Source organism: Pseudomonas guineae (assembly GCF_900113745.1).
Lineage (GTDB): Bacteria > Pseudomonadota > Gammaproteobacteria > Pseudomonadales > Pseudomonadaceae > Aquipseudomonas > Aquipseudomonas guineae.
In genome coordinates this window covers 335871-393541 of record NZ_FOQL01000004.1, presented here as the reverse complement: position 1 = coordinate 393541, position 57671 = coordinate 335871, and the positions used below count along the sequence as shown (strand labels likewise).

Here is a 57671-nt window from a genome sequence, read left to right as displayed (position 1 = left end):
CTGCTTTGTTACAGGCACAAGAACAATAACAAGCACGCTCAAACCTAATAAAAATAAGACGTACCGACTCCAGCATAATAAAAACAACAACGCAGAGGCGCAGCTAACTGATTCTTTTGGAAAGGAATTGCCTTTGGGGTTCGCCCCAAAACCAGGCCGAGAACAATAAAACTGCACCAAGGCAGTGCCAGAACTGGTTAGGTCACTGTGTGATCATGGCAGCATCAGTATCCAAAGTAATACGTTTGCTCTTAATTCCCAACTTGGGAAAGTTTCCAAAAGTCACTGACTGGATGGAACGGGTAAATCAACAAAAACAACAAGCCCGCCATAATAATAAAAAAAGAGCACGCACCAATTTGGGGGGGAGCTTCGGCTCCCCCAGTAGCTTCAACATCCCCGCCTGCAACAGTCTCCCGTCGTTTCCTGCACCAAACCCCAACTCAATGCTAAAATCCGCGCCATTCCTGCGGCCGGCATATACTCTGGCCAGTCATTTCGTCAAACAGTGCCTCCCATGCTGAAAAAGCTGTTCAAGTCCTTTCGCACCCCTACCCTCCGTGGCAAACACTCGCACAGCACGCCCGAAGTGCTGGGCAGTAGCCAACACCCGATCGAGCGCGGCGAAATCAGCCGCTACGCCATAAGCGTAGTTGAGCGCCTGCAGCAAGCCGGTTACCAAGCCTATCTGGTCGGCGGCTGCGTTCGTGATCTGCTGCTGGATATCGAACCCAAGGATTTCGACGTGGCCACCAGCGCCACACCGGAGCAAGTGCGTGCCGAATTCCGCAATGCCCGGGTAATCGGTCGTCGTTTCAAATTGGTTCATGTGCATTTCGGCCGCGAGATCATCGAGACGGCAACCTTCCGTGCTAATCACCCCGAAGGCGATGAGGAAGAGAACAGCAACCTGTCCTCACGCAACGAGAGTGGGCGGATTCTGCGTGACAACGTCTACGGCAGCCTGGAAGACGATGCCCAGCGTCGCGACTTCACCATCAATGCGCTGTACTACGACCCCGTCACCGAGCGCATTCTCGATTACGCCAATGGCGTACACGACATCCGCAATCATCTGATCCGCCTGATTGGCGACCCGACTCAGCGCTACCAGGAAGATCCGGTACGCATGCTGCGTGCGGTGCGTTTCGCTGCCAAGCTGGACTTCGACATCGAGAAACACAGCGCCGCACCGATCTACAAACTGGCGCCGCTGCTTGGCGGAATCCCCGCCGCGCGCCTGTTCGATGAAGTGCTCAAACTGTTCCTCGCCGGTTATGCGGTCTACACCTATGAGTTGCTGGTCGACTATGGCCTGTTCGGCCAGCTGTTCCCGGCCAGTGCTGAGGCGCTAAAACTCAACCCGGACTATACCGACCAACTGATCCGTAATGCGCTGGACAGCACCGACCAGCGCATTCAGCAAGGCAAGTCCGTCACACCAGCCTTCCTTCTCGCCGCGCTACTCTGGCCAGCCTTACCGGCCCGCGTGATCAAGCTTCAGGATCGCGGCATGCCGCCAATCCCGGCAATGCAAGAAGCCGCTCACGAACTGATCAGTGAACAGTGCCTGCGTATAGCCGTACCCAAGCGTTTCACCATGCCAATCCGCGAAATCTGGGACATGCAAGAGCGCTTGCCACGCCGTAGCGGCAAGCGCGCTGACACCCTGCTGGAAAATCCACGCTTCCGTGCTGGCTATGACTTCCTTCTGCTGCGTGAAAGCGCTGGCGAACAGACCGGCGGCCTCGGCGATTGGTGGACGCGCTATCAGGAACTCAGTGACAGCGAACGGCGCAACATGATCCGCGACCTCAGCAACAAAGACGATGCAGCCGGTGCACCACGCAAACGTAAGCGCAGCAACAATAAGCGCAAGCGCGGCCCAGCAGGTGACGGCAGCAACTCCGCTGCGGGTGAATGATGGAGCGCGTGTATATCGGCCTGGGCAGTAACCTGGCGACTCCGCACACGCAACTGCGCAGCGCCCTGGTCGCCCTAGCCGCGCTGCCGCACACCCATCTAGTTGCTCAATCATCGCTCTACGCCAGCGACCCTCTAGGGCCGGCGGACCAGCCGCGTTACGTCAATGCTGTAGCAGCGCTGGACACCGACCTCAGCCCGCTGGCGTTGCTCGATGCGCTACAAGCTATCGAATTAGAGCAGGGCCGCACGCGCAAGGCCGAACGCTGGGGCCCACGCACTCTCGACCTGGACATCCTGCTGTTCGGCAAACACCAACTGGATGAGCCACGCTTGACCGTGCCGCACTACCACATGCATGCCCGCGCTTTTGTCCTCTACCCCTTGGCCGAGATCGCCCCAGAACTGCACCTGCCCGATGGTCGCGCACTGGCAGAGCTCCTCAGTGCTTGTACCTTCACGGGACTGGAGCGACTGAACGAGCTCCGGCAAAACTGAGCCCGACGCACACCTTGATCAATGCGTCATGCCACTGCCAAAGCGTCAGCCCGAACAACAGCTAGGTGCATTGGCGGTAACGCCAGTAACAAACCGGTAACACCTGCAATTGACTTCGAGTCTTCCCATCAGGACTATAGGCGTCCCGTTGCCCCGCACCGGTGCGATTTGCGGCCAATGCAGGCCAACTTGAAGCAGCACAACTGCTGACTGAACGCCTGAGTGAGGACAGTTTTCATGCCTGATGTAACCCTGACTACCCTGCAAAGCCTCAAGCAGAGCGGCGAGAAAATCGCCATGCTGACCTGCTATGACGCCACGTTCGCCCACACGGCATGCCAGGCCGGTGTCGATGTGCTGCTGGTAGGTGATTCCCTCGGCATGGTCTTACAAGGCCATGACAGCACACTGCCCGTCACCGTGGCCGATATGGCGTACCACACCACCTGCGTTAAACGCGGCAACCAGGGCGCGCTGATCCTCGCCGACCTACCATTTATGGCCTATGCCACGCTTGAGCAAACCATGAATAATTGCGCCGTACTGATGCAGGCCGGCGCACACATGGTCAAGCTAGAAGGTGCGGCCTGGCTGGCTGAGCCGATTCGCCAACTGGCCGAGCGCGGCGTACCGGTGTGCGCGCACCTAGGGTTAACGCCACAAGCGGTGAACATCCTCGGTGGCTACAAGGTGCAAGGGCGCCAAGAAGCCTCGGCACGGCAGATGCGCGCCGATGCCATGGCCCTAGAACAGGCCGGCGCGGCCATGCTCCTGCTTGAGTGCGTGCCCAGTGAGCTCGCTGCGGAAATCAGCCAGGCGGTAAAAATCCCGGTTATCGGCATTGGTGCCGGCAGCGCCACCGACGGCCAGGTACTGGTGCTCCACGACATGCTTGGCTTGTCCCTGAGCGGCCGCACTCCCAAGTTTGTGAAGAACTTTATGGCCGGTCAAAGCAGCATCCAGCACGCCATCAGCGCCTACGTCAAAGCGGTCAAAGACCAGAGCTTCCCAGCAGCCGAGCACGGATTTTCTGCATGAACACAGTTAAAAGCGTGCGCGAGTTGCGCGCCGCTGTCGCCCAAGCCCGTGCCGAAGGTAAACAAATCGCCTTCGTGCCGACCATGGGCAACCTGCATGCCGGCCATGCCGCGCTGGTGGAAAAAGCGGCGCAACGGGCGGACTTCGTGGTTGCCAGCATTTTCGTCAACCCATTGCAGTTCGGTCCCAACGAGGACCTCGAGAGCTACCCACGCACCCTGCTTGCCGATCAGGAAAGACTGGTCGCAGCGGGTTGCCACCTGCTGTTCACCCCGGATGTCGCGGAAATGTACCCACAAGGGACCGACAGCCAGACCCGCGTCAGCGTGACGGGGGTCTCCGAAGGCCTGTGCGGCGCCAGCCGGCCGGGGCACTTCGAAGGCGTTGCGACTGTAGTGAGCAAGCTGTTCAACATGGTGCAACCGGACTTGGCCATTTTCGGCCAGAAGGACTTCCAGCAACTGGCGGTAATCCGCACCCTGGTGCGTGACCTGAATATGCCTATCCAGATCATCGGTGAACCGACCGTACGCGCCGAAGACGGTCTGGCGCTGTCTTCGCGTAACGGTTACCTGAGTGCCGAGCAACGCGAAGTGGCGCCGGTGCTGTACCGTAGCCTGCAGGAAATGGCGGCGGCGATTAAGACCGGCGAGCGTGATTACGCCAAACTGATCAACACAGCACAGGCGCAACACAGCGCCGCTGGTTTCCGCTCGGATTACCTCGAAGTGCGCGAATCGAACAGCCTGCGCCCGGCCACGGCCGCTGATCGTCAGCTGGTGATTCTGTTGGCCGCCTCTATTGGCAACACCCGACTCATTGACAACCTGGCGTTCGACCTCGATATGCCTGCTTGATTAGCCGGTTACCTGCTCGCATACCTGCCAGTTACACTCAAGGCCCGGATCACTCCGGGCTTTTTTGCATAATTCGCCGCACCCAGCACAAGGAACACGCACCCATGGCCTATTACCAACAGCCGCATGACGTCACCTCCCTGCCCGCCTGGCAGGCGCTGCGCGAGCATCGCGAGCAGATGAACGACTTCAGCATGCGCGAGGCCTTTGCCAGTGACCCGGAGCGCTTTAAGCGTTTCTCCCTGAGCAGTTGCGGCTTAATGCTGGACTACTCAAAGAACCTGATCGACGAAAAGACCCTAGGGCTGCTGGTGCAACTGGCCGAGCAAAGCCAGCTAGGCGAGTCCATCCAGGCACTGTTCAGCGGTGATCTAGTCAACGCCTCGGAAGGTCGTGCAGCTCTGCATACCGCCCTGCGCAGCCCAATTGGTCGCAGCGTCAAACTGAATGGCGTCGACCTGATTCCACAGGTGCACCGCGTGCTGCATCAGATGACCGAGTTGGTCAGCCGCGTGCACAGCGGCCTGTGGCGCGGCTACAGCGACAAACCGATCACCGAAGTGGTGAATATCGGTATCGGCGGTTCGTTCCTCGGCCCGCAGCTGGTTTCCGAAGCGCTGCGGCCTTTTACCCAGCGTGGCGTGCGCTGCCATTACCTGGCCAATATCGACGGCAGCGAGTTCCGTGAACTAACTGCGCGCCTAGACCCCGAAACCACCCTGTTTATCGTCTCGTCAAAATCCTTCAGTACCCTGGAAACCCTGAAGAACGCCCTGGCGGCGCGCGACTGGTACCTCGCCCTGGGCGGCCCGGAAGCAGAGTTGCACAAGCACTTTATTGCGGTGACCAGCAACCAGACAGCGGCCATCGAGTTCGGCATCAAGGCGGAAAACATCTTCCCGATGTGGGACTGGGTCGGCGGTCGTTATTCGCTGTGGTCGGCCATCGGCCTGCCCATCGCGCTGGCCATCGGCATCTCCAATTTCAAGGAACTGCTAGCCGGCGCCTATGCCATGGACCAGCACTTTACCCAGGCGCCGCTGGCTGAAAACATGCCAGTACTGATGGCCCTGCTGGGCATCTGGTATGGCAATTTTTGGGGGGCGAAAAGCCAGGCGATCCTGCCCTACGATCATTATTTGCGTAACTTCACCAAGCACTTGCAGCAGTTGGACATGGAGTCCAACGGCAAATCCGTGCGCCAAGACGGCAGCCCGGTGGACTTCAGCACCGGGCCGGTGATCTGGGGCGGCGTCGGCTGTAACGGCCAGCATGCCTACCACCAGTTACTGCACCAAGGCACTGAGCTGATCCCGGCGGACTTTATCGTCCCGGTCAACAGTTTCAGCCCGCTGGCCGACCATCACCAGTGGCTGTTTGCCAACTGCCTGTCGCAAAGCCAAGCGCTGATGCATGGTAAAACCCAAGCCGAAGCCGAAGCCGAATTGCGCGCCAAAGGCCTCGACGAAGCTGAAGTGCAACGCCTTGCGCCGCACAAGATGGTTCCCGGTAACCGCCCAAGCAATATTCTCGCGCTCAACCGGATCGATCCGTTCGGCCTCGGTGCGCTGGTCGCGCTGTATGAGCACAAGGTCTTTGTGCAAAGCGCGATCTGGGGCATCAACGCCTTTGACCAATGGGGTGTTGAGCTGGGCAAGGAGCTCGGCCAGGGCGTGTACCAGCGCCTGACCGGGCAACTCGATACGCCGGCCAGTGATGCCTCGACCCAAGGCCTGATTCAGCACTTCCGCGAGCGCCATCGCGGCTGATCAGCCCATCGCGCAAGGCCCGGCATGGCTGCACCGGGCCAGCACTTGAACCCAGCCTCCACTGGGTGCACCCTTGTTGTGATCGCGGACACACAACAACAAGGACCCGCCATGTACGAAATTACCCGTCACCCGGTTGCCGACTCGGTGCGCCAGCGCGCGCATATCGACAACGACAACTACCTACGCCTCTACCAACAATCGGTCGAGCAGCCTGATACGTTCTGGGCCGAGCAGGCCAAACAGTTTCTCGACTGGTCCAAACCCTGGGACAGCGTGCAGCAGGGTGACCTGCTCAGCGGCCAGGGTTCCTGGTTCAAGGGCGGCCAGCTAAACGTCAGCTACAACTGCATCGACCGCCACCTGGCCACGCGCGGCGAGCAAATCGCGCTGATCTGGGAAGGTGATAACCCCAGCGAGTCGGCACATATCACCTACAAAAAGCTGCACCACAACGTCAGCCGTCTGGCCAATGTTCTGAAAAGCCGTGGCGTAAAAAAGGGTGACCGGGTGTGCATCTACATGCCGATGATCCCCGAAGCCACCTACGCCATGCTCGCCTGCACGCGGATTGGCGCGGTGCATTCGGTGGTGTTCGGCGGCTTCTCACCGGATGCGCTGCGCGACCGTATTCTTGACTCAGACTGCCATGCGGTCATTACCGCTGATGAAGGCGTGCGCGGTGGCAAGTACGTGGCGCTCAAGGCCAACGTCGACAAAGCCCTGCAGAGCTGCCCGAAAGTCAGCACCGTGGTGGTGGTTGAGCGCACTCAGGGCGACATCGACTGGGTTGAAGGTCGCGACATCTGGTACCACGAGGCGCTGCGTAACGTTTCTGACGACTGCCCACCCGAGCCGATGGACGCCGAAGACCCGCTGTTTATTCTCTACACCTCCGGCTCCACCGGTAAACCCAAGGGGGTGTTGCACAGCACCGGCGGCTACCTGCTGATGGCCGCGATGACCCACAAGTACGTATTCGACTACCACGAAGGCGACGTTTACTGGTGCACCGCCGATGTCGGCTGGGTCACCGGTCACAGCTATATCGTTTACGGGCCGCTGGCCAATGGCGCCACCAGCCTGATCTTCGAAGGTGTACCGAACTACCCGGATGCTTCGCGCTTTTGGCAGGTCATCGATAAGCATCAGGTAAATATCTTCTACACCGCGCCCACCGCCCTGCGCGCACTGATGCGTGAAGGCGAAGGTCCGGTGCGAAAAACTGACCGCTCAAGCCTGCGCCTACTCGGCTCGGTCGGCGAACCGATCAACCCGGAAGCCTGGGAGTGGTATTACAACGTGGTCGGCGAGCGCCGCTGCCCGATCGTCGACACTTGGTGGCAGACCGAAACCGGCGCCATTCTGATCACCCCGCTGCCCGGTGCCACCGACCTCAAACCCGGCTCCGCCACCCGCCCCTTCTTTGGCGTACAACCGGTGTTGCTGGATGAACAGGGCAAAGAAATCGACGGCCCAGGCTCAGGTGTACTGGCGATCAAAGAAAGCTGGCCCAGCCAGATCCGCAGCGTCTATGGCGACCATCAGCGCATGATCGACACGTATCTGAAGCCCTACCCCGGTTACTACTTCAGTGGCGACGGCGCGCGCCGTGACGAAGACGGTTACTACTGGATCACTGGCCGAGTGGATGACGTGATCAACGTCTCCGGCCACCGCATCGGCACCGCCGAGGTGGAAAGTGCCCTGGTGCTGCACGATGCCGTCGCCGAAGCGGCAGTGGTCGGCTATCCGCATGACCTAAAGGGCCAGGGCATTTATGCCTTCGTCACGCCCATGAACGGCATCGACCTCAGCGACGAACTGAAGACAGAACTGCTGGCCCTGGTCGGCAAAGAGATTGGTGGTTTCGCTAAACCCGAACTGATCCAATGGGCGCCGGGCCTGCCGAAGACCCGCTCAGGCAAGATCATGCGGCGCATCCTGCGCAAGATCGCCTGCAACGAGCTGGAAAACATGGGCGACACCTCAACCCTGGCCGACCCCAGCGTGGTGGACGAGCTAATCGAGCAGCGCCTAAACCGCTAAGCATGAACCGCGCGAGCGCGGCTTGCGCGGTGATTCAGCGAGCAGGGCGATAACGGAACCTTGCAGCAGGGCCCCAGGCTGACTGGTCAGTTCGCAGGCTGGCCGCGAGCAAAGCCGCTGTGCCACCATAGCGACCTTTCGCGGCCTGCCGCGCCTGTCACTTGTGAGGATCGCGTTATGCAAGATGTCGTCATCGTTGCCGCCACCCGCACTGCCATCGGCAGCTTCCAGGGTTCACTGGCGAATATCCCTGCACCCGAATTGGGCGCTGCAGTGATCCGCCAGTTGCTTGCGCAAACCGGCCTGGACGGCGCACAGGTCGACGAAGTGATACTCGGCCAGGTGCTGACCGCCGGCAGCGGGCAGAACCCCGCTCGCCAAGCCTCGATTCTTGCTGGCCTGCCCCACGCGGTACCGGCAATGACCTTAAACAAGGTGTGCGGCTCGGGCCTGAAAGCCCTGCATCTGGCTGCCCAGGCCATTCGCTGCGGCGATGCAGAGGTGATGATTGCCGGTGGCATGGAGAACATGAGCCTGTCCCCTTACGTCATGCCCGGTGCCCGCACCGGTCTGCGCATGGGTCACGCCAAGCTGGTCGACACGATGATCACCGACGGCCTGTGGGACGCCTTCAACGACTACCACATGGGCATCACCGCCGAGAACCTGGTCGACAAATACAGCATCAGCCGCGAAGCGCAGGACGCCTTCGCCGCGGCCTCGCAGCAGAAGACCTGCGCCGCCATCGAGTCCGGGCGTTTTGCCGATGAAATCACCCCGATCCTGATTCCTCAGCGCAAGGGCGACCCCGTAGCCTTCGCCACGGATGAACAACCGCGCGACGGCACCACCGCCGAGTCCCTGAGCAAACTTAAGCCGGCGTTCAAGAAAGACGGCAGCGTGACCGCTGGCAACGCCTCCAGCCTCAACGATGGCGCCTCGGCGGTGTTGCTGATGAGTGCTGAAAAAGCCAAAGCCCTAGGTCTGCCGGTACTGGCAAAAATCGCCAGCTACGCCAATGCCGGCGTCGATCCCGCGATCATGGGCATTGGCCCGGTCAGCGCCACCAATCGCTGCCTGGCCAAAGCTGGCTGGACGCTGGCCGACCTCGACCTGATCGAAGCCAACGAAGCCTTTGCCGCGCAAGCGCTGGCGGTCGGTAAAGAACTCGATTGGGATGCCAGCAAGGTCAACGTCAACGGCGGCGCTATCGCTCTCGGTCATCCGATTGGCGGCTCCGGCTGCCGAATTCTGGTTACCTTGCTGCACGAGATGATCAAACGCGACGCTAAAAAAGGCCTCGCCACCCTGTGCATCGGCGGCGGTCAAGGCGTGGCATTGGCTATCGAACGAGCCTGATACCGACGCTAAGCTCTAGCAACGAAAAAGCCGGCCCCATCAATTCGGGGCCGGCTTTTTTATTTGCCATCGACAGCACTGATGATGGCTATTGACCGTCTGCGTTTCTCAAGAGTCAGGCCGCGGCGCAACATTAGCCCCCTAGCCACTTACCCACTCTTTCGAGGACACACACATGAACAAGTACCTGATCGCTTCCCTGCTTGCCGCCGGCCTGGCCAGCAATGTGTTCGCCGCAGACGGCGCCGAACGCACCCTGAGCAACCGTATCGCCGCTGATGGCTTTGACCGCACCAGCATCAACCGAATCGCTGAAGATGGTGCAGACCGTAAGGGCGGTAATCGTGTCGCCGAAGACGGTTTCGACCGCACCAACATCAATCGCCTGGCCGAAGATGGCGCAGATCGTACCGGTGGTAACCGCGTCGCGGCTGACGGCGCTGACCGCACGGGCATTAGCCGCATCGCTGAAGATGGTGCAGACCGTACGGGCGGTAATCGTGTCGCCGAAGATGGCTTCGATCGCACCAACATCAATCGCCTGGCCGAAGATGGCGCAGATCGTACCGGTGGCAACCGCGTCGCGGCTGACGGTGCTGACCGCACGGGCATTAACCGCAGCGTCTAATGACATCACACGTGCAAATTAAAGGGCACCCTAGGGTGCCCTTGCTGTTTTTGCCGAGCCTGCATCCCGGCAGGTGAATCTTGATAAACTGCGCGCCCTCCTTTTTCGAGTTACCGCGCATGCCCGCTCTCGATCAGGCGCTGCACGCCGCCTTGAATAACCGCCAAGACCTTCTGACAGAACTGCATCAACAGGGCACAGATTGCTATCGCCTGTTTCACGGCAGCCAGGAAGGCGCCGGCGGTTTGACCATCGACCGTTACGGCCCGCAATTACTGGTACAAAGCTTTCACCAGAGCCTGAGTCGCGACGAATTGCTACAACTGGCCGAGCAGTGCCAGACCAGCCTTAGCGAACAGCTGCTGCTGGTCTACAACGACCGCTCCCAGGGCAATTCGCGTATCGACCGCACTGATTCGGTCTACCAAGCCGAGCCCGCCGCGCTGGAAGACTTAGTTGGCCATGAGTGGGGCCTCAACTACCGCGTACGTGGCCGTCATGCAGGGCAAGATCCGCTGTTGTTTCTTGACCTGCGCAACGCCCGCGGCTGGGTCAAACAACACAGCGCCGGCAAATCTGTGCTCAACCTGTTCGCCTACACCTGTGGGGTTGGCTTGAGCGCTGCTGCGGGCGGCGCCCGCGAAGTGCTCAACCTCGACTTTGCCGAAGGCAACCTGGCAGTCGGCCGTGAAAATGGTGCGCTCAACCCAGCGCTTGTGCCTATGCAGTTTATCCAGTCGGATTACTTCCCGGCGATTCGCCAACTGGCGGGCCTGCCGATTACCGCACGCCGTGGCCACAAACTGCCGGACTATCCGCGTTTAGCGCCGCGCCCGTTCGACCTGGTGCTGCTCGACCCGCCGGCCTGGGCCAAGAGCGCTTTCGGCACCGTTGACTTGCTGCGTGACTACCAGAGCCTGCTTAAGCCGGCGGTTCTCGCCACGGCTGATGATGGCGTGCTGATCTGCTGCAATAACTTGGCAAAAGTCAGCCTTGCGGACTGGCGCGAGCAAGTGCTGCGCTGCGCGGAAAAACTCGGCCGCCCGGTACGTGAATGGCAGGTACTGCCACCGGCTAACGACTTCCCTTCGCTGGATGGTCAGCCACCACTGAAAACCCTGATCCTGCAGTTCTGATTTACCCCCAAGCGAGCAGAGAATCACCCGCAGCGGCTCTGCGGAACTGTGTACGCGTGCCATACTCCAAGGCACTTCTTCGTCGGGATAGATGACGTTTTTTATGCTTAAAGGAATAAAGCGCGCCGCCAGCGCTGTTGCCATCGCTGTTGCCCTCTATAGCTTACTGGGCTTTTTGATTCTGCCCGGCATAGGTTTGCGCATCGCCAACCAGCAGCTGGCTCAATACGCCGAAGTGCCCGCCTCGTTGCAACGCCTGCAACTTAACCCGTTCAGCCTGGAACTCAGCCTTTGGGGCCTGCAGATAGGCGAAGCCGAACAGCCGCAAATTGCCTTCGAGCGCCTGTATGCCAACCTGCAAATCGACAGCCTGTGGACCCGCGTGCTGCATCTGGCCGATATCGAGCTGGACAAGCCGCACAGCGAAGTACTCTTCGGTAAGGACGGTCGCCTTAACCTGACCCAGCTGTTCAAACTGCCGAGCAGCCCACAAGCGAAAACCGAAGAGCCGCCTAGCGAACCGTTCCCGCTGCGCATCACGCGCTTCAAGTTGAACGGCGGCAACCTGCACTTTCAGGATCTGCGCCCAAGCGAACCGATAGAGTTCATCTACGACGATCTTAATGTCGAACTGCTCAACCTCAGCACGCTGCCGGATGACAAGGCCGAGTTGAGCTTGTTCGCCACCGGCCCAAAGAGCGGCCGCATCGACTGGACCGGCACTTTCAGCCTGGCACCCATCAGCTCCAGTGGCAGCCTGAAGATCACTGACGGCAAGCTGAACGCATTCTGGCCCTACGTGCGCGATGCTGTGCCGCTGGTCCTAGAAGATGGCAGCGTTGACCTCAGCAGCGATTACAACCTGAACCTGAGTAAAGGCACCGAGCTGCTACTAAGCAACACCCGGCTTAAGCTCAGCCGCTTTGCCATCAAGAGCCCAGCGAACAAACCATTGCTGCGCCTGGCCAACCTGGATATCAGTGACACCCGCGTCGACCTGATCAAACAACAGGTCATCGTCGGCAAGATTCGCAGCCAGAAGCTAGAAACCTGGGCGGCCCGCGAGGCCGATGGCCAACTCGACTGGCAGAAGCTATTGGCCAGCCAACCTACCAAGCCAACTCCAACTCCAACTCCAACTCCAACTCCAACTCCAACTCCAACTCCAACTCCCGCTAATGGTGGTGCCGACTCCAGCGCAGCAGCAGAACCCGGCCCGATAAAAGACACCAGCTCTGCACAGCAGTCCCCCGAGCAGCCCGCAGCCACTGCCGGCCAAGCCGAAGCGCCCAGCAAGCCCTGGCAAGTGATCCTGCGTGACGTACAACTGCGTGATTACCAGATACACCTGGCTGATCGCGCAGCCGGTCCAGACGTCAACATCGATCTGGCCCCGCTCAATCTTGACCTCAGCAACTTCGACAGCTTTGGCACTTCACCCTTCACCATCAAGCTCGATACCGGGGTGAATAAAACCGGGCGGATCAAGGCCAACGGTCAGGTGCAACTGAGCCCGACCACTGCCAAGCTGCATGTGGTTACCCAGGATATTGACCTGCGGCTGGCGCAAGCCTACCTGAGTCCTTATGTGCACCTGGAGCTGCGCAGCGGCAAACTGGGCAGTGACCTGGCGGTTGACCTACAGAGTGTCGAGCCGCTGGTCTTCAGCATTGGTGGGCACGCCGAGGTCAAACAGCTGCACACCCTCGACACCCTGAAAAACCGCGACTTCCTCAAATGGCAGCAGGTACTGGTCGAAGGGCTCGATTACCAGCACGGCCAAGGCTTGGCGATTAGCCAGATCAAACTGCAGCAGCCCTATGTGCGCTTCATCATTAACGAAGACCTGACCACCAATATTAATGACCTAATGGTGCCCCAGCCCGCCAGCGCCGAGCCGAGCAAAGCCCCGTCGGAAAAGCCGCTGCCTATCCGCATCGATGGCATCAGCATCAAGGACGGTTCGGCCAACTTTGCCGATTTCAGCCTGCGCCCCAACTTCGCCACGGCGATTGGCCAGCTCAACGGCCAAATCGGCACGCTGGACAACCAAAGCGCGCAAGCTGCTAGCGTCGATATCAAGGGCAAGGTCGATAAGTACGCCCCCGTCAGCATCAAAGGCCAACTCACCCCATTCGACCCGCTGAACAGCCTGGACATCGCCACCCGCTTCAAGAATGTCGAACTGACTACGCTAACGCCCTACTCTGGAAAGTTCGCCGGCTTCCGCATCCGCAAGGGGCGCCTCAACCTCGACCTGCATTACCAGATCGAGAAAGGCCAGCTCAACGCGGAAAATACGCTGCTGCTGGAAGACTTGCAGTTGGGCGAGAAAGTCGACAGCAAGGATGCCATGGATCTGCCGATTCGCCTGGCCGTAGCCTTGCTCAAGGACACCCAAGGCAATATCGAAATCCAGCTGCCGGTTCAAGGCAACCTCAACAGCCCAGAATTCAGCGTGATGCCTATCGTCTGGCAAACCCTGCGTAATCTGGTGCTGCGTGCGGCGCAGGCGCCGTTCAAATTTATTGGCGGGCTGGTCAGCGGCGGCAGCGAGGTCGATCTCAGCACCGTGCGCTTCAGTGCAGGGGAAAGCCAACTCGGCAGCACGGCACAGAGCGCACTGGACACCCTAGCCAGCGCCCTGAAGGAACGTCCCACCCTGCGCCTGGAGGTCGAAGGCATGAGCGCCCAGAGCAGCGATGGCCCGCCGCTTGCCGCCGCACGCCTGGAGCGCGAATACCAGAGCACCTGGTACAAAATACTGCAACGCCGTGGCAATGATGTACCTGCAGATGCCAACGAGCTGGTGGTGGATGAAGACGACAAGGCGGTGCTGCTCGAAGGCATCTACCGCGCCCGCCTCAAGCAGCAGCCTCCGGCAGAATGGGCCAAGCTGGCTGACGAAGAGCGCACCGCAAAGATGCGCGAAGGCGTGCTGCAATCTTGGGCGCAGAGCCAGCTGCTTCTGCGCCAGTTGGGCCAAGCCCGCGCGGCAGAAATAAAAAACTATCTGGTCGAGCGTGGCGGTCTGAGTGCCGAACGCATTTACCTGCTGGATGTCAGTAATACGCAAGCTAATGGCGATGGCAGTGTGGGCAGCACTCTGTACCTCGGCAGCGAATAGGCCTGTTGTCTATGCGCGCAATGACGACAACGCTGTTACTTGCTCTGCTAGGCGCATCGTTTCTGGTCCAGGCCGAAACACTGCGCTGCGGTAGCCAATTGGTGAGCCTAGGTGACCGTCGCTTTGAAGTGCTGCAGAAATGTGGCGAGCCGGCGTTCCGCGACCTGGTGGGCTATTCCCTCGGCCCGAATCAGCGACGCGAATACACCATTGAGGAGTGGGTTTACGGCCCTAGCAACGGCATGTTTAGCATTCTTACCTTCGAAGGTAACCGCTTGCGTGCCATCGAACGACAACGCAGCCGCTAGGACAGCACAATGAAAAAGCTTATCTGCAGCCTGCTGATTGCCTTACCCCTTACAACACATGCCTCATCAACCTTGCGCTGTGACAGCGGCTTGATCAGCCTGCAAGACTCTACCAGCATCGTCAGCAGCAAATGCGGTGAACCCATCAGCCGTGAGTTTGTTGGCTACAGGGAAGTCCAGGATGAGTACGGTTTTTACAATGAAGTGGCCGTCGAAGAGTGGGCCTATGGCCCGCGCAATGGCATGTTTCAGTTTCTGCGCTTTGAAGGCAACCGCCTGATCAAAATCGACAGTAAACGCGGCCGTTAACCCACCACAATAAAAAGCCCCGCAGGCACTGCCTACGAGGCTTTTTTATGGCGGCTGTACTTACAGCTTGCTGCTGAAGTCACGCAGCTCGTCCTGAGCCTTTTCCTTGGTCCAACCGTAACGTTCCTGCAGCTTGCCGGCTAGGTACTCGCTATGGCCTTCGGCAACATCCAGATCATCATCGGTCAGATTGCCCCAACGCTCCTTAATGCGGCCATTGAGTTGCTTCCACTTGCCTTTGATTACGTCAGCGTTCATAGCTCAATCCTCGAGAGTCATAATGGCGGGCCAGCGGTACCAGCCCGTTCAGGTTGATTGGTTTAATCCGCGGTTTTCAGCGCTTCAGCGGCAACAGCAGTTACGCCTTTGATTTCTTTAGCCTTAGCTACGGCCAGATCACGCTCGGCCTCGCTGGCGACAACGCCTGACAAAGTTACTACGCCTTTGTTGGTTTCAACGCTGATGTCGATACCACTCAACTCAGTGTCCGCCAGAAAGGTCGACTTCACTTTACTGGTGATCCAAGTATCGGTAACGGCATCTTCAGTGGCGTTCATGGTCTCACTCGCTGCCAGCATGGTCGGCTGTACCGCAGTGCGGGTGTCAGCAAGAACCGGCCCGGCCAATAACAGGCTCAGGGCAGTGGCGGTCAGAGTGGCGCTGGCGACGTGCTTGATTAGCTGTTTCATGGATAGTGCTCCTGCATGAGTAAAAAGACCTGCAACCCTCATTGGTTGCGGTTACATAAGTACTGTTGCAGGCGGCGTGCCAGTTTTTAAAACATTACTTTAACTATATATATCAATAGCTTACAGATATATAAAACGTCCCCTCGTCGTGCATTTTGCATGCCCAGCCGTATTACTCCATGCACTGTGCACGACCTGCCCTGAGGTTTTTCATGGGCCAAAAAAAGGACCCCGAAGGGTCCTTTTTTAAACAGCGCGCGAGCGATTAAGCCTCCGACGCCTTGGCAGCAGCAACGTCCTTGATGGACAGCTTGATGCGGCCTCGGTTGTCGACGTCCAGTACCAGCACTTCAACTTCCTGACCTTCTTTAAGAATGTCGGTCACCTTCTCTACACGCGCATCGCTGAGCATGGAGATGTGCACCAGACCGTCTTTGCCCGGCAGGATGTTAACGAAGGCACCGAAGTCGACGATGCGCTCAACCTTACCGATGTAGATCTTGCCGATTTCAGCTTCTGCGGTAATACCCAGAACGCGCTGACGTGCAGCTTCTGCAGCTTCCTTGGTTTCGCCGAAGATCTTGATGGTGCCGTCGTCTTCGATGTCGATCGAGGCTTTGGTCTCTTCGCAGATAGCACGGATGGTCGCGCCACCTTTGCCGATCACGTCGCGGATCTTGTCTTGATCAATCTTCATCGCGATCATCGTCGGCGCATTAGCCGACAGCTCAGTGCGCGACTGGGCAATGACCTGGTTCATCTGGCCGAGGATATTCAGGCGCGCTTCCAGGGCTTGGCCCAGAGCGATTTCCATGATTTCTTCGGTGATGCCCTGGATCTTGATGTCCATCTGCAGTGCGGTGACGCCGTTGGCGGTACCGGCTACTTTGAAGTCCATGTCGCCGAGGTGATCTTCGTCACCTAGGATGTCGGTGAGGATGGCGAACTTCTCGCCTTCCTTAACGAGACCCATGGCGATACCAGCAACCGGCGCCTTCATCGGCACACCGGCGTCCATCAGGGCCAGAGAGGCACCGCAGACCGAAGCCATGGAGCTGGAACCGTTGGACTCGGTGATTTCCGACACCACGCGAATGGTGTATGGGAACACGTCAGCGGCTGGCAGCATAGCGGCGATGGAGCGACGCGCCAGACGGCCGTGACCAATTTCGCGGCGGCCAGTGGCGCCCATACGACCACACTCTCCCACCGAGTACGGCGGGAAGTTGTAGTGCAGCATGAACGGGTCTTTACGCTCGCCTTCAAGGGTGTCGAGCAGCTGGGCGTCGCGGGCGGTACCGAGGGTGGCAACCACCAGGGCCTGGGTTTCGCCACGGGTGAACAGCGCAGAACCGTGGGTCTTGGCCAGTACACCGACTTCGATGTTCAGGCCACGAACAGTGCGGGTGTCACGGCCATCGATACGCGGCTTGCCGTTAACGATGTTCTCGCGAACGGTGCGGTATTCGATTTCGCCGAAGATTTCTTTGACTTCGCCAGCGCTTGGCTGACCTTCTTCGCCAGAGAACTTGGCAACGATTTCACTGCGCAGCTCACCCAGACGGGCATAACGCTCGTGCTTAACGGTGATGGTGTAGGCCTGGGAGATGGCATCACCGAACTCACCGCGAATAGCGTTGAGCAATGCGGTGTTCTCAGCCTTTGGCTGCCAGTCCCAAGTCGGCTTGGCGGCTTCGGCAGCCAGCTCAGCAATGGCGTCGATGACCACCTGGAATTCGTCGTGGGCGAACAGTACAGCGCCCAGCATCTGGTCTTCAGTCAGCTCTTTGGCTTCGGATTCAACCATCAGCACGGCGTCTTTAGTACCGGCCACAACCATGTCCAGGCTAGAGGCCTTGAGCTGCTCGTAGTTGGGGTTGAGCAGGTAGCCAGTTTCCGGGTGGAAAGCGACACGCGCAGCGCCTATTGGGCCGTTGAACGGGATGCCGGAAATAGCCAGCGCAGCCGAGGTACCGATCATCGCCGCGATGTCCGGATCGGTCTTCTTGCTGGTAGAGATCACGGTGCAGACAACCTGCACTTCGTTCTGGAAACCTTCTGGGAACAACGGGCGGATCGGACGATCGATCAGGCGCGAGGTCAGGGTTTCTTTTTCGCTTGGGCGTGCTTCACGCTTGAAAAAACCGCCCGGAATTTTACCGGCTGCGTAAGTTTTTTCTACGTAGTGCACGGACAGCGGGAAAAAGCCTTTGCTCGGGTCAGCAGTTTTGGCGCCGGTGACAGCAACCAGTACTGCTACGTCGTCATCAACGGTGACCAGCACAGCGCCGGAAGCTTGACGGGCGATACGGCCAGTCTCGAGGGTTACGGTCGATTGACCGAACTGGAATTTCTTGATTACCGGGTTCACGGTGTTTTCCTTCTCTTTATTGCACTTGGGGAAAGCGGTTCTTACCACCGCGTTTTCTTCTTAATGAAGAGCACACGGGTATTGCAGAATGAGTGGGCGGTGACGGGAATCGGACCCGCTAGCGTCCAAAAACAACTAAAGCACAAAAGCAAAAGCTGGAAGCAGGGGTAAACCCCACTTCCAGCTTCGGCGGTCAGCTACGCATAAGCATTGCTTAGCGACGCAGACCCAGGCGACCGATCAAAGCGGTGTAACGAGAAACTTCCTTACCTTTGAGGTAATCCAGCAGCTTACGACGCTGGTTTACCATGCGGATCAGGCCACGACGCGAGTGGTGGTCTTTACCGTTGGCTTTGAAGTGACCCTGCAGCTTGTTGATGTTGGCGGTCAGCAGTGCAACTTGCACTTCCGGGCTACCAGTATCGCCTTCAGCTTGCTTGTAGTCGGCAACGATTTGAGCTTTTTCTTCAACGCTGAGTGCCATGTGGGCAATCCTCTCAGTTAGGCAACTGTCGAAACAGCTGCAATAGGCCAGGAATTACTTCCTGTGTTTTAAAGTGAGGCATGACCGCGCCTATTAACAGCCACCCTCAAAGCACGCAGACCAGAGCCGAAACCCTTATTTGCGCTACGGTCATGCTGACCGAATCAAACGACACAGGCTTGTGGCCTGTGTCTGCAACCAAGGCTACGCCTTGGTTGCAATCAATCGACGCGGCGCAATGCGCCCGTCTTCGCTCACTTCACCGATACCGATAAAGCGACCATTGTGATCTTGCACCCGCACCATGCCGAACTTTGGCGCTTCTGGGGCTCGTACCGGCTGCCCTTGCAGCCAATAGAACGAACTGTGCTCGGAGAACTGCAACAGCGGCCAATGTTGCAAACCGCTGTCAGCCGGCAGCAAAAACTGATCAACCGCCTCGTTACCGCCTTCAGCATGCACCCGCTCTAACTCTTCGAGCGTTACGGTGCGGCTCAAGTCAAAGGGACCGGCCTTGGTTCTGCGCAATTCTGCAACGTGTGCACCGCATCCCAGCAGGTGACCGATGTCTTCGACCAGTGTGCGGATATAGGTGCCTTTGCTGCAATCGACCGCGAGTCGCGCTTGCTCCGCCTCGCAGCCCAGCAATTCTAGGCGCGCAATAGTAACAGAACGCGGCTCGCGCTCCACTACTTCACCCGCACGGGCCAGCTTGTAAAGTGGTTGGCCATCGCGCTTGAGCGCCGAGTACATCGGCGGTATCTGACTGATTTGACCGCGAAACCCTGGCAGTACCGCTTCAATATCGTCGCGACCAACGGTCACTGGACGACGCTCCACGACCTCACCCTCGGCATCTGCCGTGGTGGTGGTTACACCCAATTGCATCAGGGTTTCGTAGCCTTTGTCGGCATCCAACAGGTACTGGGAGAACTTGGTCGCCTCACCAAAGCACAGCGGCAATACGCCAGTGGCCAAGGGATCGAGGCTACCGGTGTGCCCGGCCTTCTCGGCATTGAGCAGCCAACGCACTTTCTGCAAAGCGGCGTTGGAGCTAAAGCCCTTGGGCTTATCCAGCAGGATGATGCCATCGACTGCACGACGAATACGTTTCACCTGGGCCACGCGCTTACTCCTTGGCCTCGGTCGAGTCGTCATCGTGCTGACGGTCTTGACTGACCGCACGCTCGATCAGTGCGGACAACTGCGCACCGCGAATCACGCTCTCGTCATAATGAAAGCGCAGGTTCGGCACGCTGCGCAGCTTCATCGCACGGCCCAACTGCATGCGCAGGAAACCGCTGGCATCGTTGAGCACCTTAATACTCTGCACAACCGGATCGACACCCTCTTCAGGCTCACCGCCCATGATGGTGACGAACACCTTGGCATGGCTGGAGTCACGGCTGACTTCCACCGCGGTGATAGTCACAAGACCACCAAGACGTGGGTCTTTGACTTCCATACGGATCAACTGCGCCAGCTCGCGTTGTATTTGGTCGCCGATGCGCTGGGCCCGGCTAAATTCTTTGGCCATTTCTACTACCTTCACTCGTCACGCTGCCCGAAAAGCAGCGGACCTAAAAGCGGCAAACGCCCGGCCGCGAATAAACGGGACCGGGCGCTGCGTGTTGCGACTCGTGCTTACAGGCTACGGGCCACTTGGACTTTCTCGAACACTTCGATCTTGTCGCCGACTTTGACGTCGTTATAGCTCTTCACGCCGATACCGCACTCCATGCCGTTACGCACTTCAGCAGCATCGTCCTTGAAGCGACGCAGGGATTCCAGCTCGCCTTCGAAGATCACCACGTCGTCGCGCAGTACGCGGATCGGACGGTTACGATGAACCGTACCCTCGACCACCATACAACCGGCAATCGCACCGAACTTCGGCGAACGGAAGACGTCACGCACTTCAGCAATACCGAGGATATTCTCGCGAACATCGCTGCCGAGCATGCCGGTCAGGGCCTTCTTAACGTCCTCAATAATGTCGTAGATCACGTTGTAGTAACGCATATCCAGACCTTCCTGCTCGACGATCTTGCGCGCGCCGGCATCGGCACGCACGTTAAAGCCGAACAGAACAGCGTTGGAGGCAAGCGCCAGGTTGGCATCGGATTCGGTGATACCACCGACGCCGCCACCGACCACACGCACTTGCACTTCATCGTTACCCAGACCGCCAAGCGAGCCTTGCAGCGCTTCCAACGAACCACGGACATCAGATTTGAGGACGATATTCAGCGTCTTCTTCTCTTCCTGCCCCATGTTCTCGAAGATATTTTCCAGCTTGCCGGCGTGAGCACGGGCCAGTTTCACTTCGCGGAACTTGCCTTGACGGAACAAAGCAACTTCACGGGCTTTCTTCTCGTCAGCCAGCACGCTCATGTCGTCGCCAGCTTCCGGCGTACCGTCCAGGCCGAGAATCTCGACAGGGATTGACGGGCCGGCTTCTTTAATAGCCTTGCCGTTTTCATCGAGCATGGCGCGGATACGGCCGTAGTTGGAACCGATCAACACCATGTCGCCTTGACGCAGCGTGCCGTCCTGAACCAGTACGGTCGCAACAGGGCCACGGCCCTTATCGAGACGCGATTCAACCACCACACCACGACCTGGGGCCGACGGCGTCGCTTTCAGCTCAAGCACTTCGGCTTGCAGCAGTACGGCTTCAAGCAGGTCATCTACACCGGTACCGGCTTTAGCCGAGACGGAAACGAACGGTGTATCACCGCCCCACTCTTCCGAGGTCACGCCGTGAACCGACAACTCGCTACGGATGCGATCAAGATCGGCGCCCGGCTTGTCAATCTTGTTCACTGCAACCACCAGAGGTACACCAGCAGCCTTAGCGTGCTGAACGGCCTCAATGGTCTGCGGCATCACGCCGTCATCGGCTGCAACCACCAGAATCACGATGTCTGTCGCCTTGGCACCACGGGCACGCATTGCGGTAAATGCAGCGTGACCTGGGGTGTCGAGGAAGGTAACCATGCCGCGTTCAGTTTCAACGTGGTAAGCACCGATATGCTGGGTAATACCACCGGCTTCGCCAGCAGCAACCTTGGCACGACGAATGTAGTCGAGAAGCGAAGTCTTACCGTGGTCAACGTGGCCCATTACGGTCACAACTGGCGCACGAGAGAACGATTCACCCTCAAACTTCAAGGACTCAGCCAGGGAATCTTCCAGGGCGTTGTCACTTACCAGCTTGACCTTGTGGCCCAGCTCCTCAGCGATCAACTGGGCAGTTTCCTGATCCAGTACCTGGTTGATAGTCACCGGGGTGCCCATCTTGAACATAAACTTGATGACTTCAGCGGCTTTAACCGACATCTGCTGAGCCAAATCGCCCACAGTGATGGTCTCGCCAATGGCTACGTCACGTATAACCGGGCCTGTAGGGCTCTGGAAACCATGTGCGTTGCGCTTCTTCAACTTGCCTTTGCCACGACCGCCGCGACGGAAGCTGTCGCTTTCTTCGTCGGTGGTACGCGGAGCAACACGCGGAGCCGGGGCTTTTTCCTTAGCAGTCGGACGATGCTGGGTGGTCTTACGATCACCACCGCGACGATCTGCATCATCATTACGCGGCTTGTCTGGGCGGCGTGGCTCTTCTTTCTTGCGCTCGTCTGCAGCAGGGGCAGCAGCCACCGGCAGCTCGACCGCTACAGCTGGAGCGGTTGCTACCGCATCACCAGCAGCAGCTGGGCGCTTCGCCTCTTCTGCGGCGCGACGCTTAGCTTCTTCCTCAGCCTTTACACGCGCGGCTTCAGCCACTGCGCGCTGCTCAGCCAGCTCACGCTGCTTTTCAGCTTCGATTTCTTCAGCACTGCGCTTGACGAAGGTCTTCTTCTTGCGCACTTCAACGCTGATGGTCTTGCTATTGCCAGCCCGCAGGGTGCTGGTGGTTTTGCGCTGCAAAGTAATCTTGCGTGGCTCTTCTGTTTTGCTGTCGCCGTGACTGCTCTTGAGGTGGGCCAACAGGGCCTGCTTCTCACTGTCAGTGACCGCTTGCTCAGCGCTCATGTGCGGCAAACCTGCCTCGCGCATTTGCTGCAGCAGGCGTTCAACCGGCGTATTGACCACTTGGGCCAGTTCTTTAACCGTGACTTGCGTCATGTATTTCTCTCCTCAGGCCGCTACTGCTTACTCGAACCAATGGGCTCGGGCGGCCATGATCAACTTGCCGGCTCGCTCAGCGTCGATACCGTCGATGTCGAGCAGGTCATCAATAGACTGCTCGGCCAGGTCTTCGCGGTTAATAACGCCGCGCACTGCCAGTTCATGCGCAAGCGCCTTATCCATCCCCTCTAGCGAGAGCAAGTCTTCGGCTGGGTGGGCATCTGCCAGCTTTTCCTCGTTGGCGATGGCTTTAGTCAGCAAGCGATCTTTGGCACGGGCGCGGAGCTCGCTGACGATATCCTCGTCAAAGCCATCAATGCTGAGCATTTCTTCCATCGGTACGTAGGCAATTTCTTCAAGGCTGGTGAAGCCCTCTTCGACCAACACCTGGGCCAGCTCTTCGTCGACTTCCAACTCATCAATAAAGCGCTGCAGGATATCGCCTGTTTCCGCTTGCTGCTTGGCCTGGATGTCCGCTTCGGTCATCACGTTTAAGGTCCAGCCAGTCAATTGACTGGCTAAACGAACGTTCTGACCGCCACGGCCAATGGCCTGAGCAAGGTTATCTGCGCCAACGGCGATGTCCATAGCATGGGCATCTTCGTCAACAATAATAGCGGCCACTTCAGCCGGCGACATGGCGTTGATCACGAACTGCGCTGGGTTGTCGTCCCACAGCACGATATCGACACGCTCACCCGCCAACTCACCGGAGACTGCCTGCACGCGCGAACCGCGCATGCCGATACAGGCACCTTGTGGGTCAATGCGTTTGTCTTTGGAACGCACAGCCAATTTAGCGCGCGAACCTGGATCACGGGCAGCACCCATAACCTCGATCAGCTCTTCAGCAATTTCCGGTACTTCAATGCGGAACAGCTCGATCAGCATTTCCGGCGCGGTACGCGACAAGATCAGCTGCGGACCGCGATTTTCGGTACGAATTTCTTTTAGCAGGGCGCGCAAACGCACGCCAACGCGGAAAGTTTCGCGCGAAATAATATCTTCTCGGGCCAACATAGCTTCAGCGTTATTACCCAAATCAACAATTACGCTGTCACGTGTCACTTTCTTCACGGTGCCGGAGATGATTTCGCCCAGACGCTCGCGATAAGCCTCGACCACCTGAGCACGCTCAGCTTCGCGGACTTTCTGCACAATCACTTGCTTGGCGGTTTGCGCGGCAATACGACCGAACTCAATGGACTCGATCTTCTCCTCCAGCACATCGCCCACTTTCGCGTCAGCTTCAACAGCGCGCGGCATATCCGTGGTGACCTGGTGTGCAGGATCATCAAAGTCAGCTTCTTCCACCACTGTCCAGCAGCGGAATGTTTCGTAGAGGCCGGTTTGACGATTGATCGCCACACGCAGCTCAACTTCATCCTCAAAACGCTTCTTGGTAGCTGTGGCCAAAGCCAGCTCCAGCGCTTCAAAAATTACGCTAGCCGGTACGCCCTTTTCGTTGGAAACCGACTCAACAACCAGCAGTACTTCTTTGCTCATCGTACGCCTCGCCTTTCGCAATCCATTGGATCCTGCGCAATCGCGCAGCTCTCGCGGGATCCGCGTCTCAGTCAAACCTGGGGATAATGTTGGCCTTGTCGATCATATCGATCGGCAACAGGAATTCATGGTCATCCACCTGCACTACCACGTCCTGCTCTTCCACACCGCGCAGAAGGCCCTGGAAGTTGCGCCGCCCTTCAAAAGGCGAGCGCAGCTTGATCTTTACTTGCTCGCCGGCATGGCTGGCGAACTGTTCAATGGTGAACAACGGCCGGTCCATACCTGGCGAGGACACCTCAAGGGTGTACTCAGCGCTGATGGGGTCCTCAACATCGAGCACGCCACTGATCTGCCGACTAACAATTTCACAGTCTTCGATCAGTACGCCATCAGGCAGCTTATCTATATAAATTCGCAGCAGAGAATGCCGGCCCTGCGAAAGGAACTCGACACCCCAACATTGGTAGCCAAGGGCCTCGACTACCGGGGCCACCAAGCCTTGCAACTCTTCTAGCTTGCTCGACACCTGAACCCCTCGCGCATGCTGTAAAAATAAAAAATGGGCGAATCGCCCATCATCAAGCCGCCCTCTAAAGGCCGGTAAAGCTGTCGCCCAGCTAGCAAAAAGCCCCTTAAAAGGGGCTCCTCTGCAACTCAATGCGGTGGCCGGCTTAACCCAGCCATCATCGGATTCAACACCCGAGGAGAGACCTTACTGCTCAATCCCACATCAAAGCTGGGGCCGGATTATACGACCTAACCCCACCAAGGGTCAATCGACACTCCAGCAACAAAAAGGCCCGCATCGAGCGGGCCTTTTTGAAAATTGGTACCGAGAAGGGGACTCGAACCCCTACAGCCTATGGCCACTACCACCTCAAGGTAGCGTGTCTACCAATTCCACCACCTCGGCAAAATCACGCACTGCTTACTGCTTACTGCTTATTACTGCTGTTCAGGAGCCTGAGGTACGTCCGCCACTTCAGTAGCCGGCTTAGCTGCATCAAGAACAGGTACATCTTCAACAGCTGGGGCAGCCTGCTGTACTTCCAACACGGCCGGATCAGGCAAACCAACCTGAGCCATGCCATCAGCTTTGTCTTTAGCAAAGAACGCTAAGCCCAAGCTAGTCATGAAAAAAGCGGTGGCAAGTATAGCAGTAACACGACTCAGAAAGGTAGTGGTTCCTTGACTACCGAATACAGTAGAAGAGGCACCCGCACCAAAAGAGGCGCCCGCGTCCGCACCTTTACCCTGCTGAAGTAAAACCAGCGCAACAACACCGATAGCACCCAGCAGATGAAGAACAACGATAACTGTTTCCAGCATTTTCTCAGCTTCCTGCGGCGCGACAAATCGCACCGAACTCATCCGCATTCAGAGAGGCTCCACCGACAAGCCCCCCATCGATATCCGGCATACCGAATAACTCGGCTGCACTGGCGGCCTTGACGCTGCCACCGTAAATAATTCTTACCTTGCCAGCCAACTCAGGACTTTTCGCCGCCAGCTGCCCACGAATCGCGGCATGTACTTCTTGAGCCTGCTCAGGCGATGCAGTCAGGCCAGTACCGATAGCCCAAACAGGCTCATAAGCAATGACTGCGGCCGCGAAGACCTCAACACCAAGAGCATCAGCCACCACAGATAACTGCGCAGCAACCACCTCAAGCGTCTGCCCCGCTTCACGCTGAGCCAGCGTCTCGCCTACACACAACACCGGAAGCAAGCCTGAGAATTGCGCCGCAGCAAATTTACGCGTCACAACCTCATCACCCTCACCCAGCAACGACCTACGCTCAGAGTGCCCGACTAACACCAGCGAGCAGCGAGCATCATGCAACTGACTGGTCGCCACCTCACCAGTTAGAGCGCCTTGCTGTGCTTCAGTTGCGCAATCTTGCGCACCCACTGCAATAGCGAGCCCCGCCAAGCCATCAACTACCTGACTGATATGCAAACATGACGGGAAAACTGCTACATCCACACCAGCAGGCATCACCTGCTCACTGAGACCGTTGATCAGCTCTGCAACGCTGGCGCGGGTACCGTGCATTTTCCAGTTACCAGCAACCATTGGGCGACGCATGCTTTACCTCGTCGGTCAAAGAGGGCGCAGATGTTACCCAACAGCTACCCAACTGGCAAGCCGTATCAAGCACATACGCGAGCAACAACTTTAGCCAATTCATCGGCATAGGCGCGCACCGAGGTTTCATCATCGCCTTCAACCATCACTCGCACCAATGGCTCGGTGCCAGATTTACGCAGCAGCACCCGGCCACGACCGCCCATTTGCTCGGTCACGCGCGCGCTGGCATCCTGCACGGCAGGATGCTCGAGCGGATCAACCCCACCAGCGAAGCGCACGTTTACCAATACCTGCGGGCACTTGCGCATACCTAGCCGAGCCTCCCCCAACGTCTGCTCGCGGCGCTTGAGCGCCATCAACACCTGCAGCGCGGCAATGATCGCATCGCCCGTTGTGGTGTGCTGGAAGCACACCAAGTGCCCGGAGTTCTCCCCACCCAACTGCCAGTTACGCGATAGTAATTCAGCAATTACATAGCGATCACCGACCTTGGCACGCACAAAGGGAATATCTAAATCCGCCAGGGCAAGCTCCAACCCTAGATTACTCATCAGCGTACCGACCACGCCACCCTGCAGCTTGCCGCGCTCCAGCAGATCACGGGCAATGATAAACAGCAACTCATCGCCATCCACCACCACACCGGCATGATCGATCATCAAGACGCGATCCGCATCACCGTCAAAGGCGATACCAAGATCGGCGTGCTGCGCCAGCACTTCAGCTTGCAGTGCCTCGACATGGGTGGAACCGCAGGCATCATTGATATTCAGACCATTTGGTTGCGCTGACAGCACGGTCACCTGCGCACCCAATTCGCGGAACACACTGGGTGCAACTTTGTAAGCTGCGCCATGAGCGCAATCCACTACTATTTTCAGACCTGCAAAGCTCGTACTAGTCGGCACACTGCTCTTACAGAACTCGATATAACGCCCAGCCGCATCATTTATTCGCGAAACCTTACCCAGCTGCTCCGATTCCACCACCGTCATCGGCGTATCGAGCAACTCTTCAATCATCAGTTCAATCTCATCCGGCAGCTTGGTGCCCTGCCCGGAGAAGAACTTGATGCCGTTATCGTAATGCGGGTTATGCGAGGCACTGATGACAATCCCCGCCTCGGCTTGAAAGGTACGCGTCAAGTAGGCGATCGCCGGTGTCGGCATCGGCCCCAACAACATTACATCCGCACCCGCCGCGGACAAACCCGCCTCAAGCGCAGACTCGAACATGTAGCCGGAAATGCGCGTGTCCTTACCGATCAAAATTCGGCACTTACCCTGTTTGCGAAACGCCATTCCGGCCGCCCAACCGAGCTTGAGCATGAATTCTGGAGTAATAGGAAAGTCACCGACACGCCCACGAATACCGTCAGTACCAAAATACTTTCTACCCATCCCAGCACTCCTTTAAATTTATTCGGCCGCTTCAACCGCGGCGATCATCCGCATCACATCAACCGTTTGCGCCACGTCATGCACCCTCAAGATCAGCGCGCCCCTGCTCAATGCCAGCGCAGCCAAAGCCAAGCTGCCGTATAGCCGCCCCCCTACTTCATGCCCCAGCACCTTACCGATCATGCTTTTGCGCGAAACGCCAACCAGCAAGGGCCGACCCAAGGCATGCAAGGCTTGCAGGTGCTTGAACAGAGACAAATTGTGCTCCAGGGTTTTCGCAAAACCAAACCCCGGATCAAGGATGACCCGCTCAGCAGCAATACCCGCTGCTGTACAGGCAGCCAGCCGCTCAAGCAAAAAATCACGAACTTCCGCGACCACATCCGGATAATCGGGGTTCTGCTGCATAGTGGCTGGTTCACCGCGCATGTGCATCAGGCACACCGGCAAGCCGCTGTCTGCAGCCGCATCCAGAGCACCATCACGCTGTAGCGAACGCACATCATTGATCAAGCCGGCTCCAAGCCGCGCGGTTTCGCGAATAACCGAAGGGGTTGAGGTATCCACCGAGATGATCACATCTAGCTCACGAGCGATGGCTTCGACGACAGGAGCAACACGCTCTAACTCCTCTACTGAAGAAACAGCGCGAGCTCCAGGACGCGTCGACTCCCCGCCGACATCAATCAGCGTTGCACCCGCCTGTAGCATTGCCTCAGCATGACGCAAGGCCGCATCACGCTGACCATAACGGCCGCCGTCGGAGAAGGAGTCAGGGGTGACATTGAGAATACCCATCACGTGTGGATGGCTTAAATCAAGAAACCGGCTGCCACAAGGCAGCCGGCTAATGGGAGACGCAACAGACATGGAGAACCTTAGACTTCGGCGGCAGGGCCACCGATTGGTTTTTCCGCAGACTCCGCAACTTCAACAGGCGCACTCGGCGTACTGTTATTGTCGTCACTGCCCTGCCAGCCTTTCGGCTCGCGCGGCGTGAGGCCATTCATGATGTCCTCGATCTGCTCGGCGTCGATTGTTTCGTACTTCATCAGCGCCGCCGCCATCGCGTCCAGCTTGTCGCGATTCTCTTGCAACAGGTTCTTAGCGGTGGCATAGCAGCCGTCGATTATGCTGCGTATTTCCTGGTCAATCACCCTGGCGGTATCCGCAGAAACGTTGCTCTGGTTACTGCCCATGCTGCGCCCAAGGAACACTTCACCCTCTTCTTCCGCATACATCAGCGGACCGAGTTTTTCCGACAAGCCCCACTTGGTGACCATGTTCTTGGCCAGCTGGGTGGCGCGCATGATGTCGTTTGATGCACCAGTGGTGACACCATCGAAGCCCAGAGTCATTTCTTCAGCAATCCGGCCGCCGAACAACGAGCAAATCTGGCTGGTTAGCGCGCGCTTGCTCAGGCTGTAACGGTCTTCCTCAGGCAGGAACATGGTTACGCCCAGCGCGCGGCCGCGCGGAATGATCGATACCTTGTAGACAGGGTCATGCTCAGGCACCAGGCGCCCGACAATCGCGTGACCGGCTTCATGGAAGGCCGTATTGAGCTTCTCTTTGTCCGACATGACCATGGTCTTGCGCTCGGCACCCATCATGATCTTGTCTTTAGCCAGCTCGAACTCCTTCATCTCGACCACACGCTTACCTGAGCGCGCAGCAAACAACGAGGCCTCGTTGACCAAGTTGGCCAGATCAGCACCAGAGAAGCCCGGCGTACCACGCGCAATAACGGCCGGCGCAACATCTTCGCCCATCGGCACTTTACGCATGTGAACTTTGAGAATCTGCTCGCGCCCTCGAATATCCGGCAGACTCACCACAACCTGACGGTCGAAACGACCTGGACGCAGCAATGCAGGGTCGAGTACGTCTGGACGGTTGGTAGCCGCAATCACAATGATGCCGTCATTTGCTTCAAAACCATCCATCTCTACCAACAACTGGTTGAGGGTCTGCTCACGCTCGTCGTGACCACCGCCCATGCCAGCGCCACGATGGCGACCAACGGCGTCGATCTCATCAATAAAGATGATGCATGGAGCGTGCTTCTTGGCTTGCTCGAACATGTCGCGCACACGGGACGCGCCGACACCAACGAACATTTCCACGAAGTCCGAACCAGAGATAGTAAAGAACGGCACTTTGGCTTCGCCAGCAACAGCCTTAGCAAGCAAGGTTTTACCGGTGCCCGGCGAACCAACCATCAGCACACCGCGCGGGATACGCCCACCGAGGCGCTGGAACTTGCCCGGATCACGCAGAAACTCGACCAGCTCGCTGACTTCCTCTTTCGCCTCGTCGCAACCGGCGACGTCAGCAAAGGTGGTTTTAACCTGATCTTCCGAAAGCAGGCGCGCCTTGCTCTTGCCGAAGCTCATCGGCCCGCCCTTGCCGCCCGCGCCGCCTTGCATCTGACGCATGAAGAACATGAACACCGCAATGATCACCAAAATCGGGAAACTGGCGACCAATAACTGCGTCCAGATGCTCTGCTGCTCCGGCTGCTTGCCGACGATCTCTACATTATTGTCCATCAGGTCTTTAATCAGACCATTGTCCTGAATCGCTGGACGCACCGTCTCGAACGATGAACCATCGCTACGAGTACCGCTAATGATGAAACCATCAACTGTCACTCGCTTAACGCCGCCATCCTGAACCTGCTGGATAAACTGCGAATAATTGAGTTTATTCGACTCAGCCGGGCTGGAAAAATTGTTCATCACCGTTACCAAAACGGCGGCGATGATCAGCCACAGGACTAAATTCTTTGCCATGTCGTTCAATTAGCTACCCTCTGAAGCAGGCCCCGTGCTGAAGCGCGCTTCGCATGACGACCAGTTATGTACCGATCTAACTTACTACACAACGCCCACCCCTGGCAGACGCTGTCTGTAACCCTTTATTTATTTCAGGCCGCAACAGTCGCACAACAGATCCATCAGCAGCCTAAGGTATCACTGGCCACGATAACCACGCCCCAGCATATATTGCTCACGGGAACGGTCTCGCGAGGACAGCGGTTTACGCATCTGTACCTTGTCGAACAACTGACGCACCTGCTTGTGGTACTCATCAAAACCTTCACCATGGAAGATCTTGATCAGAAAATCACCGCCCGGACGCAGTACCCGAGTCGACAAATCCAGCGCCAACTCGCACAAGTACATCGCACGCGGCTGATCCGACTCCCTTACCCCACTCATATTGGGGGCCATATCGGAAATCACAAGGTCTACCGGGTGCTCACCGATGGCCTCAAGGATCTGCGCAAATACCGCGTCATCAGTAAAGTCGCCCTGGACAAAGGTCACATCCGGAATACTGTCCATCTCGAGGATGTCCGATGCGATCAAGCGACCCTTGTCGCCGATCACCCGACTGGTAACCTGCGACCAACCGCCTGGTGCTGCGCCAAGATCAACCACAGTAATACCAGGCCTGAGAATGCGATCCTTCTCCTGAATTTCCAGCAACTTGTAGCTGGCGCGCGAACGATAGCCGTCCTTCTGCGCCATTTTGACGTAGGGGTCGTTGAAATGCTCTTTCAGCCAACCTTGACTGGTTTTGGAACGGGCCACGCAATACCTCGAATGTGCAACGAATGAATATCTGGGCGGTCCCGAAGACGCTCGGGTAAACTAATCGCCGTTTTTACCAGATTAAATGCAGGAATAAGATTATGCCGCTCACTCAAGAGCAGAAGAAACAATTCAAAACTATCGGCCACCACTTGAAGCCTGTATTGATCGTGGCTGACAACGGTTTAACCGAAGGTGTACAGGCTGAGCTGGAGCGCGCACTGAGCGACCACGAGTTGATTAAAGTACAACTGCGCATCACTGAGCGCGAAAGCCGCCTGACAGCCATCAATGAACTGTGCAAAGCCGGCAAAGCCGACTTGGTTCAGGTGATTGGCAAAATGGCGCTGATCTACCGCAAAAACCCAAAAGTGAACAAGAACCTGTCTAACGTTCACCGTAACCACGGCTGATTTATCAGCCGCCGCAAGGCGCGCTCAGCGCCTTTGCAACTACCTTTCGACTTAAATCTTACCGCTAAAGCTGACGCCTGAGTTTTTGCGGCACTGGCTGTAAGACCAGCAACAGGCCGCAAAAGGCCATGACCAGATAACTGAACATCAGCCACAGCTCAGCCTCAAGCAGCCTGGCTACAGCGAAGTAACTCCCCGCCATCACCACTACGACTAACAATAATTGCCCACGGGCATCACGCCACAGGCTTGCCAGTCGCTCGGCACGAATCAACACCAACACCTGCAACCCTGCGCAAACGGCCGCTAGGCCAACCAGCAGCGGGCGCAAGGCATTAGCAATCTCATCGACCAGCAGCGACGCCAAGCCGATTTTGGTAATCGCCGGCAACAGCAAAAAATGCAACAGCCAGAGGCCGCCAACCCAAAGCGTCTGGGCCAACAGCCAGCTGATTGCACCAGCGTCACGCGTACCTGACTTAGATATGACGAACCTCGACAATTTCGTACTCGATCGCACCGCCCGGGGTCTGCACTACAACCACATCCCCTTCTTGCTTACCAATCAAGGCACGGGCAATCGGTGAACCGACTGACAGTTTGCGTTGCTTGATATTCGCCTCATCCTCACCAACGATCTGGTAAGTGACGCTTTCATCGGTTTCGCAATTAGCGATTTCTACTGTGGTACCGAAAATCACCTTACCGGTATGCGCGATAGTCGTGACATCGATAACCACTGCATTTTGCATACGGCCTTCGATATCCCGGATACGCGCCTCGACCATCCCCTGTTGCTCGCGGGCGGCGTGGTATTCAGCGTTTTCCTTGAGGTCACCGAGCTCCCGCGCGGTGCCAATTTCCTGACTTAGCTTGGGCCGCAGCACCTTAGTCAGGTGGGCGTGCTCCTCTTCAAGCGCGCGAGCGCCCTGAACGGTCATAGGGTATTTAGTCATGCTTGATTCCTGCATGCAGATCCTGCAGGCGACGTACGGTCTTTTCGGGACCGAACTTTAGCGCTTCACAGATCGCCTGCCCCGCCGCAATGGTGGTGGTGCAATAGATCTTGTGCTGCAGGGCGTTACGACGAATGGAGTAGGAGTCGGCGATGGACTGACGACCTTCGGTGGTGTTGATGATCAGGGTGACTTCATCATTCTTAATCATGTCGACCACATGCGGACGTCCCTCAGTCACCTTGTTCACGCGGCGTACTGGCAAACCAGCCGCCTCGATCACTTTGGCAGTACCGGCAGTGGCCACCACTTCGAAGCCCAGCGCGACCAGATCGCGAGCGACTTGCACGGCTTCTGGCTTGTCGTCTTCACGCACACTGATAAAAGCGCAACCGGTGTTCGGCAGAATTTCGCTGGCACCCGACTGGGCTTTGGCGAAGGCCTCGCCGAAGGTGTCACCCACGCCCATGACTTCACCAGTGGACTTCATTTCTGGGCCGAGGATCGGGTCAACACCTGGGAACTTGGCGAACGGGAACACCGCTTCTTTCACGCTGAAATACGGCGGGATGATCTCTTTGGCGTAGCCAGCCTCAGCCAGCGACTTGCCCGCCATTACACGGGCAGCCACTTTGGCCAAGGAGACACCGACGCACTTGGAGACGAACGGCACGGTACGCGAGGCGCGTGGGTTGACTTCGATAACGAAGATATCCTCGCCCTGCACAGCCATCTGCACGTTCATCAGACCAACCACACCCAGCTCCAAGGCCATTTTCTTGACCTGATCGCGGATCTCGTCCTGGATATGCGCCGGCAGCGAGTATGGCGGCAGTGAGCACGCCGAATCGCCGGAATGCACACCAGCCTGCTCGATGTGCTGCATGATCGCGCCGATTACCACGGTCTCGCCATCGCACACCGCGTCGATATCGACTTCGATGGCGCAGTTGAGGAAGTGGTCGAGCAGTACCGGGCTGTCATTCGACACTTTTACCGCTTCGCGCATATAACGCTTGAGCTCGTCTTCTTGGTAGACGATCTCCATCGCACGACCGCCCAGCACATAGGACGGACGTACCACCAACGGATAACCAATCACTTTCGAATGCGCCAGCGCTTCATCTTCGCTACGCGCAGTGGCGTTGGCCGGCTGACGCAGGCCCAGGCGCTGCACCATCTGCTGGAAGCGTTCGCGGTCTTCAGCGCGGTCGATCGCGTCAGGCGAGGTACCGATGATCGGCACGCCTGCTTCTTCCAAGGCGCGGCAGATCTTCAATGGCGTCTGGCCGCCGTACTGCACGATCACACCTTTCGGCTGCTCGACACGGACAATTTCCAGTACGTCTTCCAGGGTCACCGGCTCGAAATACAGACGATCAGAGATGTCGTAGTCGGTCGAGACAGTTTCCGGGTTGCAATTGACCATGATGGTTTCGTAACCATCTTCACGCAGCGCCAGCGCCGCATGCACACAGCAATAATCGAACTCGATACCCTGACCGATACGGTTAGGGCCACCGCCAAGGATCATGATCTTGTCGCGGCTCGACGGGTTGGCCTCGCACTCTTCCTCATAGGTCGAGTACATGTAGGCGGTGTCGGTGGCGAACTCAGCCGCGCAGGTGTCAACGCGCTTATAAACCGGCAGCACCTTGAGCTTATGGCGCTGGCTGCGCAGGGTTTTCTCGGTCACACCCAGCAGCTTGGCCAGGCGAATATCGGAGAAGCCTTTGCGCTTGAGCTTGTACATGGCATCACGGTCGATGCTGGACAGGGCCAGCGTCTTGATCCGCTCTTCGTCTTTGATCAGGTCTTCGATCTGCACCAAGAACCATTCATCGATATTGGTCAGCTCAAACACTTCGGCCACGGTCTTGCCCGCACGGAAAGCATCACCGATGTACCAGATGCGGTCGGCGCTGGGCACGGTCAGCTCGCGGCGCAGGGTGCTTTCGACTTCGGGATCAGCCAGATCGAGCATCGGATCGAGGCCCGAAACGCCCACTTCCAAGCCACGCAACGCTTTCTGCAGGGACTCCTGGAAAGTACGACCGATAGCCATGACTTCACCCACAGACTTCATCTGGGTGGTCAGGCGCGCGTCGGCTTTAGGGAACTTCTCGAAGGCGAAACGCGGGATTTTGGTCACAACGTAGTCGATGGCCGGCTCGAACGAAGCCGGGGTGCGGCCGCCGGTGATGTCGTTGGAGAGCTCATCAAGGGTGTAACCCACGGCCAGCTTGGCGGCGATTTTAGCAATCGGAAAGCCGGTGGCCTTGGAGGCCAGTGCAGAGGAACGCGACACGCGCGGGTTCATCTCGATCACCACCATACGGCCAGTGTTCGGGCAGATGCCGAACTGCACGTTGGAGCCGCCGGTTTCCACGCCGATCTCACGCAGTACCGCCAAGGAGGCGTTACGCAGGATCTGGTATTCCTTGTCAGTCAGGGTCTGCGCGGGCGCCACGGTGATCGAGTCACCAGTATGCACGCCCATTGGATCGAAGTTTTCGATCGCGCAGACGATGATGCAGTTGTCCTTTTTGTCACGGACCACTTCCATCTCGTATTCTTTCCAGCCGATCAACGACTCATCGATCAGCAGCTCGCTGGTCGGCGACAGATCGATACCGCGGGCGCAGATTTCTTCGAACTCTTCACGGTTGTAAGCGATGCCACCACCGGTGCCGCCCATGGTGAAGGACGGACGGATGATGCAGGGGAAGCCAACCTTCTCCAGCACGCCGTAGGCCTCTTCCATGTTGTGTGCAATGCCGGAAACCGGGCAGGCCAAGCCAATGTCTTTCATCGCTTTGTCGAAGCGCGAACGGTCTTCAGCCTTGTCGATGGTGTCTGCGTTGGCGCCGATCATCTCAACGCCAAACTTCTCCAACACACCATGCTTTTCCAGGTCCAGCGCACAGTTCAGCGCGGTCTGGCCACCCATGGTTGGCAGCAGGGCGTCTGGACGCTCCTTCTCAATGATCTTGGCCACGGTGGACCACTTGATCGGCTCGATGTAGGTGGCGTCGGCCATGGCCGGGTCAGTCATGATGGTCGCGGGGTTGGAGTTCACCAGAATGACGCGGTAGCCCTCTTCTTTCAGCGCTTTACACGCCTGGGCACCAGAGTAATCGAACTCGCAGGCCTGGCCGATAACGATCGGGCCAGCGCCGAGGATCAGGATGCTTTTTATGTCTGTACGTTTTGGCATGTTCTTTCTCTCGAATCCTGGGGGCAGTCGACGGGTTTAACGGCGCTTGGCCATGGTTTCGATAAAGCGGTCAAACAGCGGGGCCACATCGGCTGGGCCGGGGCTCGCTTCAGGGTGCCCCTGGAAGCTGAACGCAGCCTTGTCGGTACGTTCGATGCCCTGCAGGGAGCCATCGAACAGCGATTTGTGAATCGCGCGCAGATTGCTCGGCAAGCTGTCTTCATCTACGGCAAAACCGTGGTTCTGACTGGTAATCATCACCACACCGCTGTCTATATCCTGGACGGGATGGTTAGCGCCGTGGTGGCCATGGCCCATTTTCAGGGTCTTGGCACCGGAGGCCAGGGCCAGCAGCTGGTGACCCAGGCAGATGCCGAATACCGGAATGTCGGTTTCCAGCACTTCTTTGATGGCGCTAATCGCGTAATCACACGGCTCGGGGTCACCCGGACCATTGGACAGGAACACACCATCGGGATTCAGCGCTAGCACATCAGCAGCAGGCGTCTGCGCCGGTACTACAGTGACGCGGCAACCACGCTCAACAAGCATGCGCAGGATGTTCCACTTAACGCCGTAGTCGTAGGCCACCACGTGATACTTCAGCTCGCTGGCCGGAATATCTGGGTGACTGTCGCTTTCAAGATTCCACACGCTGGAGCGCCATTCGTAACGCTCAGTGCAGCTGACCACTTTGGCCAGGTCCATGCCCTTGAGGCCTGGGAAGCTTCGCGCCAACTCGAGGGCTTTTTCCTCAGTGGCGTCGTCACCGACCAGAATGCAGCCGTTCTGCGAACCTTTCTCGCGCAGAATGCGAGTCAGCCGCCGAGTATCAATACCGGCGATAGCGACCGTGCCGTTCTCTTTCAGGTATTCATCCAGCGGTTGCTTGTTACGCCAGTTGCTGGAGGTCAGCGGCAGGTCACGAATGATCAGGCCTGCGGCCCAGACCTGATTGGACTCAGCGTCTTCCGGCGTGGTGCCGGTGTTGCCGATGTGCGGATAGGTCAGGGTAACGATTTGCTGGGCATAGGAAGGATCGGTAAGGATTTCCTGATAGCCGGTCATGGCGGTGTTAAAAACCACCTCTCCAATAGTTTGGCCATCGGCACCGATGGCCTCGCCGCGAAAAATACTGCCATCAGCAAGAGCCAAAATGGCAGGTTTAAGGGCTGGCTTACTCAAGAAAACCTCCGGAGATCAAATCGTGAAGCAAACGCAGATTGTAAAAAAGCGGGATGACGTATGCACCGTCACCCCGCTTTTTTATCTGATTCATTCTGCGCAACTTTAGTGGACACACTAAAGCAGAAAGCTTACAGGAATGTGCCTTTTCGGTCCACTGCCAGATGCGAGCAATACCCAGGCAAAAGTCATTCCTGCGACAAACCGCCTCAGTTGAGACCCAGCACGTCCTGCATGTCGTACAGTCCAGGCTGACGCCCCTGCAACCACAGCGCGGCGCGCACCGCGCCTTTAGCAAAGGTCATGCGGCTCGATGCTTTGTGGGTGATTTCCACGCGCTCACCCTCAGCAGCGAACAGCACGGTGTGATCGCCGACCACATCTCCCGCGCGCACCGTGGCAAAACCGATGGTCTCGCGCTCACGCGCACCGGTCTGGCCTTCACGTCCATAGACCGCAACTTTTTGCAGGTCACGCCCCAAAGCATTGGCAACCACTTCACCCATGCGCAAGGCGGTGCCAGACGGCGCATCGACCTTGTGGCGGTGATGGGCTTCGATAATCTCGATATCAACATCATCTCCCAGCACCCGCGCGGCAGTGTCCAGCAGCTTCAGGCAAAGATTAACGCCGACGCTAAAGTTAGCGGCAAACACGATCGGAATCTGCTTGCCAGCATCCGCCAGCAATTGTTTTTCCTCCGACGAAAAGCCGGTGGTGCCAATGATCATGGCCTTACCCGCCTGACGACAGACTTCCAAATTTTTCAGGGTGACCGAAGGATGGGTGAAGTCGATCAGCACATCGAACTGATCGAGCACCGCGCTCAGATCACCGACCAGGTTGACACCGATCTTGCCCTGCGCGACCAGCTCACCGACATCCGCACCGACCAGGCTGCTATCAGCACGATCAATTGCAGCATTCAGGCAGGCGCCATCCGCCAGCTGCACGGCTTCAATCAGGGTTTTGCCCATGCGCCCTGCGGCGCCCATCACAGCAATTCGTTGCATAGCATTCAGCTCCAAGCTGTCGCAACAGGCGGCGGCCCGCAAAACCTGGCCGACGCCGCCTTTCACGGGTGTTTACAGATCGCCGAAAAAGCGCTTCACGCCTTCGAACCAGCCATTGGCTTTGGGCGAGTGCGAGCTATTACCTTCCAGGGTTTTGCGGAACTCATCGAGCAGTTCACGCTGACGCTTGTCAAGCTTGACTGGGGTTTCCACCGCCACCTTGCACATCAAGTCACCCGCACCGCCACCACGTACCGGCGCCACTCCCTTGCCGCGTAGACGGAACATCTTGCCGGTCTGCGTGCCTTCCGGAATTTTCAGTTTGACCCGGCCATCGAGGGTTGGCACTTCCAACTCGCCGCCCAAGGCTGCATCGGCAAAGCTGATCGGCACTTCGCAGTACAGATGCTTGCCGTCACGCTGGAAGATCGCGTGCTCGCGCACATTCACCACCACGTACAGATCGCCCGCCGGGCCACCCATAGCACCGGCCTCACCCTCACCCGTCAGACGGATACGGTCGCCGGTGTCAACGCCAGCAGGGACTTTCACCGACAGAGTCTTGTGCTCTTCTACTCGGCCATGGCCGTGGCAGGAGCCGCAAGGATCGGTGATCATCTTGCCTTGGCCGTGGCAACGCGGGCAGGTTTGCTGCACCGAGAAGAAGCCCTGCTGCATACGCACCTGACCGATACCACCACAGGTGGTACAGGTGACTGGCGTGGTGCCCTTCTTAGCGCCTGAGCCATCGCATGGTTTGCAATTGACCAGCGTCGGCACACGAATAGTGACTGTGGTGCCGCGCACCGCTTCTTCTAGATCCAGCTCCAGGGTGTAACGCAGATCGCTGCCACGCTGGGCGCCACCACGACCACCACCACGACCACCGGCGCCACCGAAGAAGTCACTGAATACATCACCGAAGATATCGGAGAAGTTCGCCCCACCCGGGCCGCCACCGCCACCCATCTGCGGATCAACACCGGCATGCCCGTATTGATCGTACGCCGAGCGCTTGGCGGCATCGGAGAGTACTTCGTAAGCCTCGTTGGCTTCCTTGAACTTCTCTTCCGAGGCCTTATCGTCAGGATTGCGGTCTGGATGGTGCTTCATGGCCAGGCGACGGTAAGCTTTTTTCAGCTCCGCCTCACTGACACCCCGCTCAACACCGAGCACCTCGTAAAAGTCACGTTTAGCCATAAGTCTTCAACACCTTAAAATCGTCTACTCCAGACACGCCAACGCGGGAGCAAGCTCCCGCGCGGCGAATCATGCCGGGCGCAACTCGCGTCACTCCCGGCCAAAGCGGCATAAGCTTGCGCTTACTTGTTGTCTTTGACTTCTTCGAATTCAGCATCAACTACGTCGTCACCGGCGTCTTGTGCTTGCTCTGCACCTTGCTCGGCCGCGCCTGGCTGCGGCTGCTCGGCGTACATCTTCTGCGCCAGCGGAGCCGTCACTTCGGACAGCGCGGTCATTTTGGCTTCGATTTCAGCTTTATCGTCGCCCTTCACCGCTACTTCCAGCGCGCTAAGCGCCGCTTCGATGGCAGCCTTCTCGTCAGCAGTAGCCTTGTCACCCGCCTCAACAATCATCTTGCGAGTCGCGTGAACCAACTGGTCGCCTTGGTTACGTGCACCGGCCAGCTCTTCGAACTTGCGATCTTCTTCGGCGTTAACTTCAGCATCACGCACCATCTGCGCGATTTCGTCTTCGGACAGACCGGAGTTGGCCTTGATCACGATGGACTGCGTTTTACCCGTGGCCTTGTCTTTGGCGCCCACGTGCAGAATGCCGTTGGCGTCGATGTCGAAGGTCACTTCGATCTGTGGCACACCACGCGGCGCTGGCGGAATTTCGGCCAGATCAAACTTACCGAGCGACTTGTTGCCAGTGGCTTGCTTGCGCTCGCCCTGCAGCACGTGGATGGTCACTGCACCTTGGTTGTCATCGGCAGTGGAGAACACCTGCGATTTTTTGGTCGGAATCGTGGTGTTTTTCTCGATCAGCGCAGTCATCACGCCACCCATGGTTTCAATACCCAGGGTCAACGGCGACACGTCGAGCAGCAGCACGTCTTTCACGTCGCCCGACAATACAGCGCCCTGGATAGCAGCACCCATGGCGACCGCTTCGTCCGGGTTAACGTCTTTACGCGCTTCTTTACCGAAGAACTCGGTTACCAGCTTCTGCACCAGCGGCATGCGGGTCTGACCGCCGACCAGGATCACGTCGTTGATTGCGCCAACGTCGATGCCGGAGTCTTTCAGAGCGATACGGCAAGGCTCGATGGTGCGCTGAACCAGGTCTTCTACCAGCGCTTCCAGCTTGGCGCGGGAGATTTTCACATTGAGGTGCTTAGGACCGCTGGCGTCTGCAGTGATGTACGGCAAGTTGACGTCGGTCGAATTGCTCGAAGACAGCTCGATCTTGGCCTTCTCAGCGGCTTCTTTCAGGCGCTGCATGGCCAGCGGGTCACCCTTAAGGTTCATGCCGGTTTCTTTCTTGAATTCGTCGACGAGGTAGTCGATCAGACGAATGTCAAAGTCTTCACCACCGAGGAAGGTGTCACCGTTGGTGGCCAACACTTCGAACTGGTGCTCGCCATCAACTTCAGCGATCTCGATCACCGAGACGTCAAAGGTGCCGCCACCCAGGTCATAAACGATCACAGTGTGGTCGCCCTTGGCCTTGTCCATACCGTAAGCAAGCGCAGCAGCAGTTGGCTCGTTGATGATGCGCTTAACATCAAGACCAGCAATACGACCGGCGTCTTTGGTCGCCTGACGCTGGCTGTCGTTGAAGTAAGCCGGCACGGTGATAACCGCCTCGGTCACTGGCTCGCCGAGGTAGTCTTCGGCAGTTTTCTTCATCTTTTTCAGAATTTCAGCCGAGATTTGCGGCGGCGACATTTTCTGGCCATTTACTTCAACCCAAGCGTCGCCGTTGTCAGCCTTGGAGATCTTGTACGGCACCATCTGAATGTCTTTTTGCACAACTTCTTCGTCGAAGCGGCGGCCGATCAAACGCTTTACCGCGTACAGCGTGTTATGCGGATTAGTCACTGCCTGACGCTTAGCCGACTGACCGACGAGAATTTCACCATCGTTGGCGTAAGCGATGATCGACGGCGTGGTGCGCGTGCCTTCGGCGTTTTCAATAACTTTGGCTTTGCCATTTTCAAGAACGGAGACGCAGGAGTTGGTTGTCCCCAGGTCGATACCGATAATTTTGCCCATATTTTACTCTCCCGAAACTTTGATAATTCCGCTGCTAGTTAGTTGTTAGCAGTGGCAGCACTAAAACGCTTGACTGTTTAATGGGGGCAGCTTAATAAATTTCAAGCCTGCTCATCAATCGAGGGTGGCGCGTCTACCGGCGCCTTGCTGACCACCACCATGGCGGGACGCAGCAGACGGCCATTGAGCATAAAGCCCTTCTGGAACACCTTAAGCACGCTATTGGGCTCGACATGGGTGCTTTCCTGCATCGCCATGGCCTGATGGTGCTCAGGGTTGAATGGCGCACCATGGGGATCAATGGCCTCCAATTGGAAACGCTTGAGGGTGTCGAGGAACAGCTTGAGCGTGAGTTCCATGCCCTCACGCACTGCCTTGATCGCCTCATCATCCGGGCTCGACAGCTCAAGGCCGCGCTCCAGGCTATCCAATACCGGCAGCAAATCGTTGGCGAATTTTTCCAGCGCAAACTTGTGCGCTTTCTCTACATCCTGCTCCGCGCGGCGACGCACGTTTTGCAGATCGGCAGCCATGCGCAGCGACTGATCCTGCGCAGTGGCCAGTTGCTCTTCCAGCGCTTGCACGCGGGCAACCAAGTCATCACCCGCAGCGGCCTCAGCAGCCGTTTGTAAATCGGGGTTCTGCGTATCCAGGGTCTGTTCGTCAGCCATGCGTCTCTCCTTTTGAATTGCGACGCGAGCCTTAACTCACATCTCTGACGGCTATATGGGGTCAAAAAATATCGTTTCAAGGACAACAGACGGATTGTCAGCTCACAAAAAAACACTGTATAAATAACCAGACATGAACTTGGGAGGCCCTCGCCATGCTGGTGCACCTGTCCGTACACAACTACGCCATCGTTGAACACCTTGATCTAGAGCTGGACGCTGGTATGAGCGTAATCAGCGGGGAAACCGGTGCCGGCAAATCGATCATGCTCGACGCCCTCGGCCTGACCCTGGGTGATCGCGCCGACAGCGGCGTGGTGCGCCCCGGCGCCGACAAAGCGGACATCCTCGCCAGCTTCGACCTGCATGACATCCCGGAAGCCCGCGCATGGCTGGCCGAGCGAGACTTGAACAACGACGGCCCGTGCATTTTGCGCCGCGTCATCACTGCCGAAGGTCGCTCACGCGGCTACATCAACGGCTCGCCCTGCCCTCAAGGCGATCTCAAAGCACTCGGTGAGTTGTTGATCGATATCCACAGCCAACATGAGCATCAATCCCTGCTCAAGCCAGAAACGCACCGCCGTCTGCTTGATGAGTACGCGGGCAGCCAGGAGCTGGCGCGCCAAGTGCAACTCGCCGCGCAGCGCTGGAAACAAACCAAGAATGAACTGCAACGGATCTCTAGCCTCGGCGACGAGCAGCGCGCCCGTCATCAGCTGCTCAGCTACCAGCTCGAAGAGCTGGATAATCTGGCTCTCGGCGAAGATGAGCTGGAGCAGCTTGAGCAGGAACACAAAAACCTGACCAATGCCGAAAGCCTGCTCAGCGCCTGCCGCTTGGTGATTGAGCAATGCAGCGAGAATGATGCCGGCAACGTATTGTCCGCTCTGACCAATAGCCTCACTCGCCTTGGCACCTTTCAAGGCCAGCCAGGCGCGCTGAGTGAAGCCACCAACCTGCTCGCCAGCGCGCAAATCCAGGTCGAAGAAGCCGTTGGCGAGCTGAACCGCTTTCTCGACCACTTCGATGCCGACCCTGAGCGGTTACGGCAAATGGAAGAGCGCCTGGACGCGATCTACACCCTGGCACGCAAGCACCGCATTCAACCCAGTGAGCTGGGCGCAATGCAGCAGCAATTATTTGAAGAACTAGAGAGCCTCAACGCCGACGACCAAGCGACCGAGCGACTGAGCCAGGAGCTAGCCGCTTTTGAACGGCATTATCAGGAAAAAGCGGAGGAGCTCAGCAGCCTACGCAATAACGCTGCCAGCCAATTGGCTAGCGCGGTAGAAGTCGAGATGCAAACCCTCGGCATGCCCGGCGGACGCTTCACCATCAAGCTGAGCGCTAACAGCAACAATGAGCCGCACCCTAATGGCTTGGAGCAACTCGAGTTCCTGGTCAGTGCCAACCCAGGTCAGCCGCTGAAAGCCCTGGCCAAGGTCGCCTCAGGCGGCGAACTGTCGCGCATCAGCCTGGCGATCCAGGTGATCACCGCGCAAACCTCACGCGTACCCACCCTGGTATTCGATGAAGTTGACGTTGGTATCGGCGGCCCCACCGCTGAAGTGGTCGGGCAGCTGTTGCGCAAGCTTGGTGAGCGCGGCCAGGTACTCACCGTGACGCACCTGCCGCAGGTCGCGGCGCAAGGGCATCAGCATCTGTTCGTGCACAAGGTCCGCGAAAGCGATGCCACGCGAACCGCTGTCAGCAAACTCAGCGCAGCGCAGCGCGTCGAGGAAATCGCCCGCATGCTCGGCGGCGTAGACCTAACCGAAGAATCATTGGCCCATGCGCGACAAATGGTCGGCAGCGCCCAAGCCTGACTGAGGCTGCGCAGAAAGAATAAAGGCGACCCTCGGGTCGCCTTTATTGTGTAAGCCTGGGGTCAGGTCTTCTTGCGCACATAGAGCACAAGATTGTGATCGACCAGCTCGAAACCATGCTCTTTAACAATTTCTTTCTGGCGTCTTTCGATCTCAGCATCGAAGAATTCGATCACCTCACCCGAGTCGACACAAACCATGTGGTCGTGATGGCCACTGTCCGCCAATTCGAAGACCGCATGACCGCCATCGAAGTTATGACGAACCACTAAGCCTGCCGCCTCAAACTGCGTCAACACCCGATATACGGTGGCCAGCCCCACATCATCGCCCGACTCCATCAGTGCCTTGTAAACGTCTTCGGCACTCATGTGACGTTGATCAGTGGAGTCGAGCATTTGCAGTATTTTGACCCGTGGCAGGGTCACTTTCAGGCCAGCCTTGCGTAGTTCGCTATTTTCAACCATGGTCTGCTTTCTCACGGAAGCGGCTTCGCAGCTTCCTTTAATGCGGGTATGATCCGGGGTTATATTGCCCAGCCAAGATAGTGGAAGTCGCCCACCGATGCAAAAGACCAAACTCCTGCTGACCAGCCTCTCCCTTACGGGGCTACTCGCACTCGCCGGTTGTTCATTCCCCGGGGTTTATAAAATCGACATCCAACAGGGCAATGTCGTCACGCAGGACATGATAGACCAGTTGCGTCCGGGAATGACCCGCAAGCAAGTGCGGTTTATCATGGGCAACCCCCTGCTGACCGACACATTCCACGCCAACCGCTGGGATTATCTCTACAGCATCCAGCCCGGTGGCGGCCAGCGCCTGCAAGAGCGCGTTAGCGTGAACTTCGGTGCTGACGATCAACTTGTCGGCCTGTCGGGTGACTTTATGCCAGGTGTAAGCCGTGATCAGGCCATACTCGGTGAAGGTAGCGGCGTAACCACTCCGCAGGCCGCACAACAGGCTGAAGAGAAACCTGCACCGGGCTCACTGCTTGAACAGATTCAGCGCGAAGTGGACGATGTGAAAGTCATACCTGTACCTACGCCAGAACCGCTGGAAAACTCACCGCAGTAATAATTGTGCTGATAAAAAGCCCGGACATGTCCGGGCTTTTTTATGCTCCGCTAGCCCTCAGCGCTTAATGCTCGGCACCGTCGGCTTTGGCTTGCGCCGCTTTGGCCGCACGCTGCTTACGCACTTCTTTGGGGTCGGCAATCAGCGGGCGATAGATTTCCACTCGTTCGCCCTCCTCCAGTATTCGCTCATCCGGTTTACCCACAAGTTTGCCAAAAATACCCAGCGGGCTGTTGTGTAGGTCCAGGCCGGAAAAGTGCGCCTGCATGCCGGACTGCAACGCGGCCTGCCGCACCGTAGTGCCATAGGGCACGCCAAGACGCAGCAGCTTCTGCTTGTCAGCCAGGGCGTACACCACCTCAACCACGATGCTTGGCTTATCCATGGAGTTGCTTAGCCCTTTGGCAGAAGGCATCAACCAGAGTGTTGGTGGCCTGGTTAAACAATGGCCCGAGCGTTGCCCGAACCAGCGGACCGGCGTAGTCAAAGGTCAGGTCCAGGCTGATTTTACAAGCCTTGTCGCCCAACGCTTTGAACTCCCAATGCCCATAAAGCTGAGTGAACGGCCCTTCGACTAGGTTCAAGGTAATCCGCTCGCCAGGTATCAGGATATTGGCGGTGACAAAGCGTTGGCTCATGCCACCCTTAGCCACTGCCAGACTCGCGCGCATGTGAGTATCACTGACCTCAAGCACCTCACTGGCTGAGCACCAGGGCAAAAACTGTGGGTAGCTGGCCACATCATTGACCAGGTCGAACAGCGCTCGCGCCGGATACGGCAACAACGCCGAGCGTTGAATATGCGTACTCATAACCCAACCACTTGGCTAAACAGGATGCAGATGATCATTTACTCAGCTCTGCGACAAACACAATTAGTACGCCAATCGGCGCGACCACACGAATAAACCAGTACACCAGGTTGAACAGCAACGGGCTCTTCATCGCCAGCTCTTCACGCACCGCCTCACGCTTGAGCACCCAACCGGCAAATACGGCAAAAGACAGGCCACCGAGCGGTAACAGAATACGACTGGTCAGATAATCGATGCTGTCGAAGAAATTCCGACCACCCTCCGCGCCCCACTGGAACAAATGAAAGCCGTCATCGCTAAACACAAAGAACTTCGCCTCAGCGCCGAGGTTGAAGGACAGCACCGTACCCATACCGATCACCCAGCACACAAATGCCAGCACACTGGTTACCAGCACCCTGCTGCGCTTGCTGCGCTCGACCAGGTAAGCCACCGCCGGCTCCAGCATAGAGATAGAAGAGGTCCAGGCGGCAATCAGCACCAAAACAAAAAACAGCGTACCCATCACCTGACCGAAAGCGATATTGCCGAACGCCACAGGCAAGGTGACAAACATAAGCCCGGGCCCTGCACTTGGCTCCAGGCCACCAGCGAAGACAATGGGGAACAGCGCCATACCCGCCGTAAGCGCCACCAGGGTATCAAGAATACCGACGGTGAGAATGGTGCTGCCAATCGAGGCATTCTTCGGCATATAAGAGCCGTAGACCATGATCGCGCCGACGCCGACGCTCAAAGTGAAGAAGGCATGCCCCATGGCGGCCAACACACCGTCAAGAACGCGATCTGGCTGGAAATTGAACAGAAAGTGGAAGCCCTGCATAAAGTGCCCGGTGGTCATGCTGTACCCCAGCAGCACCAACAGGAGCACAAATAGCAGTGGCATCATGATGCGCAAGCTGCGCTCAAGACCTGCCACCACACCGCGGGCGATAACAAACCCGGTCAGCAGCATAAACAGCGTATGCCACAGGGTCAGCCGCCATGGATCAGCGGTCAACGCGCCAAATGCCGCGCCCGCGCCCTCCGCACTGACACCGGCAAACTGCCCGCTGCCCATGCTGAGAATGTAATCCAGCGACCAGCCCGCTACCACACTGTAAAACGACAGGATAAGCAGTGCGGCAATCATCCCCATCAACGCCGCCCAAGACCACTTCGGCGAAGCGCCCGACTCTATGGCCAAGGCCTTGAGGGTGTTCACCGGGCTCTGCCGGCCGCGCCTACCGATCAACGTCTCCGCGAGCATGATCGGTAGGCCGACCATAAAGATGCACACTAGGTACATCATCACGAAAGCCCCGCCGCCATACATGCCGGTCATGTAGGGGAACTTCCAAATATTGCCCAAACCGACAGCCGAACCGGTCGCCGCCAGAATAAACACCCAACGGCTGGCCCAGGCACCGTGTATCGAAACCTTATCGTTCGCCATGCTCGGCTTAGCCCGCTCTATTTAAAAAAGATCGCGCATTGTCGGGGATTCATCAGGGCGGCTCAAGCGCAGCCGACGCTGGGCGACCCGAGAGCGCTTTTGCCGTATCGCACACATAGCTTCCTCGCCTGCGACTCCCTATAATGCGCGCCCTATGGCTAAACAAAAGAAACACCCGCAAGGCACCATCGCGCAAAACAAGAAAGCGATGCATGACTACTTCGTCGAAACCCGATTCGAGGCAGGCTTGGTCCTGGCCGGCTGGGAAGTGAAAAGTCTGCGCGCTGGTAAGGCTCAGTTGGTCGACAGCTACGTACTGCTGAAGAACGACGAAGCTTGGCTGATGGGCTGCCACATCACTCCATTAACGACGGCTAGCACCCACGTGATTGCCGACCCCATTCGCACCCGCAAGCTACTGCTGAACAAGCGTGAGCTGGATAAGCTATTCAGCGCCGTGCAGCAGAAAGGCTATGCCTGCGTAGCGCTGTCGATCTATTGGAAGGCGCACCTGATCAAGTGCGAGATTGCCCTGGGCAAGGGTAAAAAGGACTTCGACAAACGCCACACTGAGAAAGAGCGCGATGCTGATCGCGAAGTGCAGCGCGCGATGCGCACTAAAGGTAAAGACGACTGAGTGTCGCTCTGTCTGCACAGAAAAGACGCCCCGCTGATGCGGGGCGTTTTCGTTAGTGCGCGGTTTAGCGCAATTCGCTGAAAGCCAGCTTGACGCCCAAGCCAATCAATACGGTGCCCATCAACCGATCAAACCAGTGCCCCATTCGCGCAAACCCGGCGCGCACCCGCTGGTGGCTGAACAGCTGGGCGACCATGCAGAACCACAAGGCGGTAGCCAGCGCTAGGTACGCCCCATAACCCGCCTGCACCAGTAACGGCGTATGCGGATTGATCACGACAGTGAACAACGACAGGAAAAACAGCGTGGCTTTGGGGTTCAAGCCATTGGTCACAAAGCCAGCAACAAAGGCAGCACGGGGTGAACGCACGCCCTCGGCCAAATTCAGCTCAGCAGAGCTCGGACTTGCCGGTTTAGCCCGCAACGCTTTAATACCGATGTACAGCAGATAAGCGGCGGCCAACCATTTCAAGGCATTGAACAGCACAAGCGATTGCGACACGATTAAGCCGATGCCCAACAACGAATAGGCCACATGAATAAAAATCCCACAGCCTACGCCTAACGCACTGAAAATCCCGGCACGCCGCCCATGACCGACGCTTTCGCGCACCACAATCGCAAAATCTGGTCCCGGGCTGGCCACTGCTAGCAAGTGGATCAGCGCCACAGCTAAAAACTCAGTCCAGTACATAAGGGCGGCTCCGCGGCATCGAAATGATTCTGTTAGGCTCGTAACCTTACTCCCCTCCTTAAGCCGCAGGATAGATACAGCTGATGAGTAACAGTCACCGCGCCGTCTTTCTCGACCACAGCTCACTCGACTTGGGCGATCTTGATCTATCCGGCCTAAGCGCCAGCTTTAACGACCTGCAACTGTACCCACACAGCACGCAGGCGCAGACCATCGAACGCCTACAGGGTGTACAGGTGGCGATCAGCAACAAAGTGCCATTGAATGCTGAAGTATTCGCCGCTTGCCCGGAGCTCAAGCTGATATTGGTAGCAGCCACCGGCATCAACTCGATTGACCTGGCCGCCGCGCGCGCCCACGGCATCAGCGTGTGCAACTGTCAGGGTTACGGCACGCCATCCGTAGCGCAGCACACCTTGATGCTGCTGCTCGCGCTGGCCACGCGCCTGCCGGATTATCAACGGGATGTTCGCGCCGGGCACTGGCAACAGGCGCAACAATTTTGCCTACTAGACCACCCGATCATCGAGCTGCACGGCAAAACCTTAGGCATGCTTGGCCATGGCGAACTGGGCAGTGCCGTTGCCACACTGGCCGAAGCCTTTGGCATGCGCGTGCTGCTCGGCCAATTACCCGGCCGGCCGCCCCGCGCAGACCGCCTACCGCTGGATGAGCTGCTGCCACAAGTCGATGCACTCACCCTGCATTGCCCGCTGAACAGCGACACCCTGAATCTTATCGATGCACGTGAGCTGAGCTTGATGAAGCCTGGCGCCTTGCTGATCAACACCGCGCGTGGCGGCCTGGTCAACGAACAAGCCCTGGCTGATGCGTTGCGCGCCGGCCACCTCGGTGGCGCGGCCACTGACGTGCTGACCCAGGAGCCGCCCAAGGATGGCAACGTGCTGCTCGCCGCCGATATTCCTCGACTGATCATCACTCCGCACAGCGCCTGGGGCAGCCGCGAGGCACGGCAGCGCATCGTTGGCCAGCTGACTGAAAACGCTCAGGCATTTTTCAACGGCGCACCTGTGCGCCTAGTCGGCTAAGCTACGCGACTTTTTTCCAGGAGCGTCCATGGACCCGCGAAGCGAAGTACTGCTGCGTCAGGCCAATCTATTCACCGGCCCGCTGCTGCTTGCCGGTTTACCGGCGGATGATCTGCTCGGTCATTTTCCTGAGGCCCACGGCTGGAGCTGGCACGCCGGTGAGCACAGCCTGCTGGATACGCGCTTTAGTGGTCGCTGCCACTTTGGCACCGAACCTGCCGCACGCGATGTCCAGGCAGCCGTGTTGTTTCTGCCGAAATCCCGCGAGCTCACCGAGTACCTGCTCAACGCCCTGGCCGCACGTATGGGCGGTCGCGAGCTGTTTCTGGTCGGGGAAAAGCGCGCCGGTATCGAACGCGCAGCGAAACAACTGGCGGCTTTTGGTCAGGCGCGCAAGCTCGACAGTGCGCGGCACTGCCAGCTCTGGCAAGTAAGGGTTGAGCACAGCCCGGCCACGCCGGACCTGCACAGCCTGGCGCAACGCTACGAGCTCCCCTTGGCCGATGGGCCGCTGCAGGTTCTCAGCTTGCCTGGTGTATTCAGCCACGGTCGCTTAGACGTCGGCAGTGCGCTGCTGCTGGAACATCTAGACGATTTACCAAACGGCCATATCCTCGATTTCGGCTGCGGGGCTGGCGTGCTCGGTGCGGCGCTGAAACGTCGCTACCCGGATAGCCAGGTGACGATGCTGGATGTCGACGCCTTTGCCGTGGCAAGCAGCCGCCTGACTCTGGCCGCTAACGCCCTGCAGGCCGATGTAATCAGCGGTGACGGCATTGATGCCGCCCCCACAGGCCTTAGCGCAATCCTCAGCAACCCGCCCTTTCATCAGGGCGTGCACACCCACTACCAGGCCACCGAGCACTTGCTGCGTCAGGCGGCCAAGCACCTGACCAGCACCGGCGAGCTTCGCCTGGTCGCCAACAGCTTCCTTAAATATCCACCGCTGATCGAGCAGCACCTCGGCTCCTGCCAGACTCTGGCCGATGCCAAGGGCTTTCGCATCTATCGCGCCTGCAAAGACTGATTCGAGGCTTGCCCTCTCGCGGGGGCGGGGGCAAAATGCGCGCGTCCTAGGGGAGTAGTCTCCCGCGAGCGCCAGCTCGCCCGGCACGCGTCAACATACTTGCTCAGCAGAGCATGGCGCGTGCGATCCAAGGCCCACTGAGGTGGCCTTACGGTTTGACCAGACCTATGACACGCACACCTTACCCGGGGCGGGGAGGCTGTACGTGTCATAGCCATGTCGACCCGCCCCTTTAGGAACGCCTGATGCTCGAATCCTTATTTGTCCCGACCTTTATCGTTGCCTTGGCCGAAATCGGCGACAAGACGCAATTACTGGCCCTGCTTCTGGCCGCACGCTTTCGCAAACCGTGGCCGATCATCTGCGGCATCGTGGTCGCCACCTTGGCCAACCATTTCGCAGCGGGCGCTATCGGCAACTGGGTCGCCAGCCTATTCTCCCCCGCCACCCTCAGCTGGATGCTCACCGCCAGCTTTGTCGCGGTAGCGCTGTGGACCTTGGTTCCGGACACGCTAGATGACGATGAAAGTTCTAGCTTTAAACGCTACGGCCCGTTCCTGACCACGTTAATTGCGTTCTTCCTCGCCGAAATGGGCGACAAAACCCAAATCGCCACCGTGATGCTGGCCGCGCAATACCCGCACTTCTTGCTCGTCGTCATCGGCACCACACTCGGCATGTTGGTCGCCAATGTACCGGTAGTTTTAGCCGGCAATTTTGCAGCTGAACGCCTGCCCTTAACCCTTATTCGCCGCCTTGCAGCCACGGCCTTTGCTGCTCTTGCTGTGTATACGGGCTATCAGGCCTTGAAGTTTAGCGGGCTGATTTGATAAACAGCTCATGCCGGGACGCTGGCGCTTTGGCTAACGCCTCAGCGCCCACGCGCCTGCTAAGGCGAGCAAAATCTTTGTCCACTCAACAGTCAGGGAGACATGCATGTCATTGGATGATCGAAAAAAACGGGTGCGCCAGCACATCGACCTGTCATGGAATAAAGGTCGTACTGCCCTGACAGAGCAGCTGCACAGCAAAGACTTCCTCTACAAAAGCTCGTTTATCGGCACACCATTGGACAGCCAAGCATTTTCTCAAATGGTGCAGAGCATTCGTCACGCGATGCCCGACCTGCAGGTGGTCGTTGAGGAATGCATTGCCGAAGGCTACAAAGTTGTCACGTGGAGCACCCTGATCGGCACCATCCAGCGGCCTGCACTCGGCTATCAACCCAGCGACAAAGTGCTGAGCATCTCAGCCATGGCCTTCTGGACGCTCACCCCACGCCATGAAATCCAGGAAATTTGCACCATGTTCGACATGGAAAGCTTCCGTTCACAGTTGGGCCTGCCCACTCAATCTTTTGCCGCTAAGGCCCTGCCTTAACCGCGAAAAGACGATACCCACCCAAACAAAAAGCCCCGCATGCATACGGGGCTTTTTGTACTTACAGCGACTTAACGCGCCTGTTCGTACAGCGGCATTACCTTAGGAATCGCCGCCTGCAAAGAGGCAATCCGACTGTTTGACGATGGGTGGGTACTCATAAACTCAGGCGGTGCACCTTCGCTGGCAGCCGCCATTTTCTGCCACAGGCTGACTGCCGCATTCGGGTTGTAGCCACCGCGGGCCGCCAGCTCCAGACCAATCAGGTCAGCCTCGTTCTCATTGCCACGGCTGTTTGGTAGGGTCATGCCGTATTCCACAGCTGCATCGGCCAGCGCCAGGGTGTCGGAGCCCAGACCGAGCAAAGCGCCGGCGCCTTGCTTGGCCATCTCGATGCCGTAGGCCTTGGACATCGCCTCACGGCTGTGCTCGCGCAGGGCGTGGGCCATTTCGTGGCCCATGATCGCGGCGATCTCATCGTCAGTCAGCTTCAACTTTTCGATGATGCCGCTGTAGAAGATGATTTTGCCACCCGGGCCGCAGTTGGCGTTAAGTTCGGGGCTCTTGATCAGGTTGACTTCCCACTGCCACTGCGCCGAATCCGGACGAAACAGCGGTGCCTGCTTGATCAGGCGGTCGGCAATTGTGCGCAGGCGCTTGGCGTTGTTGCTGGTTTTATCTAACACCCCCTTATTGGAAGCCTCGCCCAGAGTCTGTTGATAGGACTGCGCATACATCTGATTAACTTCTTGAGTCGAGAGCGCGCTGAACATGTACTGCTTGCGCTCGACACCTACTGCGCCGCCACTGGTGGTATTAACGACCTGGCATCCTGCCAGCAGCAAGGCCGCAGCCAGCGCAGATAATGGCAACAAGTGTTTCATGCTGAATCTCCCGATGAACAAGGTTCGTATGCTAGGCCGCCCCCTCCAACCGAGCAACAGCTGAACTTGCACAATCAGCTGAAGCCATCTTTTATCTGCATACAGGCACTACGGATTCCATCCCAGCCTGCCGATAGCTATGGATAGCACCCTATTTCGCCGGAGCATCCATGAAGCTTAAATCCATTCAATTTTCAGTTGCTGCTATGGCCGGCGCGAGCGTCCTCGCCGTGGTCGCTGCACTTGTGGTGTATGCACTTTTTGCCAGCAGCAGAAGCCAGGAGTTGGTGCAGGAGCGCACCCGCGGCCTACTCGAACACGTCATCCAGCAACGTTTGACTGCACTGGCGCAAGCGCAGGTCTTGCAGATTCAGCGTGAACTGGACGCACCACTACAGATCACTGCCGACCTGGCGCGGATTAACGCGCTGCTCGGTATGCAGGACAGCACTGGCAGCCCGCTGTTGTCGATTAGCCGGGAAGAACTGGCAAACCTCGTACACGAAACCACAGCACAAAATCCTAAACTGCTGGGCAGTTATATCGGCTGGGAGCCAAATGCCTTCGACGCCAATGATGACGTGTACGCCGGTATAAAGGACAACGGCTACGATGGCTCGGGGCGCTTCAACCCATGGTGGTTCCGCAATGCCGATGGCAGCTTGGGTATTGATGCCCTGGGCGATATGGAGACCGAAACGCTGCTCCCCACTGGGGTTCGCGCTGGCGAATACTACCTTTGCCCCAAAGAGAGCAAAAAAACCTGCGTGATTGACCCTGCACCCTACGAAGTCGGCGGCAAGATGATCATGCTCGCCTCCTTTACTTCTCCGATTCTCGTCAATGGTCAATTCCGTGGCATTGCCGGGGCAGACCTAGCCGTTAACTTCATTCAGGAGTTGTTGCTCAAAGCAGACAGCCAACTCTATGACGGCGCAGGGGAAATGGCGCTGATCGCGAGTAATGGCCGCCTGGTCGCGTCGACTCAAGCGCCGGACAAGCTTGGTAGCCCAGCCGCTGAGCTACTCGACGCTAACGAAGTGGCGAACTTACAAAGCATGACTGCAGGTCAAGTCATCTATGACATTGACGAGCAAGAAGACCCGTCTAAGAACCACATCGAACTGTTTCTCAACTTCAACATTGGCGATACCGATACTCGCTGGGTGCTCATGCTGATACTCCCGGTTAATACCGTCATGGCTGATCTACAGAGCATGCAGGCCGACCTCCATGCACAAGGCGAGGCCGACACCCTGGGCATGGCGCTGGTAGGCTTGCTGATTGCGACTATTGGCTTATTAGTGGTGTGGTTTGTTGGCTACGGCATTGCCCGCCCACTAAAACAAATGGTGGCGATGTTGGATGACATCGCCAAGGGTGAAGGCGACCTAACTCAACGCCTGACGACCGACCGAGCGGACGAGCTGGGTATGATCGCACTCGGTTTTAACACCTTCCTAAGCAAGCTGCAGGCAATGATCAGCCAAGTGGTGAGTTCGGTACAAAAGGTCAGCGACTCGTCCGAGCACACTGCCGACATTGCCATCCGCACTAACCAGGGCGTGCAGAAACAAATGGCGGAAATCGAACTGGTCGCCACTGCTGTGCATGAAATGACCGCCACTGCCCAGGATGTGGCACGCAACGCCACCCATGCAGCTGAGGCCGCTAATCATGCAGACCGCGCCGCTAATCAAGGCAAGCAAACGGTGCAGAACACCGCTAACTCGATTGCTGCACTGGCTCAGGAAATCGGGCGCGCGGTGACCGTGGTGCAAACGCTGGCCAAGGACAGCGAGAACATTAACGCCATCTTGGTAGCGATTCGCGGCATTGCCGAGCAAACCAACCTGCTCGCGCTCAACGCGGCCATCGAGGCCGCACGCGCCGGCGAACAGGGCCGAGGCTTTGCCGTAGTGGCCGACGAGGTGCGCAACCTGGCGCAAAAAACCCAGCAGGCCACCGAAGAGATCCAGACCATGATCCAGCAGCTGCAGCAAGGCACCCGCGACGTCGTAAAAGTGATGGAAGACAGCCAGAGCAAAACCGAGATCAGCGTGAAGCAAGCCAGCCAGGCAGCCGAAGCGCTGGAGTCAATCACCCAGGCGGTTTCGGTGATCAACGACATGAACACGCAGATCGCCAGCGCGGCCGAGGAACAAAGCGCAGTGGCCGAAGACATCAACCGTAACGTCACTAATATTGGCCAGGTGGCCAATGAAGTTGCAGGTGGCGCCGACGAGGCCAGTCAGGCCAGCGCAGAGCTGACCAAATTGGCCGAACAACAACGCCGCTTGATCAACCAATTCAAGGTCTAACTGGGCAGGCAAAAAGGGCGGACTGCCTCGCAGTACGCCCTTTTTTATTGTTAATGCCTTGTGAGGATAGCGCCCGCCAGCTAGGCGGGCGTCAGGCATTCTGGCGCATCTAATTTAGGATCATTGACCAGGTTGGCCAGCACCCGCTCGCGCAGCGCCGTTTGGTGCCGTGCCAGTAAGGCTTGCAACTCAGCTGGCGATGTATCGGCTGCCAACCACGCCGCCTGCCCGGCCTCATCAAGAATCAACGGCCGGCGCTGATTGGCGGCGGCCTGGGTTACCACCGCAGCGCTCAGGTAAACGCAGCCTTCAACCGGGTAGGCTTCCCACAACGCGGCAAAATACAGCGGCGTGCCCTCGCCCGTCAGCCAATACGGGCGTTTGCGTGCCGTGCCTCGCCACTCGTAAAAGCCATTAGCCGGTAACAAACCGCGGCGCAGGCGAAACGCCTCACGAAACATCGGCTGCTCGGCCAGGGTTTCCGCGCGGGCCTGGGCCGGCGTCTTCGTTAGATCAGTCAACCAGGGGGGCGTCAGCCCCCAGCGGGCGCGCGTTAACTGGCGCTCGCCATCGACGTTGCGCAGCAGCAAGACCTGACTATGCGGCGAAATACTCCAGTGCGGTAACTGGTCAGCGGGAAAACCGGGAATCGCCGCAAATGCAGGCGTCCAACGAAACAGGGCAAAACGTCCACACATGAGAAAAACTCGATAACACTTGGAATAAACACAGTAGCCGCGCTGCGATGGCTAAAAATCGGCTTAACGGTCTTCCCCGTTAGAACCCTACAAGACGCACCACCAGTCACAGCCCGTAGCGACGTAACCGCTACTCAGCAGAGCAGCGTGCCCAGGACATGATCCGGCTCATCGCCAGGCAGCGGTTGCGCCGCATTGTACGCGGCGATCAACTGCTGTGCGTCCTGCGCGTGTTCATCCTCGACCATTAGCCCGAGCAAACCACAGGCAGGTAACTCACCCACCGCGCCCGCGAGATGCTGCCCGGTGAGGTAACCTTCGATACCTTCACTGGCCAGCATCCCTAGCAGCAATTCAGCTTCCATCAAGTCTTGCGGCTCGTAGATTCGCTGCATCAGTCATTTTCCCCGCGCACGTCGAGGCTCCAGTCCTCGCCATCGGTTTGCAGGGTAAATACGATCGGTCGGCAGCACACCGAACAGTCTTCTATGTACTGCTGATCGCCAGCAGACAGGTCGAGTAAGGCCTCAACCTGCTCGCCACAATAAGGGCATTGGTAGTCCTGAGTTTCCAGCATCGCGGTCTCCTTGTGACTTGGGCGTATAATCGCCGGTCTATAGCTGGCCTTGCAGTCATGCAAAGGCCCTTACTGAGCGCGACGATCCGCGCAGTGAGCATCCCCGCAGCCAACCACAACAAGAGAGCATGATGGGCGAATTCGATGCCATCCGACCTTACGCCGACGCCGAAGTCCCTGCCGTACTTGCGCGCCTGCTGGCCGACGATGCGTTTCTAGGCATCCTCACTCAGTTTCGCTTCCCGCGTTTGGCGGCACCTTTAGGCTGGCTGCTTAAACCACTTATAGCCTATCGCCTGCGTCTTGAGTTTCGCGACGTCAGTTCGGTAGCGCAATTGCAAACGCGCATCGCCAGTTATGTCGATCACACCATTGAGCGGGCAACCGATGGCGTGAGCTATTCCGGCATCGAACACCTGCAGGGCGGCCAAGCCTATTTATTCCTCGCCAACCATCGCGATATCGTCATGGACCCGGCCTTTGTCAACTACGCGGTGTACCACGCTGGCCTGCCGACGCCGCGCATCGCGATTGGCGACAACCTACTGCAAAAGCCGTTTGTCAGCGACCTGATGCGCCTGAACAAAAGTTTTATCGTGCACCGCTCGATCAGTGGTCGACGTGAAAAGCTGGCGGCTTATCAGTTGCTCTCGTCCTATATCAATCACTCGATTCGCGTTGACGGCGAGTCGATCTGGATCGCCCAGGCCGAGGGGCGCGCCAAGGATGGTGATGACCGCACTGATTCGGCGATCCTCAAGATGTTCCATATGAACCGTAAGGCCGAGCCGTTTGCCGAGGTGATCAACAGCCTGCGCCTGACGCCGGTGTCGATCAGCTACGAATACGACCCGTGCGATCAGGCCAAGGCCCGCGAACTGTCAATGCGTGCGGGAAGTGGCAGCTATACCAAAGCGGCAGGTGAAGATGACCAGAGCATTGCTCTCGGCATAACCGGCTACAAAGGCCGCGTGCATGTGCACTTCGGCGCGCCAGTAGACCAGGGTTTGGATGACAGCAAAATGCTGGCGGCAGAGATGGATAGGCGGATACTCAGCGGCTATCGGCTGTTCCCCGTGCATTACCTGGCGTATGCCATGTGGGCGGATCGCGACCCCACACTGGCAGTGCCCAATGTTGCCGAATTATTCCCCGCAGCTGAACTCAGTGCGGCAAAAAGCGAATGGCAGCGCCGCCTGGCTAACTGTCCGCGCGAACAGCAGCCCTACCTGATCCTGCAATATGCCAACCCGGTGCGTAACCAGTACCGGATCAAAG

The 57671-nt window shown here is 57.9% G+C and carries 54 protein-coding genes, 1 tRNA gene, 1 pseudogene and 1 riboswitch (1 of these 57 only partly in view); of the genes and pseudogenes, 23 read left to right on the top strand and 33 right to left on the bottom strand.

The features are described from left to right. Positions 1–517: 517 nt before the first annotated feature. From BMZ32_RS16100 to BMZ32_RS16045, 12 genes are all read left to right on the top strand, one after another. Positions 518–1924, top strand: a complete 1407-nt coding sequence (locus BMZ32_RS16100; protein ID WP_090243800.1) for a polynucleotide adenylyltransferase PcnB — start codon at positions 518–520, stop codon at positions 1922–1924. Further along, positions 1924–2421 carry a 2-amino-4-hydroxy-6-hydroxymethyldihydropteridine diphosphokinase gene (gene folK, locus BMZ32_RS16095; protein ID WP_208598734.1) on the top strand — a complete coding sequence of 166 codons (498 nt, stop codon included), beginning with the start codon at positions 1924–1926 and terminating at the stop codon, positions 2419–2421. The genes BMZ32_RS16100 and folK overlap by 1 nt, the downstream gene beginning before the upstream one ends. 237 nt (positions 2422–2658) lie before the next feature. Further along, positions 2659–3459, top strand: a complete 801-nt coding sequence (panB, locus tag BMZ32_RS16090) for a 3-methyl-2-oxobutanoate hydroxymethyltransferase (protein ID WP_090243796.1) — start codon at positions 2659–2661, stop codon at positions 3457–3459. Then, positions 3456–4316 carry a pantoate--beta-alanine ligase gene (panC, locus tag BMZ32_RS16085; protein WP_090243794.1) on the top strand — a complete coding sequence of 287 codons (861 nt, stop codon included), beginning with the start codon at positions 3456–3458 and terminating at the stop codon, positions 4314–4316. Before panB ends, panC begins: the two co-directional genes overlap by 4 nt. Before the next feature lie 104 nt (positions 4317–4420). Further along, on the top strand, positions 4421–6085 hold the full coding sequence (gene pgi / locus BMZ32_RS16080; protein ID WP_090243792.1) for a glucose-6-phosphate isomerase: 1665 nt from the start codon (positions 4421–4423) through the stop codon (positions 6083–6085). Between the two features lie 111 nt (positions 6086–6196). Continuing rightward, the gene (acs, locus tag BMZ32_RS16075; protein WP_090243790.1) at positions 6197–8134 is read left to right on the top strand and encodes an acetate--CoA ligase; all 1938 of its coding nucleotides are present in this window, start codon (positions 6197–6199) and stop codon (positions 8132–8134) included. Between the two features lie 177 nt (positions 8135–8311). Beyond that, positions 8312–9493, top strand: coding sequence for an acetyl-CoA C-acetyltransferase (locus BMZ32_RS16070; protein ID WP_090243788.1), 1182 nt, complete (start codon positions 8312–8314; stop codon positions 9491–9493). A 175-nt stretch (positions 9494–9668) separates the two neighbouring features. After that, positions 9669–10121, top strand: coding sequence for a phage infection protein (locus BMZ32_RS16065; RefSeq protein WP_090243786.1), 453 nt, complete (start codon positions 9669–9671; stop codon positions 10119–10121). A 119-nt stretch (positions 10122–10240) separates the two neighbouring features. Next, a complete protein-coding gene (locus tag BMZ32_RS16060) occupies positions 10241–11257 on the top strand; it encodes a class I SAM-dependent rRNA methyltransferase (protein WP_090243783.1) in 1017 nt (338 codons plus the stop codon). 103 nt (positions 11258–11360) lie between these two features. After that, positions 11361–14384 carry a DUF748 domain-containing protein gene (locus tag BMZ32_RS16055; RefSeq protein ID WP_090243782.1) on the top strand — a complete coding sequence of 1008 codons (3024 nt, stop codon included), beginning with the start codon at positions 11361–11363 and terminating at the stop codon, positions 14382–14384. Between the two features lie 11 nt (positions 14385–14395). Then, the gene (locus tag BMZ32_RS16050; RefSeq protein WP_425272882.1) at positions 14396–14692 is read left to right on the top strand and encodes a DUF2845 domain-containing protein; all 297 of its coding nucleotides are present in this window, start codon (positions 14396–14398) and stop codon (positions 14690–14692) included. A 9-nt stretch (positions 14693–14701) separates the two neighbouring features. Beyond that, entirely contained in the window at positions 14702–15001 is a 300-nt protein-coding gene (locus tag BMZ32_RS16045; protein WP_090243777.1) for a DUF2845 domain-containing protein, read from the top strand. A gap of 60 nt (positions 15002–15061) precedes the next feature. On the opposite strand, the gene BMZ32_RS16040 is transcribed toward BMZ32_RS16045, so the two are convergent. The 16 genes from BMZ32_RS16040 to rlmE all read right to left on the bottom strand — a co-directional run bounded on the left by BMZ32_RS16040 (position 15062) and on the right by rlmE (position 31276). After that, positions 15062–15259, bottom strand: coding sequence for a CsbD family protein (locus BMZ32_RS16040; protein ID WP_090243775.1), 198 nt, complete (start codon positions 15257–15259; stop codon positions 15062–15064). 62 nt (positions 15260–15321) lie between these two features. Further along, positions 15322–15690, bottom strand: a complete 369-nt coding sequence (locus BMZ32_RS16035; RefSeq protein WP_090243773.1) for a BON domain-containing protein — start codon at positions 15688–15690, stop codon at positions 15322–15324. A 265-nt stretch (positions 15691–15955) separates the two neighbouring features. Beyond that, positions 15956–18061 (bottom strand): polyribonucleotide nucleotidyltransferase, encoded by a 2106-nt coding sequence (gene pnp / locus BMZ32_RS16030; RefSeq protein WP_090243771.1) that lies wholly within the window; start codon positions 18059–18061, stop codon positions 15956–15958. A gap of 214 nt (positions 18062–18275) precedes the next feature. Further along, complete coding sequence (gene rpsO, locus BMZ32_RS16025; RefSeq protein WP_090243769.1) at positions 18276–18545, bottom strand: 30S ribosomal protein S15; 270 nt, start codon at positions 18543–18545, stop codon at positions 18276–18278. Positions 18546–18749: 204 nt separating this feature from the next. Then, the gene (gene truB, locus BMZ32_RS16020; RefSeq protein WP_090243767.1) at positions 18750–19670 is read right to left on the bottom strand and encodes a tRNA pseudouridine(55) synthase TruB; all 921 of its coding nucleotides are present in this window, start codon (positions 19668–19670) and stop codon (positions 18750–18752) included. 4 nt (positions 19671–19674) lie between these two features. Then, entirely contained in the window at positions 19675–20082 is a 408-nt protein-coding gene (rbfA, locus tag BMZ32_RS16015; RefSeq protein WP_090243765.1) for a 30S ribosome-binding factor RbfA, read from the bottom strand. 107 nt (positions 20083–20189) lie between these two features. Next, the gene (gene infB, locus BMZ32_RS16010; protein WP_090243763.1) at positions 20190–22673 is read right to left on the bottom strand and encodes a translation initiation factor IF-2; all 2484 of its coding nucleotides are present in this window, start codon (positions 22671–22673) and stop codon (positions 20190–20192) included. 27 nt (positions 22674–22700) lie between these two features. After that, positions 22701–24182 (bottom strand): transcription termination factor NusA, encoded by a 1482-nt coding sequence (nusA, locus tag BMZ32_RS16005; RefSeq protein ID WP_090243761.1) that lies wholly within the window; start codon positions 24180–24182, stop codon positions 22701–22703. A gap of 67 nt (positions 24183–24249) precedes the next feature. Beyond that, entirely contained in the window at positions 24250–24711 is a 462-nt protein-coding gene (gene rimP, locus BMZ32_RS16000; protein WP_090243759.1) for a ribosome maturation factor RimP, read from the bottom strand. Positions 24712–25012: 301 nt separating this feature from the next. Next, positions 25013–25098, bottom strand: a tRNA-Leu gene (locus BMZ32_RS15995). Positions 25099–25130: 32 nt separating this feature from the next. After that, the gene (secG, locus tag BMZ32_RS15990) at positions 25131–25514 is read right to left on the bottom strand and encodes a preprotein translocase subunit SecG (RefSeq protein WP_090243757.1); all 384 of its coding nucleotides are present in this window, start codon (positions 25512–25514) and stop codon (positions 25131–25133) included. A gap of 4 nt (positions 25515–25518) precedes the next feature. Then, the gene (gene tpiA, locus BMZ32_RS15985) at positions 25519–26274 is read right to left on the bottom strand and encodes a triose-phosphate isomerase (protein ID WP_090243755.1); all 756 of its coding nucleotides are present in this window, start codon (positions 26272–26274) and stop codon (positions 25519–25521) included. 65 nt (positions 26275–26339) lie between these two features. Further along, positions 26340–27677 carry a phosphoglucosamine mutase gene (gene glmM / locus BMZ32_RS15980; RefSeq protein WP_090243753.1) on the bottom strand — a complete coding sequence of 446 codons (1338 nt, stop codon included), beginning with the start codon at positions 27675–27677 and terminating at the stop codon, positions 26340–26342. Between the two features lie 18 nt (positions 27678–27695). Continuing rightward, positions 27696–28547, bottom strand: a complete 852-nt coding sequence (gene folP, locus BMZ32_RS15975; protein WP_090243751.1) for a dihydropteroate synthase — start codon at positions 28545–28547, stop codon at positions 27696–27698. Positions 28548–28555: 8 nt separating this feature from the next. Then, the gene (gene ftsH / locus BMZ32_RS15970; protein ID WP_090243749.1) at positions 28556–30472 is read right to left on the bottom strand and encodes an ATP-dependent zinc metalloprotease FtsH; all 1917 of its coding nucleotides are present in this window, start codon (positions 30470–30472) and stop codon (positions 28556–28558) included. Between the two features lie 180 nt (positions 30473–30652). Then, a complete protein-coding gene (rlmE, locus tag BMZ32_RS15965; protein WP_090243747.1) occupies positions 30653–31276 on the bottom strand; it encodes a 23S rRNA (uridine(2552)-2'-O)-methyltransferase RlmE in 624 nt (207 codons plus the stop codon). A gap of 101 nt (positions 31277–31377) precedes the next feature. On the opposite strand from rlmE, the gene BMZ32_RS15960 reads away from it, so the two are divergent. Beyond that, the gene (locus BMZ32_RS15960; RefSeq protein ID WP_090243746.1) at positions 31378–31689 is read left to right on the top strand and encodes a YhbY family RNA-binding protein; all 312 of its coding nucleotides are present in this window, start codon (positions 31378–31380) and stop codon (positions 31687–31689) included. Between the two features lie 64 nt (positions 31690–31753). Here BMZ32_RS15960 and BMZ32_RS15955 read toward each other — a convergent pair whose 3' ends face one another. The 8 genes from BMZ32_RS15955 to grpE all read right to left on the bottom strand — a co-directional run bounded on the left by BMZ32_RS15955 (position 31754) and on the right by grpE (position 41970). Next, positions 31754–32191, bottom strand: coding sequence for a DUF4149 domain-containing protein (locus BMZ32_RS15955; RefSeq protein ID WP_090243744.1), 438 nt, complete (start codon positions 32189–32191; stop codon positions 31754–31756). Continuing rightward, entirely contained in the window at positions 32169–32645 is a 477-nt protein-coding gene (gene greA / locus BMZ32_RS15950) for a transcription elongation factor GreA (RefSeq protein ID WP_090243742.1), read from the bottom strand. Before greA ends, BMZ32_RS15955 begins: the two co-directional genes overlap by 23 nt. Then, positions 32638–35862, bottom strand: a complete 3225-nt coding sequence (gene carB / locus BMZ32_RS15945) for a carbamoyl-phosphate synthase large subunit (protein WP_090243739.1) — start codon at positions 35860–35862, stop codon at positions 32638–32640. The genes greA and carB overlap by 8 nt, the downstream gene beginning before the upstream one ends. A gap of 36 nt (positions 35863–35898) precedes the next feature. Continuing rightward, positions 35899–37047 (bottom strand): glutamine-hydrolyzing carbamoyl-phosphate synthase small subunit, encoded by a 1149-nt coding sequence (gene carA, locus BMZ32_RS15940; protein ID WP_090243737.1) that lies wholly within the window; start codon positions 37045–37047, stop codon positions 35899–35901. A 209-nt stretch (positions 37048–37256) separates the two neighbouring features. Next, on the bottom strand, positions 37257–38060 hold the full coding sequence (dapB, locus tag BMZ32_RS15935; protein WP_090243915.1) for a 4-hydroxy-tetrahydrodipicolinate reductase: 804 nt from the start codon (positions 38058–38060) through the stop codon (positions 37257–37259). 72 nt (positions 38061–38132) lie between these two features. Beyond that, on the bottom strand, positions 38133–39260 hold the full coding sequence (gene dnaJ / locus BMZ32_RS15930; RefSeq protein WP_090243735.1) for a molecular chaperone DnaJ: 1128 nt from the start codon (positions 39258–39260) through the stop codon (positions 38133–38135). 122 nt (positions 39261–39382) lie between these two features. Continuing rightward, a complete protein-coding gene (dnaK, locus tag BMZ32_RS15925; protein ID WP_090243733.1) occupies positions 39383–41299 on the bottom strand; it encodes a molecular chaperone DnaK in 1917 nt (638 codons plus the stop codon). Between the two features lie 101 nt (positions 41300–41400). Beyond that, positions 41401–41970 (bottom strand): nucleotide exchange factor GrpE, encoded by a 570-nt coding sequence (gene grpE / locus BMZ32_RS15920; protein ID WP_090243731.1) that lies wholly within the window; start codon positions 41968–41970, stop codon positions 41401–41403. A 155-nt stretch (positions 41971–42125) separates the two neighbouring features. On the opposite strand from grpE, the gene recN reads away from it, so the two are divergent. Continuing rightward, entirely contained in the window at positions 42126–43799 is a 1674-nt protein-coding gene (recN, locus tag BMZ32_RS15915; protein ID WP_090243729.1) for a DNA repair protein RecN, read from the top strand. Between the two features lie 62 nt (positions 43800–43861). Here recN and fur read toward each other — a convergent pair whose 3' ends face one another. Then, positions 43862–44266: a ferric iron uptake transcriptional regulator gene (fur, locus tag BMZ32_RS15910; RefSeq protein ID WP_090243727.1), complete on the bottom strand. Its 405-nt coding sequence runs from the start codon at positions 44264–44266 to the stop codon at positions 43862–43864. Positions 44267–44363: 97 nt separating this feature from the next. Between fur and BMZ32_RS15905 the strand changes: the two genes are divergently transcribed. Further along, a complete protein-coding gene (locus BMZ32_RS15905) occupies positions 44364–44876 on the top strand; it encodes an outer membrane protein assembly factor BamE (protein ID WP_090243725.1) in 513 nt (170 codons plus the stop codon). 64 nt (positions 44877–44940) lie between these two features. Here BMZ32_RS15905 and BMZ32_RS15900 read toward each other — a convergent pair whose 3' ends face one another. The 3 genes from BMZ32_RS15900 to BMZ32_RS15890 are packed head-to-tail and all read right to left on the bottom strand — an operon-like array spanning position 44941 to position 47126. Continuing rightward, positions 44941–45261, bottom strand: a complete 321-nt coding sequence (locus tag BMZ32_RS15900) for an RnfH family protein (protein WP_090243723.1) — start codon at positions 45259–45261, stop codon at positions 44941–44943. Then, on the bottom strand, positions 45254–45688 hold the full coding sequence (locus BMZ32_RS15895; RefSeq protein WP_090243721.1) for a type II toxin-antitoxin system RatA family toxin: 435 nt from the start codon (positions 45686–45688) through the stop codon (positions 45254–45256). The genes BMZ32_RS15900 and BMZ32_RS15895 overlap by 8 nt, the downstream gene beginning before the upstream one ends. Before the next feature lie 34 nt (positions 45689–45722). Further along, positions 45723–47126 carry a sodium-dependent transporter gene (locus BMZ32_RS15890; protein ID WP_090243719.1) on the bottom strand — a complete coding sequence of 468 codons (1404 nt, stop codon included), beginning with the start codon at positions 47124–47126 and terminating at the stop codon, positions 45723–45725. Positions 47127–47280: 154 nt separating this feature from the next. On the opposite strand from BMZ32_RS15890, the gene smpB reads away from it, so the two are divergent. Then, positions 47281–47763: an SsrA-binding protein SmpB gene (smpB, locus tag BMZ32_RS15885; protein WP_090243717.1), complete on the top strand. Its 483-nt coding sequence runs from the start codon at positions 47281–47283 to the stop codon at positions 47761–47763. 64 nt (positions 47764–47827) lie between these two features. Here smpB and BMZ32_RS15880 read toward each other — a convergent pair whose 3' ends face one another. Continuing rightward, complete coding sequence (locus tag BMZ32_RS15880; RefSeq protein ID WP_090243715.1) at positions 47828–48457, bottom strand: LysE family translocator; 630 nt, start codon at positions 48455–48457, stop codon at positions 47828–47830. A gap of 83 nt (positions 48458–48540) precedes the next feature. Here BMZ32_RS15880 and BMZ32_RS15875 point away from each other — a divergent pair, with 83 nt between their 5' ends. The 4 genes from BMZ32_RS15875 (at position 48541) to BMZ32_RS15860 (ending at position 51913) form a co-directional block, all read left to right on the top strand. After that, entirely contained in the window at positions 48541–49506 is a 966-nt protein-coding gene (locus BMZ32_RS15875; protein ID WP_090243714.1) for a 2-hydroxyacid dehydrogenase, read from the top strand. A gap of 28 nt (positions 49507–49534) precedes the next feature. Then, the gene (locus BMZ32_RS15870) at positions 49535–50533 is read left to right on the top strand and encodes a class I SAM-dependent methyltransferase (RefSeq protein ID WP_090243712.1); all 999 of its coding nucleotides are present in this window, start codon (positions 49535–49537) and stop codon (positions 50531–50533) included. Positions 50534–50564: 31 nt separating this feature from the next. Continuing rightward, a riboswitch (yybP-ykoY riboswitch) is annotated at positions 50565–50773 on the top strand. Positions 50774–50778: 5 nt separating this feature from the next. Next, positions 50779–51363 carry a TMEM165/GDT1 family protein gene (locus tag BMZ32_RS15865; RefSeq protein ID WP_090243710.1) on the top strand — a complete coding sequence of 195 codons (585 nt, stop codon included), beginning with the start codon at positions 50779–50781 and terminating at the stop codon, positions 51361–51363. A gap of 106 nt (positions 51364–51469) precedes the next feature. Next, complete coding sequence (locus BMZ32_RS15860; protein ID WP_090243708.1) at positions 51470–51913, top strand: ketosteroid isomerase-related protein; 444 nt, start codon at positions 51470–51472, stop codon at positions 51911–51913. A gap of 71 nt (positions 51914–51984) precedes the next feature. On the opposite strand, the gene BMZ32_RS15855 is transcribed toward BMZ32_RS15860, so the two are convergent. Next, a complete protein-coding gene (locus BMZ32_RS15855) occupies positions 51985–52797 on the bottom strand; it encodes a M48 family metallopeptidase (RefSeq protein ID WP_090243706.1) in 813 nt (270 codons plus the stop codon). Between the two features lie 170 nt (positions 52798–52967). Between BMZ32_RS15855 and BMZ32_RS19880 the strand changes: the two are divergent. Both BMZ32_RS19880 and BMZ32_RS19875 read left to right on the top strand, forming a co-directional pair. Beyond that, positions 52968–54263, top strand: a pseudogene (locus BMZ32_RS19880) (methyl-accepting chemotaxis protein); the annotation flags it as partial. Between the two features lie 12 nt (positions 54264–54275). Then, entirely contained in the window at positions 54276–55118 is an 843-nt protein-coding gene (locus BMZ32_RS19875; protein WP_423815411.1) for a methyl-accepting chemotaxis protein, read from the top strand. 80 nt (positions 55119–55198) lie between these two features. Here BMZ32_RS19875 and BMZ32_RS15845 read toward each other — a convergent pair whose 3' ends face one another. The 3 genes from BMZ32_RS15845 to BMZ32_RS15835 all read right to left on the bottom strand — a co-directional run bounded on the left by BMZ32_RS15845 (position 55199) and on the right by BMZ32_RS15835 (position 56393). Continuing rightward, positions 55199–55816: an SOS response-associated peptidase gene (locus tag BMZ32_RS15845; protein WP_090243702.1), complete on the bottom strand. Its 618-nt coding sequence runs from the start codon at positions 55814–55816 to the stop codon at positions 55199–55201. Between the two features lie 134 nt (positions 55817–55950). After that, entirely contained in the window at positions 55951–56211 is a 261-nt protein-coding gene (locus BMZ32_RS15840) for a putative signal transducing protein (RefSeq protein ID WP_090243700.1), read from the bottom strand. Further along, entirely contained in the window at positions 56211–56393 is a 183-nt protein-coding gene (locus BMZ32_RS15835) for a CPXCG motif-containing cysteine-rich protein (protein ID WP_090243698.1), read from the bottom strand. The genes BMZ32_RS15840 and BMZ32_RS15835 overlap by 1 nt, the downstream gene beginning before the upstream one ends. Before the next feature lie 131 nt (positions 56394–56524). Between BMZ32_RS15835 and BMZ32_RS15830 the strand changes: the two genes are divergently transcribed. After that, a protein-coding gene (locus BMZ32_RS15830; protein WP_090243696.1) for a 1-acyl-sn-glycerol-3-phosphate acyltransferase crosses the window boundary here: on the top strand, positions 56525–57671 show its 5' portion. 17 nt of this gene lie beyond the right edge of the window; 1147 of the gene's 1164 nt are visible here — the first part of the coding sequence; its start codon is at positions 56525–56527; its stop codon lies off the right edge, out of view.

Excerpts from the sequence above, each read along its gene's own strand:
- BMZ32_RS16100 (WP_090243800.1), top strand. The coding sequence starts at position 518 with ATGCTGAAAAAGCTGTTCAAGTCCTTTCGCACCCCTACCCTCCGTGGC.
- folK (WP_208598734.1), top strand. The coding sequence starts at position 1,924 with ATGGAGCGCGTGTATATCGGCCTGGGCAGTAACCTGGCGACTCCGCAC.
- panB (WP_090243796.1), top strand. The coding sequence starts at position 2,659 with ATGCCTGATGTAACCCTGACTACCCTGCAAAGCCTCAAGCAGAGCGGC.
- panC (WP_090243794.1), top strand. The coding sequence starts at position 3,456 with ATGAACACAGTTAAAAGCGTGCGCGAGTTGCGCGCCGCTGTCGCCCAA.
- pgi (WP_090243792.1), top strand. The coding sequence starts at position 4,421 with ATGGCCTATTACCAACAGCCGCATGACGTCACCTCCCTGCCCGCCTGG.
- acs (WP_090243790.1), top strand. The coding sequence starts at position 6,197 with ATGTACGAAATTACCCGTCACCCGGTTGCCGACTCGGTGCGCCAGCGC.
- BMZ32_RS16070 (WP_090243788.1), top strand. The coding sequence starts at position 8,312 with ATGCAAGATGTCGTCATCGTTGCCGCCACCCGCACTGCCATCGGCAGC.
- BMZ32_RS16065 (WP_090243786.1), top strand. The coding sequence starts at position 9,669 with ATGAACAAGTACCTGATCGCTTCCCTGCTTGCCGCCGGCCTGGCCAGC.
- BMZ32_RS16060 (WP_090243783.1), top strand. The coding sequence starts at position 10,241 with ATGCCCGCTCTCGATCAGGCGCTGCACGCCGCCTTGAATAACCGCCAA.
- BMZ32_RS16055 (WP_090243782.1), top strand. The coding sequence starts at position 11,361 with ATGCTTAAAGGAATAAAGCGCGCCGCCAGCGCTGTTGCCATCGCTGTT.
- BMZ32_RS16050 (WP_425272882.1), top strand. The coding sequence starts at position 14,396 with ATGCGCGCAATGACGACAACGCTGTTACTTGCTCTGCTAGGCGCATCG.
- BMZ32_RS16045 (WP_090243777.1), top strand. The coding sequence starts at position 14,702 with ATGAAAAAGCTTATCTGCAGCCTGCTGATTGCCTTACCCCTTACAACA.
- BMZ32_RS16040 (WP_090243775.1), bottom strand. The coding sequence starts at position 15,259 with ATGAACGCTGACGTAATCAAAGGCAAGTGGAAGCAACTCAATGGCCGC.
- BMZ32_RS16035 (WP_090243773.1), bottom strand. The coding sequence starts at position 15,690 with ATGAAACAGCTAATCAAGCACGTCGCCAGCGCCACTCTGACCGCCACT.
- rpsO (WP_090243769.1), bottom strand. The coding sequence starts at position 18,545 with ATGGCACTCAGCGTTGAAGAAAAAGCTCAAATCGTTGCCGACTACAAG.
- rbfA (WP_090243765.1), bottom strand. The coding sequence starts at position 20,082 with ATGGCCAAAGAATTTAGCCGGGCCCAGCGCATCGGCGACCAAATACAA.
- infB (WP_090243763.1), bottom strand. The coding sequence starts at position 22,673 with ATGACGCAAGTCACGGTTAAAGAACTGGCCCAAGTGGTCAATACGCCG.
- nusA (WP_090243761.1), bottom strand. The coding sequence starts at position 24,182 with ATGAGCAAAGAAGTACTGCTGGTTGTTGAGTCGGTTTCCAACGAAAAG.
- secG (WP_090243757.1), bottom strand. The coding sequence starts at position 25,514 with ATGCTGGAAACAGTTATCGTTGTTCTTCATCTGCTGGGTGCTATCGGT.
- tpiA (WP_090243755.1), bottom strand. The coding sequence starts at position 26,274 with ATGCGTCGCCCAATGGTTGCTGGTAACTGGAAAATGCACGGTACCCGC.
- glmM (WP_090243753.1), bottom strand. The coding sequence starts at position 27,677 with ATGGGTAGAAAGTATTTTGGTACTGACGGTATTCGTGGGCGTGTCGGT.
- folP (WP_090243751.1), bottom strand. The coding sequence starts at position 28,547 with ATGTCTGTTGCGTCTCCCATTAGCCGGCTGCCTTGTGGCAGCCGGTTT.
- ftsH (WP_090243749.1), bottom strand. The coding sequence starts at position 30,472 with ATGGCAAAGAATTTAGTCCTGTGGCTGATCATCGCCGCCGTTTTGGTA.
- BMZ32_RS15960 (WP_090243746.1), top strand. The coding sequence starts at position 31,378 with ATGCCGCTCACTCAAGAGCAGAAGAAACAATTCAAAACTATCGGCCAC.
- greA (WP_090243742.1), bottom strand. The coding sequence starts at position 32,645 with ATGACTAAATACCCTATGACCGTTCAGGGCGCTCGCGCGCTTGAAGAG.
- carB (WP_090243739.1), bottom strand. The coding sequence starts at position 35,862 with ATGCCAAAACGTACAGACATAAAAAGCATCCTGATCCTCGGCGCTGGC.
- dapB (WP_090243915.1), bottom strand. The coding sequence starts at position 38,060 with ATGCAACGAATTGCTGTGATGGGCGCCGCAGGGCGCATGGGCAAAACC.
- dnaJ (WP_090243735.1), bottom strand. The coding sequence starts at position 39,260 with ATGGCTAAACGTGACTTTTACGAGGTGCTCGGTGTTGAGCGGGGTGTC.
- dnaK (WP_090243733.1), bottom strand. The coding sequence starts at position 41,299 with ATGGGCAAAATTATCGGTATCGACCTGGGGACAACCAACTCCTGCGTC.
- grpE (WP_090243731.1), bottom strand. The coding sequence starts at position 41,970 with ATGGCTGACGAACAGACCCTGGATACGCAGAACCCCGATTTACAAACG.
- recN (WP_090243729.1), top strand. The coding sequence starts at position 42,126 with ATGCTGGTGCACCTGTCCGTACACAACTACGCCATCGTTGAACACCTT.
- fur (WP_090243727.1), bottom strand. The coding sequence starts at position 44,266 with ATGGTTGAAAATAGCGAACTACGCAAGGCTGGCCTGAAAGTGACCCTG.
- BMZ32_RS15905 (WP_090243725.1), top strand. The coding sequence starts at position 44,364 with ATGCAAAAGACCAAACTCCTGCTGACCAGCCTCTCCCTTACGGGGCTA.
- BMZ32_RS15900 (WP_090243723.1), bottom strand. The coding sequence starts at position 45,261 with ATGGATAAGCCAAGCATCGTGGTTGAGGTGGTGTACGCCCTGGCTGAC.
- BMZ32_RS15895 (WP_090243721.1), bottom strand. The coding sequence starts at position 45,688 with ATGAGTACGCATATTCAACGCTCGGCGTTGTTGCCGTATCCGGCGCGA.
- BMZ32_RS15890 (WP_090243719.1), bottom strand. The coding sequence starts at position 47,126 with ATGGCGAACGATAAGGTTTCGATACACGGTGCCTGGGCCAGCCGTTGG.
- smpB (WP_090243717.1), top strand. The coding sequence starts at position 47,281 with ATGGCTAAACAAAAGAAACACCCGCAAGGCACCATCGCGCAAAACAAG.
- BMZ32_RS15880 (WP_090243715.1), bottom strand. The coding sequence starts at position 48,457 with ATGTACTGGACTGAGTTTTTAGCTGTGGCGCTGATCCACTTGCTAGCA.
- BMZ32_RS15875 (WP_090243714.1), top strand. The coding sequence starts at position 48,541 with ATGAGTAACAGTCACCGCGCCGTCTTTCTCGACCACAGCTCACTCGAC.
- BMZ32_RS15870 (WP_090243712.1), top strand. The coding sequence starts at position 49,535 with ATGGACCCGCGAAGCGAAGTACTGCTGCGTCAGGCCAATCTATTCACC.
- BMZ32_RS15865 (WP_090243710.1), top strand. The coding sequence starts at position 50,779 with ATGCTCGAATCCTTATTTGTCCCGACCTTTATCGTTGCCTTGGCCGAA.
- BMZ32_RS15860 (WP_090243708.1), top strand. The coding sequence starts at position 51,470 with ATGTCATTGGATGATCGAAAAAAACGGGTGCGCCAGCACATCGACCTG.
- BMZ32_RS15855 (WP_090243706.1), bottom strand. The coding sequence starts at position 52,797 with ATGAAACACTTGTTGCCATTATCTGCGCTGGCTGCGGCCTTGCTGCTG.
- BMZ32_RS19875 (WP_423815411.1), top strand. The coding sequence starts at position 54,276 with ATGATCAGCCAAGTGGTGAGTTCGGTACAAAAGGTCAGCGACTCGTCC.
- BMZ32_RS15845 (WP_090243702.1), bottom strand. The coding sequence starts at position 55,816 with ATGTGTGGACGTTTTGCCCTGTTTCGTTGGACGCCTGCATTTGCGGCG.
- BMZ32_RS15840 (WP_090243700.1), bottom strand. The coding sequence starts at position 56,211 with ATGCAGCGAATCTACGAGCCGCAAGACTTGATGGAAGCTGAATTGCTG.
- BMZ32_RS15835 (WP_090243698.1), bottom strand. The coding sequence starts at position 56,393 with ATGCTGGAAACTCAGGACTACCAATGCCCTTATTGTGGCGAGCAGGTT.